This window comes from Parageobacillus sp. VR-IP (genome assembly GCF_013357975.1).
GTDB classification, from domain to species: Bacteria; Bacillota; Bacilli; order Bacillales; family Anoxybacillaceae; genus Saccharococcus; species Saccharococcus caldoxylosilyticus.
In genome coordinates this window covers 1-57,671 of sequence record NZ_JABVYQ010000007.1, presented here as the reverse complement: position 1 = coordinate 57,671, position 57,671 = coordinate 1, and the positions used below count along the sequence as shown (strand labels likewise).

58 protein-coding genes and 4 pseudogenes (2 of these 62 only partly in view) are annotated in these 57,671 nt (G+C 43.4%); 55 read left to right on the top strand and 7 right to left on the bottom strand.

Features of this window, described 5'->3' with window-relative positions; translation table 11 throughout:
• On the top strand, positions 1–4 hold the end of the coding sequence (locus tag HT574_RS16145; protein ID WP_017435995.1) for an EthD family reductase. The gene continues 308 nt to the left of window position 1, outside the view; 4 of the gene's 312 nt are visible here — the last part of the coding sequence; the start codon falls outside the window, past its left edge; it ends in the stop codon at positions 2–4.
• On the top strand, positions 1–773 hold the 3' portion of the coding sequence (locus HT574_RS16140; RefSeq protein WP_042409885.1) for an enoyl-CoA hydratase/isomerase family protein. The gene continues 4 nt to the left of window position 1, outside the view; only the last 773 of its 777 coding nucleotides appear in the window; its start codon lies beyond the left edge, outside the window; it ends in the stop codon at positions 771–773. Before HT574_RS16145 ends, HT574_RS16140 begins: the two co-directional genes overlap by 8 nt.
• A 15-nt stretch (positions 774–788) precedes the next feature.
• Entirely contained in the window at positions 789–1,562 is a 774-nt protein-coding gene (locus HT574_RS16135) for an enoyl-CoA hydratase-related protein (protein WP_175245391.1), read from the top strand.
• A 21-nt stretch (positions 1,563–1,583) separates the two neighbouring features.
• Positions 1,584–3,101 carry an aldehyde dehydrogenase family protein gene (locus tag HT574_RS16130; RefSeq protein ID WP_042409883.1) on the top strand — a complete coding sequence of 506 codons (1,518 nt, stop codon included), beginning with the start codon at positions 1,584–1,586 and terminating at the stop codon, positions 3,099–3,101.
• 93 nt (positions 3,102–3,194) lie between these two features.
• Positions 3,195–4,073, top strand: coding sequence for a 3-hydroxyacyl-CoA dehydrogenase (locus HT574_RS16125; protein ID WP_042409881.1), 879 nt, complete (start codon positions 3,195–3,197; stop codon positions 4,071–4,073).
• Positions 4,067–5,275, top strand: a complete 1,209-nt coding sequence (pcaF, locus tag HT574_RS16120) for a 3-oxoadipyl-CoA thiolase (RefSeq protein ID WP_175245390.1) — start codon at positions 4,067–4,069, stop codon at positions 5,273–5,275. Before HT574_RS16125 ends, pcaF begins: the two co-directional genes overlap by 7 nt.
• A 13-nt stretch (positions 5,276–5,288) precedes the next feature.
• A complete protein-coding gene (locus tag HT574_RS16115; protein ID WP_017435989.1) occupies positions 5,289–6,077 on the top strand; it encodes an enoyl-CoA hydratase-related protein in 789 nt (262 codons plus the stop codon).
• A gap of 131 nt (positions 6,078–6,208) precedes the next feature.
• Positions 6,209–7,084, top strand: a complete 876-nt coding sequence (paaX, locus tag HT574_RS16110; RefSeq protein WP_175245447.1) for a phenylacetic acid degradation operon negative regulatory protein PaaX — start codon at positions 6,209–6,211, stop codon at positions 7,082–7,084.
• A gap of 61 nt (positions 7,085–7,145) precedes the next feature.
• On the opposite strand, the gene HT574_RS16105 is transcribed toward paaX, so the two are convergent.
• Positions 7,146–7,670: a gamma carbonic anhydrase family protein gene (locus HT574_RS16105; protein ID WP_175245389.1), complete on the bottom strand. Its 525-nt coding sequence runs from the start codon at positions 7,668–7,670 to the stop codon at positions 7,146–7,148.
• 68 nt (positions 7,671–7,738) lie between these two features.
• Here HT574_RS16105 and HT574_RS16100 point away from each other — a divergent pair, with 68 nt between their 5' ends.
• The 20 genes and pseudogenes from HT574_RS16100 to HT574_RS16005 all read left to right on the top strand — a co-directional run.
• Positions 7,739–8,692, top strand: coding sequence for an NAD(P)H-dependent flavin oxidoreductase (locus HT574_RS16100; protein ID WP_175245388.1), 954 nt, complete (start codon positions 7,739–7,741; stop codon positions 8,690–8,692).
• A gap of 207 nt (positions 8,693–8,899) precedes the next feature.
• The gene (locus HT574_RS16095) at positions 8,900–9,907 is read left to right on the top strand and encodes an ABC transporter substrate-binding protein (RefSeq protein ID WP_175245387.1); all 1,008 of its coding nucleotides are present in this window, start codon (positions 8,900–8,902) and stop codon (positions 9,905–9,907) included.
• Between the two features lie 27 nt (positions 9,908–9,934).
• On the top strand, positions 9,935–10,921 hold the full coding sequence (locus HT574_RS16090; protein WP_033313828.1) for an ABC transporter permease: 987 nt from the start codon (positions 9,935–9,937) through the stop codon (positions 10,919–10,921).
• A complete protein-coding gene (locus HT574_RS16085) occupies positions 10,896–11,690 on the top strand; it encodes an ABC transporter ATP-binding protein (RefSeq protein ID WP_061579422.1) in 795 nt (264 codons plus the stop codon). The genes HT574_RS16090 and HT574_RS16085 overlap by 26 nt, the downstream gene beginning before the upstream one ends.
• 223 nt (positions 11,691–11,913) lie before the next feature.
• On the top strand, positions 11,914–13,050 hold the full coding sequence (locus tag HT574_RS16080) for a Leu/Phe/Val dehydrogenase (protein ID WP_175245386.1): 1,137 nt from the start codon (positions 11,914–11,916) through the stop codon (positions 13,048–13,050).
• Positions 13,051–13,069: 19 nt separating this feature from the next.
• Complete coding sequence (gene pdhA, locus HT574_RS16075) at positions 13,070–14,140, top strand: pyruvate dehydrogenase (acetyl-transferring) E1 component subunit alpha (RefSeq protein ID WP_175245385.1); 1,071 nt, start codon at positions 13,070–13,072, stop codon at positions 14,138–14,140.
• Positions 14,137–15,132, top strand: coding sequence for an alpha-ketoacid dehydrogenase subunit beta (locus HT574_RS16070; RefSeq protein WP_175245384.1), 996 nt, complete (start codon positions 14,137–14,139; stop codon positions 15,130–15,132). The genes pdhA and HT574_RS16070 overlap by 4 nt, the downstream gene beginning before the upstream one ends.
• A 17-nt stretch (positions 15,133–15,149) precedes the next feature.
• Positions 15,150–16,382, top strand: a complete 1,233-nt coding sequence (locus tag HT574_RS16065; protein WP_175245383.1) for a dihydrolipoamide acetyltransferase family protein — start codon at positions 15,150–15,152, stop codon at positions 16,380–16,382.
• Positions 16,383–17,837, top strand: a complete 1,455-nt coding sequence (gene lpdA / locus HT574_RS16060) for a dihydrolipoyl dehydrogenase (RefSeq protein WP_175245382.1) — start codon at positions 16,383–16,385, stop codon at positions 17,835–17,837. It abuts the gene before it with no gap.
• A gap of 464 nt (positions 17,838–18,301) precedes the next feature.
• Positions 18,302–18,844, top strand: coding sequence for a helix-turn-helix domain-containing protein (locus HT574_RS16055; protein ID WP_175245381.1), 543 nt, complete (start codon positions 18,302–18,304; stop codon positions 18,842–18,844).
• A gap of 40 nt (positions 18,845–18,884) precedes the next feature.
• Positions 18,885–20,930: a hydantoinase/oxoprolinase family protein gene (locus HT574_RS16050; protein ID WP_175245380.1), complete on the top strand. Its 2,046-nt coding sequence runs from the start codon at positions 18,885–18,887 to the stop codon at positions 20,928–20,930.
• A gap of 3 nt (positions 20,931–20,933) precedes the next feature.
• On the top strand, positions 20,934–22,700 hold the full coding sequence (locus HT574_RS16045; protein ID WP_175245379.1) for a hydantoinase B/oxoprolinase family protein: 1,767 nt from the start codon (positions 20,934–20,936) through the stop codon (positions 22,698–22,700).
• 514 nt (positions 22,701–23,214) lie between these two features.
• Positions 23,215–24,567, top strand: coding sequence for a purine-cytosine permease family protein (locus HT574_RS16040; RefSeq protein WP_175245378.1), 1,353 nt, complete (start codon positions 23,215–23,217; stop codon positions 24,565–24,567).
• A 358-nt stretch (positions 24,568–24,925) separates the two neighbouring features.
• The gene (locus HT574_RS16035; RefSeq protein WP_175245377.1) at positions 24,926–26,983 is read left to right on the top strand and encodes a BglG family transcription antiterminator; all 2,058 of its coding nucleotides are present in this window, start codon (positions 24,926–24,928) and stop codon (positions 26,981–26,983) included.
• 32 nt (positions 26,984–27,015) lie between these two features.
• Positions 27,016–27,282, top strand: a complete 267-nt coding sequence (locus tag HT574_RS16030) for a PTS sugar transporter subunit IIB (RefSeq protein ID WP_017435971.1) — start codon at positions 27,016–27,018, stop codon at positions 27,280–27,282.
• Positions 27,283–27,431: 149 nt separating this feature from the next.
• On the top strand, positions 27,432–28,694 hold the full coding sequence (locus tag HT574_RS16025) for a PTS ascorbate transporter subunit IIC (protein ID WP_175245376.1): 1,263 nt from the start codon (positions 27,432–27,434) through the stop codon (positions 28,692–28,694).
• Between the two features lie 448 nt (positions 28,695–29,142).
• Entirely contained in the window at positions 29,143–29,457 is a 315-nt protein-coding gene (locus tag HT574_RS16020) for a DUF5082 domain-containing protein (protein WP_175245375.1), read from the top strand.
• On the top strand, positions 29,454–30,632 hold the full coding sequence (locus HT574_RS16015) for a pre-toxin TG domain-containing protein (protein ID WP_175245374.1): 1,179 nt from the start codon (positions 29,454–29,456) through the stop codon (positions 30,630–30,632). Before HT574_RS16020 ends, HT574_RS16015 begins: the two co-directional genes overlap by 4 nt.
• A 9-nt stretch (positions 30,633–30,641) precedes the next feature.
• Positions 30,642–31,058, top strand: a complete 417-nt coding sequence (locus tag HT574_RS16010) for an immunity 70 family protein (RefSeq protein ID WP_003251423.1) — start codon at positions 30,642–30,644, stop codon at positions 31,056–31,058.
• Between the two features lie 225 nt (positions 31,059–31,283).
• Positions 31,284–31,491: pseudogene (locus HT574_RS16005) on the top strand (peptide-methionine (R)-S-oxide reductase); the annotation flags it as partial.
• A 123-nt stretch (positions 31,492–31,614) separates the two neighbouring features.
• Here the strand turns inward: HT574_RS16005 and HT574_RS16000 are convergent.
• The gene (locus tag HT574_RS16000; RefSeq protein WP_175245373.1) at positions 31,615–32,946 is read right to left on the bottom strand and encodes an APC family permease; all 1,332 of its coding nucleotides are present in this window, start codon (positions 32,944–32,946) and stop codon (positions 31,615–31,617) included.
• Positions 32,947–33,168: 222 nt separating this feature from the next.
• Here HT574_RS16000 and HT574_RS15995 point away from each other — a divergent pair, with 222 nt between their 5' ends.
• The 4 genes and pseudogenes from HT574_RS15995 (at position 33,169) to HT574_RS15985 (ending at position 37,059) form a co-directional block, all read left to right on the top strand.
• Entirely contained in the window at positions 33,169–34,914 is a 1,746-nt protein-coding gene (locus tag HT574_RS15995) for an ATP-binding protein (protein ID WP_175245372.1), read from the top strand.
• A 260-nt stretch (positions 34,915–35,174) separates the two neighbouring features.
• Positions 35,175–35,354 (top strand): small acid-soluble spore protein H, encoded by a 180-nt coding sequence (locus HT574_RS15990; RefSeq protein WP_042409821.1) that lies wholly within the window; start codon positions 35,175–35,177, stop codon positions 35,352–35,354.
• Between the two features lie 831 nt (positions 35,355–36,185).
• Positions 36,186–36,302, top strand: a pseudogene (locus HT574_RS20050) (carbohydrate ABC transporter permease); the annotation flags it as partial.
• A gap of 313 nt (positions 36,303–36,615) precedes the next feature.
• Positions 36,616–37,059: a MaoC/PaaZ C-terminal domain-containing protein gene (locus tag HT574_RS15985; protein WP_042409818.1), complete on the top strand. Its 444-nt coding sequence runs from the start codon at positions 36,616–36,618 to the stop codon at positions 37,057–37,059.
• A 7-nt stretch (positions 37,060–37,066) separates the two neighbouring features.
• Here the strand turns inward: HT574_RS15985 and HT574_RS20580 are convergent.
• The 3 genes and pseudogenes from HT574_RS20580 to HT574_RS15970 all read right to left on the bottom strand — a co-directional run.
• A pseudogene (locus HT574_RS20580) lies at positions 37,067–37,333 on the bottom strand (transposase); the annotation flags it as partial.
• Between the two features lie 87 nt (positions 37,334–37,420).
• The gene (locus HT574_RS20575; RefSeq protein ID WP_175245370.1) at positions 37,421–37,576 is read right to left on the bottom strand and encodes a helix-turn-helix domain-containing protein; all 156 of its coding nucleotides are present in this window, start codon (positions 37,574–37,576) and stop codon (positions 37,421–37,423) included.
• A gap of 206 nt (positions 37,577–37,782) precedes the next feature.
• On the bottom strand, positions 37,783–38,058 hold the full coding sequence (locus HT574_RS15970; RefSeq protein WP_217499578.1) for a helix-turn-helix domain-containing protein: 276 nt from the start codon (positions 38,056–38,058) through the stop codon (positions 37,783–37,785).
• Between the two features lie 86 nt (positions 38,059–38,144).
• Here HT574_RS15970 and HT574_RS15965 point away from each other — a divergent pair, with 86 nt between their 5' ends.
• From HT574_RS15965 to HT574_RS20560, 4 genes are all read left to right on the top strand, one after another.
• Positions 38,145–38,420 carry a helix-turn-helix domain-containing protein gene (locus HT574_RS15965; RefSeq protein WP_254698705.1) on the top strand — a complete coding sequence of 92 codons (276 nt, stop codon included), beginning with the start codon at positions 38,145–38,147 and terminating at the stop codon, positions 38,418–38,420.
• 150 nt (positions 38,421–38,570) lie between these two features.
• Positions 38,571–38,816, top strand: coding sequence for an IS3 family transposase (locus HT574_RS20570; protein ID WP_155835590.1), 246 nt, complete (start codon positions 38,571–38,573; stop codon positions 38,814–38,816).
• Positions 38,756–39,100 (top strand): DDE-type integrase/transposase/recombinase, encoded by a 345-nt coding sequence (locus tag HT574_RS20565; protein ID WP_369492349.1) that lies wholly within the window; start codon positions 38,756–38,758, stop codon positions 39,098–39,100. Before HT574_RS20570 ends, HT574_RS20565 begins: the two co-directional genes overlap by 61 nt.
• Positions 39,097–39,318: an IS3 family transposase gene (locus HT574_RS20560; protein WP_155835592.1), complete on the top strand. Its 222-nt coding sequence runs from the start codon at positions 39,097–39,099 to the stop codon at positions 39,316–39,318. Before HT574_RS20565 ends, HT574_RS20560 begins: the two co-directional genes overlap by 4 nt.
• Positions 39,319–39,517: 199 nt before the next feature.
• Here the strand turns inward: HT574_RS20560 and HT574_RS15945 are convergent, their stop codons facing one another.
• The gene (locus HT574_RS15945) at positions 39,518–39,859 is read right to left on the bottom strand and encodes a hypothetical protein (RefSeq protein ID WP_042411184.1); all 342 of its coding nucleotides are present in this window, start codon (positions 39,857–39,859) and stop codon (positions 39,518–39,520) included.
• 358 nt (positions 39,860–40,217) lie between these two features.
• Here HT574_RS15945 and HT574_RS15935 point away from each other — a divergent pair, with 358 nt between their 5' ends.
• A complete protein-coding gene (locus HT574_RS15935; protein ID WP_175245368.1) occupies positions 40,218–40,529 on the top strand; it encodes a DUF5082 domain-containing protein in 312 nt (103 codons plus the stop codon).
• Positions 40,530–40,706: 177 nt separating this feature from the next.
• Here HT574_RS15935 and HT574_RS15930 read toward each other — a convergent pair whose 3' ends face one another.
• Entirely contained in the window at positions 40,707–41,831 is a 1,125-nt protein-coding gene (locus tag HT574_RS15930; protein ID WP_175245367.1) for an NAD(P)/FAD-dependent oxidoreductase, read from the bottom strand.
• A 496-nt stretch (positions 41,832–42,327) separates the two neighbouring features.
• Here HT574_RS15930 and eutL point away from each other — a divergent pair, with 496 nt between their 5' ends.
• From eutL to HT574_RS20045, 18 genes and pseudogenes are all read left to right on the top strand, one after another.
• Positions 42,328–42,981 (top strand): ethanolamine utilization microcompartment protein EutL, encoded by a 654-nt coding sequence (gene eutL, locus HT574_RS15925; RefSeq protein WP_175245445.1) that lies wholly within the window; start codon positions 42,328–42,330, stop codon positions 42,979–42,981.
• 18 nt (positions 42,982–42,999) lie between these two features.
• Positions 43,000–43,386: a BMC domain-containing protein gene (locus HT574_RS15920; protein ID WP_175245366.1), complete on the top strand. Its 387-nt coding sequence runs from the start codon at positions 43,000–43,002 to the stop codon at positions 43,384–43,386.
• Between the two features lie 3 nt (positions 43,387–43,389).
• Entirely contained in the window at positions 43,390–44,895 is a 1,506-nt protein-coding gene (locus tag HT574_RS15915) for an acetaldehyde dehydrogenase (acetylating) (protein ID WP_175245365.1), read from the top strand.
• 38 nt (positions 44,896–44,933) lie between these two features.
• Positions 44,934–45,221: a BMC domain-containing protein gene (locus HT574_RS15910; RefSeq protein ID WP_175245364.1), complete on the top strand. Its 288-nt coding sequence runs from the start codon at positions 44,934–44,936 to the stop codon at positions 45,219–45,221.
• An 11-nt stretch (positions 45,222–45,232) separates the two neighbouring features.
• Entirely contained in the window at positions 45,233–46,012 is a 780-nt protein-coding gene (gene pduL, locus HT574_RS15905; protein WP_175245363.1) for a phosphate propanoyltransferase, read from the top strand.
• A gap of 10 nt (positions 46,013–46,022) precedes the next feature.
• Positions 46,023–46,820 (top strand): hypothetical protein, encoded by a 798-nt coding sequence (locus tag HT574_RS15900; RefSeq protein ID WP_175245362.1) that lies wholly within the window; start codon positions 46,023–46,025, stop codon positions 46,818–46,820.
• Positions 46,821–46,825: 5 nt separating this feature from the next.
• Positions 46,826–47,092, top strand: coding sequence for a EutN/CcmL family microcompartment protein (locus HT574_RS15895; protein ID WP_081162505.1), 267 nt, complete (start codon positions 46,826–46,828; stop codon positions 47,090–47,092).
• Positions 47,093–47,106: 14 nt separating this feature from the next.
• Positions 47,107–47,445: an ethanolamine utilization microcompartment protein EutS gene (gene eutS, locus HT574_RS15890; protein ID WP_017435941.1), complete on the top strand. Its 339-nt coding sequence runs from the start codon at positions 47,107–47,109 to the stop codon at positions 47,443–47,445.
• Entirely contained in the window at positions 47,442–47,888 is a 447-nt protein-coding gene (locus HT574_RS15885) for a EutP/PduV family microcompartment system protein (protein WP_175245361.1), read from the top strand. The genes eutS and HT574_RS15885 overlap by 4 nt, the downstream gene beginning before the upstream one ends.
• 107 nt (positions 47,889–47,995) lie before the next feature.
• Positions 47,996–49,396 (top strand): sensor histidine kinase, encoded by a 1,401-nt coding sequence (locus tag HT574_RS15880; protein ID WP_254698704.1) that lies wholly within the window; start codon positions 47,996–47,998, stop codon positions 49,394–49,396.
• On the top strand, positions 49,393–49,998 hold the full coding sequence (locus HT574_RS15875) for an ANTAR domain-containing response regulator (RefSeq protein WP_175245360.1): 606 nt from the start codon (positions 49,393–49,395) through the stop codon (positions 49,996–49,998). The genes HT574_RS15880 and HT574_RS15875 overlap by 4 nt, the downstream gene beginning before the upstream one ends.
• A gap of 3 nt (positions 49,999–50,001) precedes the next feature.
• Entirely contained in the window at positions 50,002–51,468 is a 1,467-nt protein-coding gene (locus HT574_RS15870) for an ethanolamine ammonia-lyase reactivating factor EutA (RefSeq protein WP_309138308.1), read from the top strand.
• 13 nt (positions 51,469–51,481) lie between these two features.
• On the top strand, positions 51,482–52,843 hold the full coding sequence (locus tag HT574_RS15865) for an ethanolamine ammonia-lyase subunit EutB (protein ID WP_175245359.1): 1,362 nt from the start codon (positions 51,482–51,484) through the stop codon (positions 52,841–52,843).
• 24 nt (positions 52,844–52,867) lie between these two features.
• Positions 52,868–53,725, top strand: a complete 858-nt coding sequence (eutC, locus tag HT574_RS15860; RefSeq protein WP_175245358.1) for an ethanolamine ammonia-lyase subunit EutC — start codon at positions 52,868–52,870, stop codon at positions 53,723–53,725.
• A 26-nt stretch (positions 53,726–53,751) separates the two neighbouring features.
• Entirely contained in the window at positions 53,752–55,149 is a 1,398-nt protein-coding gene (gene eat / locus HT574_RS15855; RefSeq protein WP_175245357.1) for an ethanolamine permease, read from the top strand.
• A gap of 430 nt (positions 55,150–55,579) precedes the next feature.
• Entirely contained in the window at positions 55,580–55,753 is a 174-nt protein-coding gene (locus HT574_RS20660) for a PaaD-like zinc ribbon domain-containing protein (protein WP_430758500.1), read from the top strand.
• Positions 55,754–55,916: 163 nt separating this feature from the next.
• Positions 55,917–57,398, top strand: coding sequence for an aldehyde dehydrogenase family protein (locus HT574_RS15850; RefSeq protein WP_175245356.1), 1,482 nt, complete (start codon positions 55,917–55,919; stop codon positions 57,396–57,398).
• A 124-nt stretch (positions 57,399–57,522) separates the two neighbouring features.
• Positions 57,523–57,671, top strand: a pseudogene (locus tag HT574_RS20045) (enoyl-CoA hydratase/isomerase family protein); the annotation flags it as partial.

Here is a 57,671-nt window from a genome sequence, read left to right as displayed (position 1 = left end):
CTAAGTTTGCCTATATCCGCACGCGTGTCGAAGACGAAATTGCCGTTGTCGAGCTCTATCGTCCCGATGTATTGAACGCATTAAACCGGCAGATGGTTACCGAAATTGTTTCCGCGCTAGAGGCGTATGACCGCAATGACGGGGTGCGCGTCATTGTCCTTACGGGAAGCGGGCGCGCGTTTGCGGCCGGAGCGGACATTGACGAGATGGCGGGCGATGATCCGATTAAACTCGAATTATTGAATCAATTTGCCGAATGGGACCGCCTCGCTCTCATTAAAAAGCCGATGATTGCCGCCGTCAACGGGTTTGCGTTAGGGGGAGGATTTGAGCTTGCCCTTAGCTGCGATTTGATTGTTGCTGCAGAGACGGCGGAATTTGGATTTCCGGAAGTCAATATCGGCGTGATGCCAGGCGCGGGAGGAACGCAGCGCCTGACGAAACTCATCGGCAAAACAAAAGCGCTCGAGTGGCTGTGGACCGGAGAGCGCATGTCGGCAAAGGAAGCGCATGCGCTAGGGATTGTCAATCGCGTCGTTGCCCCTGAGTTATTGCTTGAAGAAACGATGCGGTTGGCGCGAAAATTGGCCGCAAAACCTCCTTTATCGCTTCGCCTTATTAAGGAAGCCGTGAATAAGGCGGTCGATTACCCGCTCTATGAAGGTATGCAGTTTGAGCGGAAAAATTTCTATCTTCTTTTTGCCACCGAAGACCAAAAAGAGGGAATGGCGGCATTTATCGAAAAACGGGAGCCGCGTTTTCAGGGAAGATAAAGGAGGTGCTGTCGATTGTACGAAACGATTCATTATGAAGTGCGCGACCATATAGCATGGCTTACGCTAAACCGCCCTGATAAACTGAATGCGTTTACAGAACAAATGAACAAGGAAATTACGAAAGCACTGAAGCAAGCCGCTAATGATGAAAACGTTCGCTGCCTAGTGATTACTGGGGCAGGGCGAGCGTTTTGCTCGGGGGAAGATCTTGGCGGCGTGACAGAAGAGATGAACCACGGGGAAGTGTTAAGAACGCGTTATGCGCCGATGCTGAAAGCGCTCTACCATTTAGAAAAACCGGTTATTGCGGCGGTGAACGGCGTTGCCGCCGGCGCAGGAATGAGCTTGGCGCTCGCCTGCGATTTCCGGATTGTCTCGGAAAAAGCGAGCTTTGTTGAAGCGTTTATTCACGTTGGCCTCATTCCAGATGCGGGGAATTTGTACTATCTACCGCGCCTCATCGGCCACGCCAAAGCGCTTGAATTAGCCGTTTTGGGTGAAAAAATTTCTGCGCAAAAAGCGGCGGAGCTCGGGCTGGCGACCTCGGTCGTTTCGGAGGCAGCGTGGGAAGAAGAAGTGCAGCGCTTTGCCGAGCGGCTGGCCGCCATGCCGACGAAAGCGATCGGGTTGATCAAACGTTTGTTACGCGAGAGCTGGCATTGCACCTTTGAAGATTACTTGGAAAAAGAAGCATACGGCCAGCGTATTGCCGGACTGACCCAAGACCACCGAGAAGGCATTCGCGCTTTCTTCGAAAAACGCAAAGCCGTCTTTCAAGGAAAATAAGAAAGAAGGAGTGGAAGGAAAATGGCAACCGTAAAAGAAACAAAAATGGAAACACTCGCAACGAAACGGGATATGTATCATCTTATTATTAACGGGGAACGAGTTGAAAGCGCTTCGGGCGAAACGTTCATCACCTACAACCCAGCGACAGGCGAGCCGGTCGCAAAGGTAGCGAAAGGGACGAAAGAAGACGCGGAACGCGCGATCCAAGCAGCGCGCCAAGCGTTTGATCATGGCAAATGGCGCCATTTTCCTGTCAACAAACGGGCGCGTATTTTAAACAAAATTGCTTCGATTATGCGTTCTCGTTTTAACGAGCTGGTAGAATTAGAGATTTTAGATACAGGAAAAGCACTTTCCGCCGCACAGGGGCAAGTGATGCAGGCAATTGAAGACTTTGAATTTTACGCCAGCGCCATTGTCGGCCATCGCGGTACGGTCAACAACATGCCGGGTTCGTTCCATAACTTTACGGAAAAAGAGCCGGTCGGGGTATGTGCGCAAATTATCCCGTGGAACTATCCGCTTATGATGGCGGCGTGGAAAATCGCGCCGGCGATTGCGGCAGGCTGCTCCGTTGTCGTTAAACCAGCTTCGCTGACGCCGCTCACTTGTATTGTGCTGGCGGAAATTTGCCACGAAGCCGGCGTTCCGGAAGGTGTCGTCAACGTGGTTACCGGGTCTGGCTCGGAAGTCGGCAATTATTTAGTGGAACATCCGCTTGTCGACAAAGTCGCATTTACCGGTTCGACGCCGGTCGGGAAGGATATTATGGAAAAAGCGTCGAAAACATTAAAACGAGTCACCTTGGAACTTGGCGGCAAATCGCCGAACATCATCTTCGAGGATGCAGACATTGATGCAGCTGTTAACGGCTCATTATTCGGAATTTTCTATAATACCGGACAATCTTGTGAAGCGCGCTCCCGTTTGTACGTACATGAGAGCATTTACGATCAATTCATGGAAAAGTTTGTAGAAAAAACGAAAAAATTAAAGCTCGGCAACCCGTTTGATCAAGATACGCATGTCGGTGCCATTATTAGCCGCGAACAACTAGAAGTTATTGACAGCTATGTTAAATCTGCTATCGAAGAGGGAGCTACGATTGTCACTGGCGGGAAAGAAGCGAAAGTGGAAGGATTTGAAAACGGATTCTGGTACGAGCCGACGATTATTACGAATGTCAACCATGAAATGAAGGCGGTCAGAGAGGAAATTTTCGGCCCGGTTGTCGTTGTGATGAAATTTAACGATGAAAAAGAAGTCATTAAATTGGCTAATGACAGTGAATATGGTTTGGGATCGGCCATCTGGACGAAAGATCATGCACGCGCGATTCGCGTGGCGAAACAAATTCAAGCCGGCATTGTCATGATCAACAGCCCGTTCTCCGCGTTCCCAGGCACGCCGTTTGGCGGATATAAACAGTCCGGATTCGGGCGCGAGCTTTGCATCGAAACACTCGATTTATATACGGAAACGAAAAGCATTCTTTCTTATTACGGAAGCCGTCCGCTCAATCCGTTTGGCGTGTAAACAAAAAAATATGGCAGCATAGCACTCTATCCGGCAGGGTGGAGTGCTTATTTTCCATTGTCCAACATACATAACGATTAAGGAGGGATTTTTATGATTCATCGCATTGTTGTTGTTGGATCTGGTGTCATGGGGAGAGGAATTGCCTATGTCAGTGCGGTAGGAGGTTTTGAAACGATTCTTGTCGATGTGAAGGAAGAACAGCTAGAAAGCGCGAAACAAGAAATAGCCGCGATTTTTGTACAAGCCGTCTCCCGCGGCAAATTGACAGAAGCCGAGCGGCAGGAAGCGGAAGCGCGCCTGCGTTACTTCTTGGATTTAGCCGAGGCGGTGCGGGAAGCGGACTTAGTGATTGAAGCCGTCCCGGAAAAATTAGAGGTGAAAAAACAAGTGTTTGAGACGATCGACAAGCATGCGCCGGCGTCTTGCTATTTTGCGACGAATACATCGACGATGAGCCCAACGGAAATCGGCTCATTTACGAAGCGGCCGGAAAAAGTGATTGCGATGCACTTTTTTAATCCGGTCCACAAAATGAAGCTCGTCGAAATCATCCGCGGTTTAGAAACAAGCGATGATACAGTCAACGTTATTCAGCACGTCGCGGAAAAAATGGGCAAAGAAACAGTCGTCGTGAACGAGTTTCCGGGCTTTGTGACAAGCCGCATCAGCGCGTTAATCGGCAATGAAGCGTTTTACATGCTTCAAGAAGGAGTCGGAACGCCGGAACAGATTGACAAAGCGATTAAACTCGGCCTTAACTTTCCGATGGGTCCGTTTGAGCTCGCCGATTTGGTCGGGCTGGATACAAGGCTGAACAACTTAAAATATTTGCATGAAAAATTGGGAGAAAAATACCGCCCGGCTCCGCTCCTCGAGCAATACGTGAAAGCGGGACGGCTTGGCCGCAAAACAGGAAAAGGGGTATATGATTACACAAAGCAGGGAAACAAGGGGGATGAATCATGTTGAGAGAAGTCGTGATTGTCGATGCGGTGCGCACGCCAATAGGGAGATATAAAGGAGCGCTCAAAGACGTCCGTCCCGATGATTTGGCGGCAACGGTCATCCGCGCGCTCGTGGAGCGCAATCCGAGTCTTCCGGTCGAACAAATTGAAGATGTGGTGTTTGGCAACGCCAATCAGGCTGGAGAAGATAATCGCAACGTCGCGCGCATGGCGGCGCTGTTGGCTGGCTTGCCGATCGAAGTGGCGGGAACGACGGTAAACCGCTTATGCGGTTCCGGGCTCGATGCTGTCAATTATGCGGCGCGCGCGATTATGACAGGAGAGGCGGAAATCATGATCGCCGGCGGAACGGAAAGCATGACGCGAGCGCCGTTTGTCATGGCAAAGCCAAGCTCCGATTTTCCGCGCGGTAATATCGAAATGTTTGATACGACGATCGGATGGCGCTTTATCAATCCAAAAATGGAGGAAATGTATGGAACTGACAGCATGCCGCAGACGGCGGAAAATGTCGCGAAACGGTTCGGCATCACTCGGAAGGAGCAGGATGAATTTGCTTATGAAAGCCAAATGAAAGCGAAAAAGGCCATCGAAACGAACCGCTTTGCCGATGAATTAGTGCCGGTCGTCTACTATGACCGAAAAGGCAATCGCGTCGTCGTCGACAAAGATGAACATCCACGTCCGGATACGACACTTGAAAAGCTGGCCAAACTGCCGCCGCTGTTTGAAAACGGCACGGTGACAGCGGGAAATGCTTCCGGCGTCAACGACGGGGCAGCGGCGCTGCTACTAGTGAGCGCGGAAAAAGCAAAAGAGCTCGGGCTGAAACCACTCGTCAAATACGTCACGTCCGCCGTGGCGGGCGTAGAGCCGGCCGTGATGGGAATTGGCCCGGTTTTCGCGACAAGAAAAGCGCTTCGCCGCGCCGGACTGACAATCGATGACATTGGCCTTGTCGAATTGAACGAAGCGTTTGCCTCGCAATCGATCGAATGCATCCGCCAGCTGGAATTAGACCGCGCGAAAGTCAATGTCAACGGCGGCGCGATCGCCCTTGGACATCCGCTTGGTGCCAGCGGCGCCCGCATTTTGACGACGCTTATTTATGAAATGAAAAAACGAGACGTGAAATATGGGCTGGCGACGATGTGCATCGGCGTCGGACAAGGAATTGCCACGATCGTGGAAAATACGGAGGAATAAAGAGGGGAACGATATGAAAATGACAATGGCCAACGTATTGCTGGAAAAGAAAAACCATATCGGCTACGTGACATTGCACCGCCCGGAAGTGATGAACTGTTTCGATTACGCCACGCTATGCCAGCTTGGAGAAGCGGTTGAGCGCATTCATCTTGACCGCGACATTCGCGTTGTGATTTTTACTGGCGCGGGAGACAAAGCGTTCAGCGCTGGGGCGGATTTAAAAGAACGAAAGATGCTAAACGAAATGGAAGTGCGTCGCAACGTGAAAAAAATTCGCGATGTTTTCGATGCGGTGGCCAACTTGCCGCAGCCGACGATTGCCGCGGTAAATGGCTATGCTCTTGGTGGCGGATTTGAACTAATGCTTGCCTGTGATTTCAGAATCGCGGTGAAAGGAGCGGTCATGGGTTTAACGGAAGTGAGCTGGGCGATCATCCCGGGAGCTGGCGGAACGCAACGGCTTCCTAGGTTAATTGGCGAAGCGAGGGCGAAAGAGTTAATTTTAACAGCCCGTAAAATTACCGCCGAACAAGCTTATGAATACGGTCTGTTAACAAAAGTAGTAGAAAAAGAAAATTTAATGCCAAGCTGTGAAGCGTTGGCACACGAGATGATGCAAAATGGTCCGATTGCTTTGCAGCAAGCGAAGTACGCAATTCAACAAGGCATGAATGTCGATTTGCAGACAGGCCTTGCCATTGAAGCGAAAGCGTACGAATTAACGATTCCGACGAAAGATCGTTTAGAAGCGTTAGCTGCATTTAGTGAAAAGCGCAAACCACAATTTACAGGGGAGTGACTCATCGCCGAGCCTCCCTTTTTTTATCCAAAATAACAATTTAACGTTATTTTTTCGTTCGTCTTGCCAACGTTATAAAAATTTGCTACGATTATGTCTTGAAAACAAGATAAAGGGTGTCCACAATGAGCATGAATACGCGATCGATGATTTTTACGATTTATGGCGATTACATCCGCCATTACGGCAATGAAATTTGGATCGGCAGTTTAATCCGGCTGCTGAAAGAGTTTGGACATAACGACCAAGCGGTGCGCGCGGCGATTTCGCGCATGAGCAAACAAGGATGGGTCAAAGCGGAAAAACGCGGCAATAAAAGCTACTATTCGCTCACCGAACGTGGAGTGAAGCGAATGGAAGAAGCGGCAAAACGTATTTATAAAATCCGCCCCGAAAAATGGGACGGAAAGTGGCGCATTTTGGTGTATACAATTCCAGAAGAAAAGCGGAACGTTCGCGATGAATTGCGAAAAGAGCTCGTGTGGAGCGGATTTGGCACGATCTCAAACAGCTGCTGGATTTCGCCGAACAACTTAGAAAAACAAGTGTACGATCTGATCGATAAATATGAGATTGAACCGTACGTCGACTTTTTTATTGCCCAATATGACGGGCCGCATACGAACAAACTGTTAGTCGAGAAATGTTGGAATTTAGAAGAAATCAATCAAAAATATGAGGAGTTTATTTCCGTCTACAGCCAAAAATACATTATCGACAAACATAAAATCCAGCGCGGGGAAATGTCCGATGCTGAATGTTTTGTCGAGCGGACGAAGCTCGTGCATGAGTACCGCAAGTTTCTTTTTATCGACCCGGGCCTGCCGGAGGAGCTGCTGCCGAACGAATGGATGGGCAGCCATGCAGCGGCGCTGTTCAGCGACTATTACAAGGAATTGGCGGTGCCGGCGAGCCGCTTCTTCGAATCGGTATTTATGGAAGGAAATGAACTAAAGAAAAAAGATGAGGAGTACGACGTGTACGACCATCCTTTTATTGTGGATTGATGCTTTTTTGCGGAAAAGCAGAAACGCGCTGCCTCGTAAAAGCAGCGCGTTTGCTTTCCTTTCATTTGTGCTGGTTGGCTAGCAATTGACGGTACTCTTTTCCTTTTTGCACATACGTGTCAATCGATAGTTGAATCAAAGCCAAGTCTTTTTCCGTAATTTCGCGCACGACTTTGCCCGGTGACCCAACGACTAGAGAGCGCGGCGGGATTTTTTTGCCGGAAGGAATAAGCGTGTTGGCGCCAATGATGCATTCCTCGCCGATTTCCGCCCCGTCTAAAATCGTCGATCCCATACCGATAATCGACCGTTTGCGAATCGTGCAGCCGTGCAAAATCACATTATGTCCCACCGTCACTTCATCTTCGACAACAAGCGGCGACCCTTCGTATAAATGGCAGGTCGAGTTGTCCTGAATGCTGCAGCGCGCGCCAATGATAATCGGCGCTTCGTCCCCCCGCAAGACCGCGTTAAACCAAATCGTTGATTCTTTGCCAATCGTGACGTCCCCAATAATATGCGCCCCTGGGGCGATAAATACGGTTTCATCTACGGTTGGCGTTTTGCCTTTGTATGGATAAAGCATTCCCATCCTCCTCAAAGTATGATAAGGTTATGATAAGTATAACACAATTTTAACGGGGTGGGAATTTTATGAATGATATTTGTCGGCTTTTACAAATTCGTTATCCGATCATTCAAGGGGGAATGGGAAACATCAGCAACGCAAAACTGGCCAGCGCCGTGTCGGAGGCAGGCGGGCTGGGGACGGTCGGTGTTGGCACAATGCCGCCTGACGAAGTGGAAGAAATCATTGTTGAAACGAAGCGGCGCACCAACCGCCCGTTTGCTGTCAACATTCCGCTTCAAGTCACGCCATATTTGGAAGAAATGGTGTCGCTCGTATTGAAACATCGCGTTCCGGTTGTCTCGCTATCGGCGGGAAATCCGGCACCATGGATCCCCCGCTTTGCCGCGCAGGGGATAAAAGTCATTGTTGTCACCGCATCGGTCAAACAGGCGAAAAAAGCGGAAGCGGCAGGAGCGGACATCGTCGTTGCCGAAGGGTATGAAGCAGCGGGCATCAACTCTTCGTTGGAACTGACGACCATGACATTGATTCCGCAAATCGCCAGCGCGGTGAACATTCCCGTCGTCGCCGCCGGCGGAATTGGCGACGGAAGAGGACTGCTCGCCGCCCTCGCTCTCGGCGCGCAAGGGGTGCAGTTAGGAACGCGTTTGATTGCAACGAAGGACGCTCCATTTCATGAAGCGTACAAACAGCTGATTACGAATGCCAAAGATAACGAAACGGTGATTGTCGGCCGCACGGTCGGGCGTGTGCGGCGTATCATGCGCACGCCGTACGCCGAGAAATTACTCGAATATGAAAAACAAGGAATGCCGCCGGAACAGTTTCAAGAATATACGTCGGAAGACCGCCATCGCCGCGGGGCGCTTCATGGCGACTTCCACGAAGGGTTTGTCAACGCCGGGCAAATTGCTGGCTTGATCGACGATGTGCCGACAGTGGCGGAACTGTTCGAGCAAATGATGGCGGAAGCGAAGCAGCAGCTTGGAAAGCTTCGCGTTATTTTAGGAGAATGATATCGAGAGGGTGTCTGCGATAAGACGCCCTTCATTTTTTTACGATTATTATTTTTTTGAAAATTATTGACTTTATTCGCCGGCTATTGATAATATTTATTTAGTATAACGTTATTTTAACGTTATTAATGTTTTTTATAATAAAAAATGTAATCGCTTCCAAAATGTTTGCCAAACCAATTTTGAAGAAAACGAGGGGGATTAAGGATGAAAAAAGCAGTGAAACGCCTCGCTGTACCTGTGCTCGCAGGTATGTTAGCGCTTACAGGATGCGGAAAGGAGGAAGCGACCGGCGGCAAAGGAGATGGGAAGGAAGGCAAGACAGTAACGGTCGGTGTCACGCAAATTATTGAGCATCCGTCGCTGGATGCCGCTTTTAGCGGCTTTAAAAAGGCATTAGAGGACAATGGATTCAAAGAGGGGAAAAACGTCAAATACGACGTGCAAAATGCGCAAGGCGACCAAAGCAATAATCAGACGATCGCCAATAATTTTGCAGCGGAAGGCGTGGACCTCATTTTCGCCAATTCGACTCCTAGCGCGCAAAGCGCCTTAAATGCGACGAAAGACATACCGATTGTGTTTACATCTGTTACCGACCCGGTCGGCGCCGGCTTAGTCCCGTCCATGGATCAGGCGGGAGAAAACATTACCGGAACAACGGACAGCCACCCGGATGCGATTCGCAAAACCATTCAGTTTATTGACGAACAAATGGATGCAAAAACAGTCGGCTTGATTTATAACGCCGGGGAGCAAAACTCGGTGGCACAAATTAAGAAAGTGAAAGAAGCAGCGAAAAATACCGACTTGAAGTTTGTTGAAGCGTCCGTGTCGACGACGGCGGAAGTGAAACAGGCGGCGGAGTCGCTGGCCGGGAAAGCGGATGTGTTTTATATCGTGACCGACAACACGGTCGTATCGGCGATCGAATCGGTCGTCAGTGTGGCAAATGAACACAAAATCCCTGTTTTGGCTGGCGAACTGGATTCGTTAAAGCGCGGATGCTTTGCGGCATATGGATTTGACTACTATGACATCGGCTATCAGGCGGGAAAAATGGCGGCAGCGATTTTAAAGGGCGAGAAAAAGCCGTCGGAACTAAAGCCGGAATATCCGGATAAACTGAAACTCGTCATTAACAAAACAGCGGCAGAAAAGCAAGGAGTCAAGCTGAAACCAGAGTGGGATAAGATGGCGGAGTATATCGAATAAACGGAGAAAGGATGAAGACCGTTGTTCATGTCGATGATCGGTGCGGTGGAAGCGGGAATTATTTATGCGATTATGGCGCTGGGCGTGTATTTGTCTTTTCGTATTTTAGATTTTCCGGATTTAACCGTGGACGGCAGCTTCGTTACCGGAGCGGCCGTAGCGGCAACGCTCATTGTCAGCGGCGTCAATCCGTTTGCGGCGACAGCCCTGGCCCTTGTTGTCGGCTTTCTTGCTGGATGCATTACCGGGCTGCTTCATACGGCGGGAAAAATTAACGCGCTTTTGTCGGGAATTTTAATGATGATCGCCTTATATTCGATCAATCTCCGCATCATGGGACGCTCCAATGTTCCGCTTCTCAATCAAAAAACAATTTTTACGACCATTCAGGAATGGGGGATGAAGGCGGGGCTCGATCCTGCCGCGGCGAAAACGTGGGGGGTTTTCCTCTCGATGACGCTGCTTACGCTGCTATTCAAATGGTTTACGGATTGGTTTTTGCAGACGGAGATCGGGCTTGCGATCCGTGCTACCGGCGACAATCCGCGCATGATTCGCAGTTTGTCGGCCAATACGAATTTATTAATTATCATCGGCCTCGGCCTTTCTAACGCGATGGTCGCCTTTTCCGGGGCGCTGATCGCCCAATACGGTTCGTTTGCCGATGTCGGCATGGGAATTGGCATGATTATCATCGGGCTTGCTTCCGTCATTATCGGCGAGGCGGTGTTTGGCACCAAAACGATTGCCAGAACAACGCTTGCGGTAATCGGCGGCTCGATTATTTACCGCATTGTCGTCAGCCTGGCGCTGCAGGCGCAGTTTTTAGAAACCGGTGATGTCAAATTGATTACCGCCTGCATCGTGATCATCGCGCTCGTTGCGCCGCAAATCGTCCGCCAGCGCCAGGAGAAAAAGCGGAAAGAACAGCGGCGGCAGGAGCGGGCGCAGCTTGTCGCCGTTTCGGCAGGCGGAAAGGGGGAGAGCGATGTTACGGTTAAATCGGATTTATAAGGTATTTAACGAAGGAACGCCCGATGAAAAAATCGCCCTGCAGCATGTGAATTTGACGCTGAAAAAGGGAGATTTTGTCACGATTATCGGCAGCAACGGCGCCGGCAAGTCGACGCTTATGAACTTGATTTCCGGTGTGCTGTTTCCCGATGAAGGGACGATTTACATCGATGGCCAAGACGTCACGTCCATGCCGGAATACGTTCGCTCCCGCTATATCGGACGCGTCTTTCAAGACCCGATGGCCGGCACGGCGCCAAGCATGACGATTGAAGAAAATTTGGCGATGGCGTACGCCCGCAGCCGAAAGCGCACTCTAAGCCGCGGGGTGACGAAAAAACGGCGCGATTATTTCCGAGAAATATTATCGACGCTTCACCTTGGGTTGGAAAATCGCCTGCAGGCGAAAGTCGGACTGCTTTCCGGCGGGGAGCGGCAGGCGCTGTCATTGCTCATGGCGACGTTTACCGAACCAGCGATTTTGCTTTTAGATGAGCATACTGCCGCGCTCGACCCGGCGCGGGCGGAGCTGATTACGAATTTAACGAAAGAAATTGTCAAGAAGCACGGCTTGACGACATTGATGGTCACCCATAATATGCAGCAGGCGATCGATTTAGGAAACCGTCTCATTATGATGGATAAAGGACAAATCATTCTTGAAGTCGACGAAAACGAAAAGAAAGGATTGACCGTCGAGAAGCTGCTGGCAGAATTCCAGCGCATCCGCGGCACGCAGCTCGCAAGCGACCGCGCGGTATTAAGCTAAACATAGAAAGCAAGATAAGTGATCCAGAAGCTTATCTCTTTTTTAAAAAGTAAAACGAATTAAATATATAACGTTTTTTAAACGTATATATAGTTTATAGGAATAAAAATGATTATCTCTTTCGATTTTCCGTGTTCGGCTTTTGGGCTTTGCCCGCCGTCATCAGGGAAAAAGTCCTTTTCCCCGCCGCTGGCAACAAAACGGTTTAGGGAGGAGAAATGATATGAGCACCGTCATTAGGCAAACGAGCCAGGTGGATATATTTACGCAAATGCGTGAGCATGAGCAAGTAGTGTTTTGCAATGATGAGCAAACAGGATTAAAAGCGATTATTGCTATTCATAATACGACGCTCGGCCCGGCGCTTGGCGGATGCCGCATGTATCCGTACGCGACGGTCGAGGACGCTTTGTTCGACGTGCTTCGTTTATCGAAAGGAATGACGTATAAATGTTTGGCGGCCGATGTCGATTTTGGCGGGGGCAAAGCGGTCATTATCGGCGATCCCCGCAAAGACAAAACGCCGGAATTGTTTCGCGCCTTCGGCCAGTTTGTCGAATCGTTAAACGGCCGCTTCTATACGGGAACCGATATGGGAACGGCGCCGGACGATTTCGTTCACGCATTGAAAGAAACGAATTGCATCGTCGGCGTTCCCGAAGCATACGGCGGCAGCGGCGATTCCTCGGTGCCAACGGCCTTAGGCGTCATTTACGGCATTCAAGCAACGAACAAAGTCATTTGGGGCAGTGATGCTCTGTACGGAAAAACATACGCCATTCAAGGATTAGGCAAAGTAGGCAAGAAAGTCGCCTTGCAGCTGTTGGAAGAAGGAGCGGATTTATACGTTTGCGACATTAACGAAGCAGCGGTCGAAGAAGTGGCGGCGTATGGCAAAAAACTCGGCGCGAGCGTAAAAGCAGTAAAAGGGTCAGAAATTTACAGCACCGATGCCGATGTGTTTGTTCCATGTGCTTTTGGCAATGTCGTGAACGATGACACGATCCATTTATTCAAAGTAAAGGCGATCGTCGGCTCGGCGAACAACCAGCTTCTCGACGTGCGCCATGGGCAGCTTTTAAAGGAAAGAGGAATCGTATACGCACCCGATTATATTGTGAATGCCGGCGGGCTGATTCAAGTGGCTGACGAGCTTTACGGACCGAATAAAGAGAGAGTGCTTGAGAAAACGAAAACGATTTATTCGACGCTTCTTCATATTTACACCCAGGCCGAAGCCGAGCAAATCACCACGGTCGAAGCGGCCAACCGTTTTTGCGAGGAACGGCTGCGGCAACGAAGCCGCCGCAATAACTTTTTTACCCATCATAAGCGGCCGAAGTGGGATATTCGCCGCTAACAACAAGGAGGGGGATTCGATGGAACGGCAATTCTCAATCAGGCAAATCATGGATGAACAAGGACGGATCGTAGAGCCCGAGTATCGGGAGCAAATAACGGAAGAACTCGTAATGGCGATGTACCGCCATCTCGTCCGGACAAGAACGTTTGACCGCAAATGTGTCAGCTTGCAGCGGCAAGGGCGGATCGGCACGTACGTTCCGTTTGAAGGGCAGGAGGCGTGCCAAGTCGGCAGCGCCCTCGCTTTAGAGGACGGCGATTGGATGTTTCCGACGTATCGCGACCATGGGGCGATGATGACGTTTGGCCGCACATTGACACAGACGCTTTTGTATTGGAAAGGGCGAACGGAAGGATGCATCCCGCCGCAAGGGAAAAAAATCGTGCCGCCGTACGTTCCGATCGCCACACAGCTGCCGCAAGCTGCCGGAGCGGCATACGCGGAAAAACGGAAAGGAACAAAAAACGCGGTGATCGTTTATTTTGGAGACGGCGCGACATCGGAAGGCGATTTTCATGAAGGGTTGAATTTTGCAAGCGTTTTCAATGTCCCGGTCGTCTTTTTTAATCAAAACAATCAGTATGCGATTTCCGTACCGATTACCCGGCAAATGAAATCAAAAACGATCGCGCAAAAAGCGCTCGCCTATGACATCCCTGGCATTCGCATCGACGGAAACGATATTTTCGCCGTCTATTTTCACACCAAACAAGCGTTAGAGCGGGCGCGAAACGGGGAAGGGCCGACGTTGATTGAAGCGGTTACCTGGCGCTACGGCGCCCATACGACTTCCGATGATCCATCGAAGTACCGCGATCAAGAAGAAAGCAAACGGAGACGGGAAACGACCGATCCGATCATGCGGCTTGAGCGTTTTATGCAGCAGGAAGGCTTTTGGGATGAAAACTGGGCCATCGATATACAAGAGGGAGTAAATGCGGAAGTGGAGCAGGCGGTGGCGGAAATGGAACGCTATCCGAGCGCCAATCCGGAAGATATGTTTGATTATGTGTTTGCTGAGCCGACGTGGACGATTGCCGAGCAAAAACAAGCGTATATGGAGTGGAAACGGGGGATGGAAGGGTGACAACAGCGGTGAACACAAAAACGTTGACGCTCGTGCAGGCGGTAAACGACGCGTTGCGCACGATGTTAAAAGAATGCGACGACGTCATTTTGCTTGGCGAGGATATCGGGAAAAACGGCGGGGTGTTCCGCGCGACCGAAGGCTTGCAGGCGGAGTTTGGCGAGGACCGGGTCATCGATACGCCGCTTAGCGAAGCAGGGTTTACCGGTGCGGCGATCGGGATGGCGTTAAACGGCTTTCGTCCGGTCGTCGAGATTCAATTTTTAGGATTTATTTATCCGGCGTACGAACAAATTATGACCCATGCGGCGCGGATGCGGGCGCGGACGATGGGGCATTTCACCGTCCCGATGGTGATCCGTGCCCCGTACGGCGCGGGGGTGCGCGCTCCGGAAATCCATTCCGACAGCACGGAGGCATTGTTTACCCATATGCCCGGCATGAAAGTCGTCTGCCCGGCCTCGCCATATGACGCGAAAGGACTGCTGATTGCCGCGATTGAAGATCCGGACCCGGTGCTGTTTTTGGAGCCGATGCGCAGCTACCGCGCGTTTCGCGAAGAAGTGCCGGAAGGAAAATATACGGTGGAAATCGGCAAAGCGAAAAAATTGCGCGAAGGCGATGACGTGACCGTGATCGCCTGGGGAGCGATGGTGCCGGTGGCGATGAAAGCGGCGGAAAGCGCCGCGAAAAAAGGGATTCACGCCGATGTGATCGACTTGCGTACGCTCTATCCGCTCGATAAAGATATGATCGCCGCGTCGGTGCAAAAAACGGGACGAACGGTGATTGTCCAGGAAGCGCACGCCACCGGAGGACTTGCAAGCGATATTGTCGCGCTGATTAACGATACATCGTTTTTGTACCAAAAAGCGCCTGTGGCGCGCGTCACCGGATTCGATGTCCCGGTGCCGTTTTTTGCCTATGAAGACGATTATTTGCCGACGCCGGCGCGCGTCTTGCACGCGATTGAAAAAACAGTCAACTTCTAGCGGAAGGGGTAGAAACGATGGAAGTAAAGCTTCACGATATCGGCGAAGGGATGACGGAAGCGGTTGTATTAACGTATCTCGTGCAAAAAGGTGACTATGTCAAGGCCGATCAGCCGCTCGTCGAAGTCCAAACAGATAAAATGGTGGCGGAAATCCCCGCTCCGGCGGAAGGAATCGTGCAAGACATTCTTGTCCGCGAAGGGGAAACGATAGCGGTCGGCACGACGATTTTGACGCTGCAGACAAGCGCAGCGGTTCAGCACAATCCCGCTTCTTCCTCCAATGCATCGGAATCTTTCCGTTTGCCAAGCGTCAACGAGGAAACAGGCGGTTCCGTCCTGACGAAGAATATCCGCCGCGTGCTTGCCACGCCGTATACGCGCAAGATCGCCCGCGAATATGGCGTCGATTTGGAACAAATTGCAGGCACTGGTCCAGGCGGGCGCATTACGGATGAAGATGTATACCGCTTTATTGAGGCAAAGCAAACAAAAAGCGCAAGCAGTGCAGCGGCTCTTGAAGCGGCGCCGAAAAAAGAAAATTCGTCCGCGTCCGCCACATCGGTCCTTCCGTTCCGCGGACGCCGCAAACAAATCGCGAAAAAAATGGCGCAGTCGCTATATACGATTCCGCATTGCACCCATTTTGAAGAAGTCGATGTCACAGAACTCATTCGTTTCCGCGAAGAGCTGAAGCAGCATGACATCCACATTTCGGCAACGGCGTTTTTCATTAAAGCGCTGTCACTGTCATTAAAGCAGTTTCCGATTTTTAACGCGCGCCTTGACGAAGAGCGGGAAGAAATTCACTTATACGCCGAGCATCATATCGGCATTGCCGTTGACACCGAAGACGGCTTAATCGTACCAGTGATTAGACATGTAGAAAGAAAATCGCTGCGGGAAATTCACGAAGAGGCGAAACAGCTTACGAAACGGGCGCAGGAAAACAAGCTGTCCGTTTCTGAAATCACGGGAAGCACCTTTACCATCAGCAACGTCGGCCCGCTTGGCGGAAGCATCGGCGCGACGCCGATCATCAACTATCCGGAAGTGGCACTGATGGCGTTTCATAAAACGAAAAAACGGCCGATGGTAATGGAAAACGACGAGATCGCCATCCGTTCGATGATGAACATCTCGATGTCGTTTGACCACCGTGTGGCTGACGGAGCGACAGCGGTCACGTTTACGAACTATTTTGTAAGACTCATTGAAAATCCGAAACGAATGCTTATGGAGTTGGTGTAAATGGTCGTTGGAGAATTGGCACAGGAACGGGATGTCGTTATTATCGGCGGCGGGCCGGGCGGATATAGCGCGGCGATCCGCGCCGCCCAGCTCGGGTTGTCGGTCACATTGATAGAAGAAGGGGAACTTGGAGGCGTCTGTTTAAACAAAGGATGCATTCCGTCGAAAGTATTTGCCCATGCGGCGCAAAAGATGGCAGACATCCCGCATCTAAAAGACATCGGAATAGATTTAGAGAATACTGGCTTCCAACTTGGCAAGCTGCAAAACTATAAAGCGAAAATCATCACCCAGCTCCGCCAAGGCATCGAAGCGCTTTGCAAGGCTAACCGCATCGAGATCCTCCACGGTCATGCCTTGTTTTTGGCGGAAGACCGTATCGGCGTTGAAGCGGGCGATGCTTTTGAAGTCTACCGTTTCCGGCATGCGATCATCGCCGTCGGCGCGTCGCACGTTTCGCCGCCGTCCATTTCCGTTGACCATGAACGGATATTAAACGTCGATTCCATCTATAGTTTAGAGACATTGCCCGGTCATTTGCTTGTATATGGGAACGACTATATCGCGCTCGAAGCCGCAATGAGCTTCCACGCGTTTGGTTCGCAAGTGTCGGTCATCAGCGATGACGGTACGTTTGGCTTGGACGGCACCATTGCGAAAGAACTACAGCGCATATGGAAAAAAAGAAAAATCAAATTGTATACACGATGCCAGATCGAACGTGTCGAATCCTCCCTCGACTGCGTTGCGGTTACGATCCGGACCGCGGAAGGAGAAACGGCTACCCTTGAAGGCTCTCATTTATTTGTTTCGTGCGAGAAAAAAGCAAATACCAATGGATTAGGCATCGAGCGGCTTGGCATGAAAACGGATGAAAACGGGTTTATCCAGGTCAACCGCCAGGCGCAAACGTCCCTTTCCCATATTTATGCCATTGGCGATGTCACGAGCGCACCGTTTTTGGCCGTCAAAGCGATCAAGCAGGGAAAAGCGGCGGCGGAAGCGATCGCTGGGCAAGCGGTGGAAGTTGATCTTACCTTTCTTCCAACTGTCGTCCATTCGATTCCGCCAATCGCCAGCGCCGGCCTGACAGAAACAGAAGCGCGCCGCCAGTACGGGGCGGTCCGCATCGGCGAATTTCCGCTCGCCGGAAACGGATATGCAAGCATCCTCGGGCAAAAGGACGGGGTCATCAAAGTGATCAGCGACGCCGCTACCGATGTCCTTCTGGGCGTACACATGATCGGCGCCGGAGCGGTGGAGCTGATTTCCAGCGGAGTGCTCGGCTTGGAAATGGCCGCGCGCGAAGAGGACTTCCGCTTTCCGTTCTATCCGCACCCAAGCGGGAACGAAGCGCTGCTGGAAGCGGTAGAAGCACTCCGCGCGCAGGCAATCCACCTCGCACCGACAAAGCAAGGGAAAAAAGAAGACCATACAAAAGGAGTCACTATCTAGTAGCGGCACAAAAAGGATGTCTCGAAAAAGGTTTCGGGACATCCTTTTTCATCGGATTGGAAGGTACAACGTTAGGTTAGGAGATTTGATGAAGTTGTTTTCATAACGGAAGAGGCTTGGCAAGGGTAGAGATCGCGTACTTCGAACCCAGTCGTATCAAGGATTTCAAGCTTATTCCAATAAGATAGTATTTCATGTGAAACGAGGGAGATGGGTGGGAAATCTTTTTTGCTTAGATAAGCGATAAGGGGACGATGATAGCAAATTAAAAGCACTCATAAAAGTTTGTACACTTTTATGGTGCTTCAGACTGTCGATAAGCTGAAAAAATAATATTTCTATTTTTTATAATATTATTTAAATTCTATAAAATATATGTTAATATTTAAGAGAAAATACAGTATTACTTAAATAAAATTCAGTAATTCTAAAATAATTGACATGGTATTGAAAGGAAGTTTAGTATGGATGAAATTCATAAGAAAATAAAGGACATACGATTAAGAAATGGTTTAACACTTAAGGAACTTAGTGAAAAAACAGACTTATCCATAAGTTTTTTATCCCAAGTTGAAAGAGGAACCTCTTCTTTGGCCATTACATCTTTAAAAAAGATTGCAGATGCATTAAATGTAAAGATCACGGAGTTCTTCGAAACTGAATCAAACGATAATTATCTTGTAAAAGTAGAACATCAAAAACCTTTTAAGATTGAGGGATCTGATTTTACCTATGTGCGTTTAAGCGGTGAATTTAACGGAAGGGTACTTGAACCGATGCTTGTTACTTTAGCTCCCAACCAAAAACGAACTCAAACCTTCAATCATCCTGGTGAAGAGTTTTATTATGTGTTAAAAGGAGCTGCATTATTTAACGTGGATAACCAAGAGTATTTAATTCGCCAGGGGGATAGTTTGCATTTTCCTTCAACTTGTCCTCATTTTGTTGAAAATGTGCTTGATGAAGAAGCCGTCCTGCTTTGTGTATTGACCCCAGTTATTTTTTAACTGGTTTAGCAAATAACTCTTATAGGAAAGGTGGAGAATAATGAGAGTTGCAACAGATATTGGCGGAACTTTTACGGACTTAGTCTATGTTGATGATGATGGAAATTTTGGAGTAGCCAAAAGCCACACGACACCTCCAAATTTTGAACAAGGGGTTATTGATGTTATTCGAAAAAGCGGAATTAATCAGCAAGCCATTCGGACATTTATTCATGGCACTACCGTTATTATTAACGCTTTAACAGAAAGAAAAGGAGTAAAAACCGGGCTTATTACGACAAAAGGGTTTAGAGACGTTTTAGAAATTGCCAGAGGGAATCGTCCGGATCTCTTTAATCTTCGTTACAAAAAACCGGAACCTTTTGTGGAACGCTATCTCCGCCAAGAAGTGGAAGAGAGACTTAATTATAAAGGAGAAATTATTGTTCCACTAAATAAAGAACAAATTAAAGAAATCGTTTCTTATTTCAAAAAAGAAAAAGTCGAGGCGATTGCAGTTTCCTACCTTCATTCATACGTAAATCCAATTCATGAACAAGAAACGGTAGAAATCATTAAAGAACTTTGGCCTGATGTCGCTGTGACTGCCTCTCATGAAGTGACAAAAGAATGGCGTGAATATGAAAGAACGAACACCGCAGTTTTGAACTCCTATGTAAAGCCTATTGCCGCTTCTTATATTGACCGCTTACAATCGAAACTCATCGAAAATAAAACCAATAGTCAGAATTTTATTATGCAATCCAATGGCGGAACAACCACATTTAGTCAAGCTAAACAAACTCCGATTCATATGGTGGAATCTGGACCTGTAGCCGGGATTTACGGTGCTGCCGTTCTAGGAGAGATGATAGGGGAAAAGAATATCATTGCCTTTGATATTGGAGGAACTACGGCAAAATGTTCACTCATTAATAATGGCGAAGTGAAAGTGACAACCGATTACTATATCGAAAAAAATGAGCGGAGTGCTGGTTACCCGATTAAAGTCCCGGTTGTAGATATTGTCGAAATTGGTAATGGCGGTGGCTCTATTGCCTGGATTGATGAGGCCGGTTCTTTGAAGGTAGGACCGCAATCAGCCGGAGCTTTGCCAGGACCTGTTGCCTATGGGTTAGGAGGAACAGAACCGACAACAACGGATGCGAATCTAGTAACTGGGCGCCTATCTCCAGAAAATTTTGATTATAAAGTAGATTTAGAGAACGTACGCAGAGCAATTAAAGAAAAAGTGGCTGATTATTACGGAATTTCTGTAGAGGAAGCGGCATTAGGAATCATAAGAATTGCGAATTCTAACATGCTTAATGCGCTAAAACTCATTTCTATTCGAAAAGGTTATAACCCGAGAGAATTTACACTTATTGCATTTGGCGGCGGAGGTTCTATGCATGCACCTGCTCTTGCTAAAGAATTAGGCGTGAAAAAAGTCATTGTTCCTGTCGCATCCTCTGTTTTCTCAGCTTGGGGAATGTTAATGACGGATCTTCGTCACGATTATATCCAAACGTATATTAAGAGACTAACGGATATTGATTTGACAGAAATCAACAAGGAATGGGCTAAGCTAGAATCAAGAGCCATTTCCCAATATAGCGAAGAGGGAATCGGAGAAGAAAGTGTGTTATTTACGAGATTTGCAGATATGAGATATTTAGGGCAAGAACATACCGTTAAGGTACCTGTTCCAAATGGAGAATGGACAAGCGACACTCTAGAAGAGATCGCTCATCGATTCCATCAATTACATGAACAGCACTACACATTTAAGCTCGAAGATACACCTACTGAAATTGTAAATCTTCATTTAACAGCGTTTGGAAAAGTGAAAAAACCAGTTTTGAAAAAGATTCAAAAAACTGGAAGAAGAATAGAAAATGCTTTAAAAGAAATTCGCCCTGTATTTTACGAAGAAAAAGGCTGGCTTGATACGAAAGTTTATTACCGCCATTTATTGGAATCAGATATGGAAATTACAGGTCCAGCTATAGTTGAAGAGCCATCCGCTTCAACTGTTTTATATCCAGGCCAATCATTAACCGTTGATCAATATGGTAACTTAATCATTGATACGGGGGTGGAGTAATCGATGGTAAATGTAAAATCAAAAGTAGACCCGTTTACCCTTGAAATTGTAAAGGATTCATTAATTGCCATTGGGGAAGAGATGTTTTATGCATTAGCTAGAACTTCCATGAGCCCCATTATTTACGAGGTATTAGACTATGCAAGCGGTCTAACGGATGCAAAAGGCCAATTACTCACGCAAGGAAATGGTGTCACCGGTTTTATCGGAATGTTGTCGTTCATGGTAAAAGAAACATTGCGAAAGTTTGGCAAAGAAGAATTAAGACCGGGGGATATTATTATTATCAATGATCCTTATGGAGGGGGAGGGTCCCATCTATCAGATGTTGGGCTTGTCATGCCGATTTTTTACGATGGTGAACTTATCGCTTTCTCTGCCAATAAAGCACATTGGACAGAAGTAGGCGGAAAAGATCCTGGTTCGTTTAGCAATGATGCAGTGGAAATATTCCAGGAAGGGATGCAATTCCCTTGCGTAAAATTGTTTGAAGAAGGAAAAGTAAATCAGGCGCTTGTCGACATTATCCGATCGAATGTCAGATTTCCTGATTTATCACTAGGCGATATGTGGGCGCAAGTCGCAGCATTGCGAACAGGCGAAAAACGTGTACGCGAATTGTGTGACAAATATGGAAAGGATATTGTGTTAGCATCTATCGAACATTTGTTAGATCACGGTGAACAATTGGCACGAAAAGAGCTGAAAAAACTTCCAAAGGGGACTTTTGAAGCGGAAGATTATATTGATGACGACGGTTTTGGTAACGGGCCATTTAAAATCAAAGTGAAAGTAACGATTACGGATGATGAATTCATTTGCGATTTTCGCGGAAGTCATCCACAAGTACCGGGCCCAATTAACTGCTCATATACAGCGCTAGTGTCTGCCGTACGAACGATATTTTTAGCTGTTACGAACCCATCTCAAGATGTAAATGATGGAGTTTTCCGCCCGCTGAAAGTGATTACGGATCCGCAATCAGTTTTATCGGCGGAGCGGCCAGCCCCTGTATCGATATATTGGGAAAGTATGTTAGCAGGTGCGGATTTAATTTGGAAAGCCTTAGCTCCGGTCGTTCCGCATCGTTTGCCTGCAGGGCATTTATTATCAGTTTGCGCGGTAGTACTAGCAGGAAAACATCCAGATACGAATGAACCATTTTTAATTGTGGAACCTTCTGTTGGCGGATGGGGAGCAGCAGAAGGGCAAGATGGCGCCCGTGGACAATTCTGTCTTGGTGACGGTGAAACGTACAACGTGCCGGTTGAAGTCGCTGAAACTCGTTATGGTGTCATGGTCGAAGAGTATGCTTTAAGAACAGATGGAGCTGGTGCGGGGGAATACATTGGCGGTTCAGGTGTCATTCGCTCCTACCGTGCTTTAACTGATAATCAAATGGTATCTGTCACATTTGGGCGGAACAAATTTTTACCTTGGGGAATCAATGGTGGACATTCAGGATCTGCGAATGAATTTATTATTCAAAAGGCAAATGGAGAAGTAGACGGTCCTTATGGAATTTATCCGAGATATCCGCTTAATAAAGGAGATGTTGTCAAGTTAATGACGGCAACAGGCGGCGGTTATGGAAATCCTCTCGACCGTCCAGCTGAAAAAGTAGCTAAAGATGTAAAAAACGGATATTTCACCGTAACCCAAGCGAAAGAAATATTTGGGGTCATTTTGAACCCTGATACTTTTGAAATAGAAGGATATACCCCTTTAAGAAGCGAGAGGATGAAATCAAAATGCAAGTCATCACAATGAAAGATTTACCGACAGAAGAACAGGCATCCGTATCCCTTTGGAAAGTTTCTGAACAAAAAAACGTAAGCGGAAAAAATAGCCATGGGAAAAGTCGTCATTCCTCCGGGAGAACATGTGCCGCTAAATGGGGGTTCTAGCCACAAAATGAATACTCCATTGTCATAAAAGGAAGTTTTATTGCTGAAAGTGGAGGAAAGCAGTATCGGATCAATACAAGGGACGCCACTTTTATTCCAGCAGGGGGAAGAACATGCGGCTTATAACGATCACAATGAAGTCTGTGAGATCGTGTGGGTATTAGTTGGCTAAAAAGGTTTAATGACAATTAGTTTTTGATACAAAGTCTTGTTATATATGTCTTCTTCTTGAAAGAGGCTTGCTCATGATGTTGGAGTTAGCCTCTTTTTATAAAGTAATCTTACATTTGCAATTTGCAAGTGAAAGAGCCGAAACAGAAAAAATAGAAATCTTAATTTTTGGTTAGAAAGCGACAAAAAACAAAGGGGATGAGAGAATGGAAGAAAAAGGGTTAAACAAATCCATCGAAAAAGATGAAGCATTTTCAGCCATTCCTTTAAGTGAAAGGCAACATTGGTTAACTCCTGCGATGATTTTTGGAGGGCTGGAATTTTCCATCCCTGTTCTAATGGTAGGCGCCATGCTAACAGCTAGTTTTGGGATTACTGAAATATTTTGGATTTTAATCGTCGCAATGATTGGATTTCAATGGGTAGGGAATGCGATTCAAGGTTATATTGGAGCTAAGACAGGGAGATCTTCTTCTGTTATTGCGAGAACGAGTTTTGGTGCTCAACAAGCCCGTTTTATTGTCGGTTTAACCATTTTTGTCGTATCTGTCGGATGGTGGGCGGTACAGACAGCTGTTACTGGAAATGCGATTTCCGCCATGATTGGTATCGATTATAAACATGAATGGATTCCATGGGCAGTTGTAACCACAATAACGGGATTATTATTTGCGCTTCCGGCTATTTTAGGTTATTCTTCGATGAAATGGACAGATTATATTGCAGTTCCAGCGGGACTACTTTTAATTGCCGGGGGAATTTTCTATGCACTAAAAAATACAGGATGGCAGACTATTGCATCTTGGGATCCGAAACCTTCCATGACGTTTTTCGCTGCCGTTAGTTTAATTATTGGTGTTAATGTTTCGCAGTGGGTCATTTCATCTGATTACACCCGTTATGCTAAGCCGAAGATCAAGGATAATATATTGATCCCTCTGGGCATCATTGCTGTTGGCTTACCACTATTTTTTATCGGTGCCGTGATGTCTGTTGGTATAGGGGATGCAGATATCGTTAATGTAATGTTAAAGCTTGGTTTTCCTGTCTGGGGATTTTTAATTCTTTGGTTTGCTACTTGGACGAGTCAAATCGTCAATAACTATAGTATGGGACTTGCATTAGCTAATATGTTAAACGTAAATTCTGGGAGAGGAAGAGCATTATTAACTCTTTGTGGAACTATTATTTCTTTAGTGATTGCATTGGTAGGAATATTAGACTATTTTATGGATTTTCTATATATGACCGCTTTGATTTATCCGGCCATTGCAGGTGTTATGATGACGGACTTTTTCTTCATCCGTAAGCAACAGTGGGTAGACAATAAAGGCTGGAACTGGATGGCGACCATCGCTTTAGTCGCAGGTACATTACTCGGTTATTATACACAATATGTACATCCAATTGGACTGCCGGCCGTTCAATCTGTTATCGTATCTGGTTTTGTTTATTGGGTGGCTATGAAAATAAAAGCAAAGGTTGCCCCTGATAATTTTACAGATCCATTCAACAATACTTTAAAAACAGATGTAAATACAGATACGACTATTGTTTAATTTAGATAAAAGGGATAATGCATAAAATTTTTTGTAAAGCATTAGCTACTAGACCAAAAGAACAAGAGAGACCGAACTCATCGAAGACGTTCATCTGTTAGCTAGTATAGGCTGAATTGTTACGGGAGAGAAAAATGAAAACAAAGAAGCGTTCGAAATGTTTGTGAATTCGTTTGTTACCACATCTGTGTGCGGATGTGGTTTTTTATTGTACATCGGTCTATATTTTGCACAGTTCTACTCACAACATTTGGGCTTATCTTTTGCCGAAATTTCAATATAATGAACAGTAAGAGGAGTCTAGATTCCATCTAATGAGTATGATTGTTTGCACAATGGAATAAAGGAGCACTCCAGCATGATACTCAATGCCCGTTGTGTCCAAATCTTGAATATGTTGCTTAGTTCTTCTACTCATGTCACCGCAGACAAGCTGGCTCAGTCCTTGCAAGTATCAAGGCGAACGGTTTATTACGATATTCAAAAAATAAATGATTGGCTACGAAGTCAAGGCTTTTCGCAACTGAAACATGTGCGCGATCTCGGTTTTTATTTGGACGATCAAGTCAAAAAGCAAATGGCGCAAAAATGGCAAACGTTACAAACGATTCGACATTACGAGTATTCTTCGGAAGAAAGAAAAGCTTGGATTGGATTATTGATTTTTATTCGAAACCGTCCGATTTTTTTACACGACTTGTTAGAGAAAATGCAAGTCAGCCGAAGTACTTTATTGAATGATATCAAGGAACTCAAAACGGAATGGCAGTTGTTTCAGTTGCAATTAGCATTCCATCGTAAACAAGGATATTTCATTAAAGGTGAAGAAATGCAAAAACGGAAGGCAATCGTACATCATGTCGCACAGCTTTTGGCAACGGTTGGCTATGAACGTCTATGTTCTGAGTTGCTAGGCGGGCGCATATCATCTATCAACGATATTATTCGCCAATCAGAAGCATTTTCTTCCATTCGTTATACGAATGACGTTATTCAAACATTAACCATTTATCTTTCTATTTTTATAAGACGATGGATCCGTGGTAAATACATTCAAATGGATGAGCAGGAAAAAGAAGTGTTGCGATCGACTCGGGAATACAAAACGGCTCATTATATCATTACTCAAATTGAAAACGCTTTCCGAATCAATGTTCCTAAAGATGAAACTTGTTATCTCGCAACCTATCTTCTGGGTTCAAGAGTCACAGACGATAAGCAAATCGATCAAAGCAATGAAATCGCCATTTTAAAACAAATGGTCAAAAACATGGTCGATGATTTTCAAACGTACGCTTGTGTACAATTCAAACATCGTGAAGAGTTGGAAAAAAATTTATTGATTCATATGAAACCGGCTTATTACCGCTTAAAATATGGTCTTCATTTGCAAAATGAATTAACCCAATCTGTCAAAGCAAATTATCATGACATCTTTACTCTAACGAAAAAAGTTGTTCATCATGTGGAGAACGTCGTCGGTCAATCCGTAAGCGATGATGAAATTGCTTATATCGCAATGCATTTCGGTGGATGGCTTGACAGAGAGGGGGTATCTGTCCCGACACGGAAAAAAGCGCTCATTGTGTGCGAAAGCGGCATTGGTACATCAAGAATTTTACAAAAACAAATTGAAGAACTATTACCAACTGTTGATGTCATTGACATTATCTCGGTAAGAGAATATCGAGCTTATTCTTTGGAACATGTTGATTTTGTTGTTACAACCATTCCGTTACAACCGCGAGATGTTCCCGTTTATATGGTTCGTCCTATTTTAACCGCTGCGGATAAAATGTTGCTTTTAAGAGAAACAAACGAACTATCCGAAACGAGAACTCTATCAGTCGAAGCATTATTGGAAATCGTTAAAAAACATGCAACGATCATCAATGAACAAGCGTTAATTCAAGAACTACACGAATATATTAGTCAAAGTCAAAGAAAGGAGATTTTTAAAAAACCGATGTTGAAAGATTTGCTTACAAAACATCACATTCAATTTGTTGAAGAGGTAGGTGATTGGAAAGAAGCGATTGTGCTTGCTGCTAAACCGTTATTGGATGGCGGTTATATTACAAACGAATATATTCAAGCGATGATTGACAATGTGATGACATTGGGACCTTACATCGTGATTGCACCAGGAGTGGCTTTGCCGCATGCCCGGCCGGAACAGGGAGTAAATAAAATAGGGATGAGCTTTCTTAAAATCAAAAACGGTTGTCTATTCTCGGAAAAAGAAGAACACCGGGTATATGTTTTAATCGTTTTAGCTGCCATTGATAATGAAACACATTTAAAAGCGCTGTCACAACTGACAAAATTGTTATCAGACAAAGAAAATATGCGTGTATTATTCTCGACCAATTCGGTAGAAGAAGTACTCACATTAATCGAAGCATATTCTCATTAAAATAAGAGTTCAAACCAAGGAGGTACAAAAAAATGAAAAAAATTCTCGTCGTTTGCGGAAATGGACTTGGAAGCAGTTTTATCATCGAAATGAATGTCAAAAACGTGTTAAAAGAGCTGGGAATTGAAGCCGAAGTTTCTCATACTGATTTAGCCACAAGCAAAACAGAAAAAGCCGATTTATATTTAGGGGCAAAAGATTTAGTGGAAGTACTGGATGACGGCACGCGCAATGTGGCCAAACTGACAAATATTCTTGACCTTGATGAACTAAGATCCGTGCTACAGAAACATTTGTAATAGAAATAAGCAGGCGACCGCCTGCATAAAAGAAAAAACTTTCCCTTTTATTAGAAGTATACGAAAGAATGAGAAAACAAGAAAGAGATTTTTAGATAGAAAAAAATGATATTCCTAAAGCTTATGAATAAATAGGGGGCACATGTGCGATGTTTGATTTCATTATGAAGGACATATTAGGTTCGCCGGCGATTTTGGTCGGATTGTTTGCGTTCCTTGGTCTGTTGTTGCAAAAGAAAAGTTTTCCTGATATCGTTTCCGGCACGTTAAAGACGATTATGGGATTTGTTATTCTCGGCGGCGGCGCCAACATTTTAATCGGCTCGTTAAACGTTTTCGGGAAAATGTTTGAAAAAGCGTTCCATATTAAAGGGGTGATTCCGAACAACGAAGCGATTGTTGCCATTGCTCAACAAACGTTTGGAAAAGAAACAGCAATGATAATGCTATTCGGAATGGTTGTCAATATTCTTATCGCACGATTTACTCGTTTTAAATATATTTTCTTAACCGGGCATCATACGTTATTTATGGCTTGCTTAATTTCCGCTGTATTTGCTACTGGTGGGGTTACTGGCATTCCGCTTGTCATCATTGGTTCTGTTATTCTTGGAAGTTTGATGGTGTTGATGCCGGCGATTTTGCAACCGTATATGCGAGAAATAACGGGAACGGACCAAATCGCTTTAGGCCATTTTGGCTCGATCGGCTATTTTACTTCCGCATGGATCGGAAAGCGGCTTGGAAACAAAGCGCAATCCACTGAGGATATTAAAGTGCCGAAATCATTAGGATTCCTTCGCGATACATCCGTGGCGATGTCATTGACAATGGTTCTGCTATTCTTTATTGTTGCCCCATTTGCCGGAAAGCAGTTTATAGAGAAAGAGTTAAGCGGCGGCGTGAACTTCCTTGTTTTCTCCCTTATGCAAGGAATTACGTTCGCCGCAGGGGTATACGTTGTATTAGCGGGAGTACGGATGCTTATTGCTGAAATTGTTCCAGCATTCAAGGGGATTGCGGATAAAATGGTGCAAGACGCCAAGCCGGCGCTTGATTGTCCGGCCGTATTTCCTTACGCCCCCAATGCTGTCATCGTCGGCTTTTTATCCAGTTTTGCTGCGGGGATTATTTCGATGTTTATCTTGCCGCTCGTCGGCTTAAAAGTGATTGTTCCTGGGCTAATTCCGCACTTTTTCACCGGAGCCGCTGCCGGCGTATTCGGCAACGCCACAGGCGGTAGACGCGGCGCCATTTTCGGAGCATTTGCCAATGGAGTTCTCATCTCGTTCTTACCGGCGCTCTTGCTCCCAGTCCTTGGCTCGCTCGGGTTTGAAGGAACGACGTTCGGAGATTCAGATTTTGGAATTGTGGGGATTTTGTTGGGGTATTTGATTAAGTTGTTTTCATGATGGAAGAAGAGTACCCCTACCTTGACAGAGTAGGGAGCGCGCATTCGAGTCGCGTGGGAATCATGAATTCAAGAGTCCTCAATCCCATATCAAGGAATTGAGGACTTTCATTTATTCTTCGATACCGTTCTTCAGCAAGGAAATAAAGGACGAGATGGAAGAATGGGAAGGTATGATCGTGTCAATCACTTGGACGGTTTGTTTATTTCGGATTTAAGTTTGGCAGTTCTTGTGGAAACCTATCACCGGCTTGTACAACATGATTGATCGAGTTCTATTAAACTAAGGTAATTTCCGAAGGAACTTTGACGTGTTTCACATAACAGAAATAATAGATAGGGAAAAAGTCCTGATTGTCATCTGGGAAAACAGGAATATATCATGATTTATCCTTATTTTCCTTGTGTTACCATTTATATAGTGTGTGAATGGGGGAGAGGAAATCAAGGTGTTGTCTTTTTTGGAATCGATCGAAAAAGAAGTGAAACGCAGGGCCTACGAGACGATGAGCCATTGTCTCCAGTCTTATCAGGGGCAGGTCGAAGAAACGAGCGAGGAATTTGATCATGGCTTACATTCCTTTTACCACGTGAATGATGAATATGTTTCACATTGCCAAGGAGAGCCGAGGGAAGCGTCTGAGGCGATATACGGGGACTTGCGGTCAATCGAATCACATATTGATGCGGCCGCAGACGATCTTCTTCATGAAATAAGCAGGGGAATCGCCCGAATACAGCGAAAGATAGAGGAGTTATCATGACAACCATTCAAATCAAACCAGAGGAGCTGGAAGCGGTAGCAAAGCATGTCCCCGATGCAGAGGACGCCTGCCAGCGCGCGCAGATCTCGCTTTCCTGGGAATTTCCTTCTTTAGTGATGGAGATTACCACTATCGGCTCTGATGCCATCCATGAGCTCAAAGACGAGCTGGTTCATTGGCTTCACCGCTATGAAGAAAAGTTGAATGAAGCGGAGGAATTGCTTTATCGAACAGCCGCGGCAATAAGACAGGCAGACCAAACGCTTGCCGACAACATGATAGAATTTGGTTTGGAGCTTCTTGGTTGGTATGACTTGCAGCGATTGTTTGGAGAATACGATCCAGTGACTGGAGAACGGATTTCAGCAGGAGACCGCTGGCTGGCGGGAGGAATGCTATTGTTGTCCGTCATTCCTCCAGCCAAAGGAGCAGGCGCTGCCGGCAAAGCGGGGATCAAAGGAGCGAAAGCGGCGGAAACAGCAGCGGATGTTTCGAAATTGGTATCGCAAACGAAACATGTTCTCCGCTATGATAAAGTTATGCCTGCCCTTCAAGCGGCGTATCTCCAAGTGGTAAAAGCGCCGATTACCCAAACGATCCGTTCGTTCAAGAGGCAATGGGAGAACCTTCTCGAAAATGTTGGCTCTGTCCTGCAGGGACCGCCGCCAGCCTTTGCAGGAATCGGTCCGGCCCGCGGTGTATGGATGAGCGGAACCGAGAGGGAAGCAAAAGAAACGATGATGAACATAATTGGAAAAACTGGGGATGAGGTGGTTGGTAAGGGGACGGGTAATGCTAGACCGTCTTGGAGACAATCAGAAATTGACATAGGAAAAGAATATCCAGAATATAGTGCTCAAAAATCTTTTAAAAACGGAAAAGAAGTACCTTATGGAACCAAAGGAAGCTCAAGACCAGATTATTATAAAGAAGGATTTAGTATAGAAGTAAAAAATTATAAAATTATTACCCCAGAAGGTAGAAGCAGATTAGTAAACAATATTTCTACTCAATTTGAAAAGCGATTAGGTGATTTACCGAGAGGTACTAAACAAACTGTTATTATCGATATACGGGGACAAAATGTATCGGAAGAAATACTAGATGATTTGTATGATAAAATAATGAAAAAAACAAATGGTAAAGTAAATATTAGATTTAAAACTAATGAGTGAGGTGACAGAATGGCTGTAGGTTTTAAAGTAAAATATTATTGGTATCCAATTGGGCATGGTGACTTTTTACATTCGTTTTTTTCAACAGTAAGCTATCATTTAGAGCCAAATGGTTGGGGAACAAAGTATCCTCTTTTATTAAACAAACTATATAATGGCAAACTTGAGTATAAATATATTAAAGATGCTATTAAAGAAATAGATGAAATTCAAGAAAGTTTGAAAAATTACAGTCCATCACAAGTCATTTGGGATATTGAAGACCTTTCCAAAACACCACCATGGGGAGATAATATAAGTGATGAAATTACAGACTTATCTAACTATTTTGTTACAAGTGATGGAGAAGATTTAATAACTATTTTAAAAAAAGCCTTAAATAAGGCCTTAAAAGTAAAGTCAGACATTGAAATAGAAAGTATTTAAGTCCCTTTGCGGCTTATGCTTGTTTTGATAGTTGTGATCCTTGATCAGAGTGATAAATCAACCTAGATGGAGGTTGACGCTTCCAAACAGCTCTCTCTAATGCTTGTATCGCGAATTGATGATTCATCCGTTCACTGATGGCCTACCCGACAATTCTTCGAGAAAACAAATCCATTATGGAAAACAGCGCTAGGCACTGTTCGCCAAGTATGATTCTGCTACAGTTGGCCAAGTTTTACAAAGCATTTTCATGAAGAAAATATTAAGACCGAATTAGATTTAAGCCACGATATCGTTCGCGTAGAAGCTCGTCGCTGAAAAGCCGATTCGCACTTAGGACATGTTTTTAATGACGGACCAGCATCGACAGGGCTTCGCTATTGTATCCATTCAGCAGCGTTGAGAAGATCTTGAAAAAGAAGGATACGGGTAGTATTTTACATTGTTTGAAAAAGAAAACCGCTAAACGGCGTCCGTTTAGCGGTTTTAGATTTTTTTCGATCGTTGTCAATACTATTTTGGTGAACAAACGCATTTTGATGGTGTTGGTGTTCGTTTAACTTGCTTGTTTCGCCGTTTTATCTTTTTGTTTGGTTGTAAGACTCCAATAAACAGGAATTCCGGATAACGTGATTAACACGGAAAGAAAAGCATCGAGCGGTTGATGGATGACGGTGCTTCCAATAATGTAAAGCGCTCCTGCGATCGCGACAATTGGCGTTACAGGATATAAAGGCACTTTATATAACGAATGATCGGGCTTTTGATTTTTCCGCAACAAAAACACGGCGTAAAACGCTAAGCCGTAAAATGAGAAAACGCTAAAAATGGCGATATCGGTCAAGCGATCTGGGCTGGTCATTAGCATCATCGCCACAGCGATCGCTGCTTGTAAAACGGTTGCTTGAACAGGAGTGTGAAAAGTCGGATGAACGCGCGAGAAGAAACGGGCGCCAGGGAACAGCCCGTCTTCTGCCATCGCAAACGGCATGCGTGGGAATGTTAAAATTTTTCCATTCAAACAGCCGAAAATAGAAATTAAAATACCGATCGCAACCATTTTTCCGCCTACACCGCCAAATAGTAGCGCCGCGGCTTCTTTTGCGGCGTTCGGGCCAAGCTCGACAATTTTACTCGCAGGAAGAACGTGAAGGAGCGCGATATTGACGGCTAAGTAGCAAAGCATGACAATGACAATTCCAGTAATAATGGCTTTTGGCAACGTTTTTGCTGGATTTTTCATTTCGCCTGCCACAAACCCGACATTCATCCAGCCGTCGTACGCCCAAAGCGTCGCTAACACAGCAGCCCCCATGCTGATCGCTTGGCTGCTTTCGCTTTTCATTCCGAATACAGGCACATCTCCTTGAAACATTCCAAACACAATAATAAGGAAGATTGGAAGCAGTTTTGCTAATGTTAACAAGCTTTGAACTGCACCGCCGTATTGTGTTCCTAGCATGTTAATGAGCGCAAGAAAAAGAACGGCTAAAATTCCGATCCATGTTTCCGTCTGCTTTGAAAAACCAAACACCCCTGCAAATAGCGAACCGAAGTATAATCCGAGCGCTCCGATCACCGCTGGGCCGTAGATAATCGTTTGCACCCATCCGCATAAAAAGCCCCAAAACTTTCCGTACACCTTTTCTACATAAACATACAGCCCTCCGGTTTTCGGAATTTTTACGCTCACTTCTGCGATCGTCAACCCGCTCGCTAATGTAATAATGCCGCCGATGATCCATGCCCATAGAGCCATTGTCGAGTCTCCGGCGGCGGTGATGACAACGCCTGGTTTCACGAAAATGCCAGAACCGATGACCGTGCCGATGACTAAAGATGTTGCGGCGATAAAGCCGATGCTTTTTCTTAATTCAGCATGCCTCATGATGTTCACCTCAAAAGGACAAATGTTTTTCTTACGAGTACTGGATCATTATAACATAGGATTTAAGTAAATTTCTATTTTTTGAAAATTAAAATATTATAGATTTCACTTCATTTCTTGACATGAACGGGTTTTTTTGTACACGATGAAACATGTGACAATTTTCATGATATAAGTAGTATAATAAAAATCTACAACGAATGATGTAGGGAGTCGCGGGAAATGAATTGGATACGGTCACGTATTTTTTGGAAAATTTATATCATTAATTTAGCCGTTATTTTTGCTTTGCTAGCTTTAATGTTTATGATTGCTCGGATGTATTTGCCTGAAATCACCAAAGAGCAATATCGGCACATGACGGGTAAAACCGTTTTGCGGATGAAAGAACAAATTGTTCAAATAGGCGAGGATTTAAATAAGTTTGAGCAATACGTGCAAAACGACCCACATTTTCGGGCGAACGACGCCAAGCAGTGGTCAGAAGGGCTTGAACGTATTATTGAAATTTCTCCTTATATTGATGGCGCTACAGTATTAGATTCGCACGGATATGTGAAAGGTTTTTATCCGAATGACCTGAGCCGGCTATTAAACTATAACTTAAGTAAGCGTGAATATTTCCAACAAGCGTTGCGAACGAAAAGAGCTTACTTTAGCGATGTTGTCTCCGCGGATACGGGCCGTTATTTGCTTGTCATTGCTGTTCCTGTTTTAAATGAACGGAATGAAGTGGAGAGAGTTGTCAACTTATCGATGCGAATTGAACAAAATAAGCTGTTTCGCTCCATTGTTCAAAGTTTTCAAATTGGGGAACACGGCTATACGTTCATCGTCGATCGCAATGGAAACATTATTTCTCATCCATCGAAAAAACGAATTGGCGATCATGTCACAGAAAATGCCGTTGTACAAAAATTGCTCCGAAGACAATCAGGCTATGAAGAAGTCGTCAATACAAAAGGAGTGGCGATGCTTGCTTCCTATGCGTACATTCCGATTTTACAATGGGGTGTTGTTGCGCAAGTGCCTGTATCGGAGATTTATAAACCTTATGCGTTGTTTGAAAAGGCGCTTTGGCTTGCTTCTATTGCAGCATTTTTCATTTTATCGCTTTTAACGGCGCTCTATGCCCGGCAAATTGTCCATCCGATTCGCCGGTTGTGTGATGTGGCAGAAGCGGTCGCAAAAGGAAACAAATATGTTCGCGCAGACGAAACCGATCAAACGGAAATTGGCTTGCTCGCAAAACGCTTCAATTACATGATTGATTCTATTCAACAGTCGGAAGAACTGTTGCGAAAATCGGAAAAACTAGCGGTTGTCGGTGAATTGGCGGCGGGGGTTGCCCACGAAATCCGCAACCCATTAACATCGCTGAAAGGGTTTATCCAGCTTTTAAAAGAGGGAGAACGCAATCAGATGTATTTCGATATTATTGAAGCGGAATTAGAGCGATTGAACGAAATTGTCGACGAGTTTTTATTGCTTGGAAAGCCGAATCCAGTAAAAAAGGCATACCATCATGTATCGGACATGCTGCAACATGTGATGAAGCTTCTTGAAGGGCAAGCGCTATTGCATCATGTGACCGTTCAATATTCCATTGATGAACAACTTCCTCCGCTTTATTGTGATGAAAATCAATTGAAACAAGTGTTTATCAACATCATCAAAAACGCAATCGAAGCGATGCCAAATGGTGGAATGTTACGGATCGAAGCGAAACTGCGGCTAGATTCTGTTCTCATTTGCATCACAGACGAAGGCTGCGGCATTCCGAAAGAGCGAATGGCTACACTCGGTGAACCGTTCTACAGTACAAAAGAAAAAGGGACAGGATTAGGATTAATGGTGAGTTTTAAAATCGTGGAAGCGCATGGTGGCAAAATGGAAATTCATAGTGAAGAAGGAAAAGGAACGACCGTGTGTTTGCTTTTTCCCATTTCCTCAAAGCAGGAGGGCTGAGTGAAAAAATCAGCCCTCTTGCTTTTTTAATTCCTCCTCACACACCAAAAATTTGATGTGGACATTGACACTGCGAATTTAGATGAAATGTTTGCGAATTCGATTATGGCCAATGTGGTTTTTTTGTTCATCAGTTCCTATTTTGCACAGTTCTCTGTTTGCTTGAAATGGAATTTGAAAGTGTTTCGACAACACATGTATATCTAAGTAATTTAGAGCAAATATTAATAATTGTTACCAATCCAAAGGAGGTCATGATCATGAATGTACAACGAGCAAAAGAAATTGCCGCTTCACCAGTTATGGCTCATGTAACCTATAATGGGGTGCCTATCTATATTGAACAGGTCGATGAGGAAAATGGAACAGCGACAATCCATCCCCTTGATCAACCAGAGAATAAACAAAATGTTTCTGTATCTAGCTTAAAAGAACATTGAAATAATTTTCCAGCGGCGCTTCAAGAATTGAATTTGTGATCAAGAAAGTAGTTTGTCGCAGTCTAGATCGGATTGGAAATGGTGTTGAACTTCAGTTTGCTGATGGTATCAATGTAATGATGCTGCTGTAGATGGTGTATTAGGATTAAAAAATAATTTGACGTCTGGCCTCTTAAGCTGGGCGTTTTTTATTTTCCTGTTAAAATTGACCGCCATATGAAACAAACGAACGGTCTGAAACGAGAACTCGATCGGCCGGAGCATGATTGGAAATCGTTAAACAACATGCAGCGGTCATAAATGAACAGCATTAATTTAAGAACTGCACGAATATATTAAAGAAAGGGGATTTTAAGAGAAAACGATGCTGAAAGATTTGTTTACAAAATATCATATTCAATTCGTTGGTTGATGGTTTGGTTATCTTTACCATGCAGAAAATTCCACGTTTTTTGTAACCTTGATCAGAAAACAACCGGATTGTCAAGTACATTTTGTGGTGAAGAGTCCATCATATTTCTAAACAAATTACATAAACACACCGCTTTTAATCAATTTTTTATTAATGGAAAAATTATCTTTCAATTGCAATTTCAATGGACTTTTCAGGGGCAAGCTCACTAAAATCATCTGAAGTGTAAATGAAGCAGAAATAACAAATTTAACTTTGTCAAATCCTTCAGGGCTATCATCTATATCAGCAGATGAGTTGGATCATGTAGTGAAGTCATACGAAGAAAAGCTTGCTCTATTGGAAACAGAGCTTGAAAAGATACGGAAAGAACAGCTATATATTAGCAGTGAAGAAAAGCAAAAACGACGTGAATTTTCTCAACCCCGGTCGGCATTGCCGTGCTCCGAGGACAGTATACGATTCCTTAGGGGGAAATTTCAGCGGCGACGGTTGTCGTTACGATTCCGCTTGTCATCATGGTGCTCCTGTTCTAGCGCCGCATTGCGTCCGGGCTGACGAGCGGTTCGGTGAAAGAATAATGGAAAAGCCAAAAAGGATGCCGTTGTGTATGCATCCTTTTTTGATTAGGCGTGGGGGCATTGATTCGAAACACGAAACGGCGAATACACCGTTCTATCGGTGGCTCGTCATTCATATGCTAACGACAGATGCTGGAAAAGAGAGCGTTTTCAAAGAAAAGGTTTATCTAAAATATACAGAATTTTTTTAAAATTAATTCCACTGTGTACTTGAAAGGGGGTGGGAGTGGATTGACTTTTTTGACGCCAAGTTAGGAGGTGATCCAAGTTGCGTTTTGACCGCCCTTTTGAAGCGTATGCCGTAGGTGAGCGCCATCGTTCGCGTGGGCGGACGATCACCGAGACGGACATTGTGCAGTTTGCCGGCGTTTCGGGTGATTTTTATCCGTTGCATATGGACCGGGAATACGCGCAGCGGACGCAGTTTGGCGAACGCATCGCCCACGGGATGCTGACGATGTCGGCGGCGACTGGGCTGTGGGTGATGGAGCCGGGCATGGTTCTCGCTTTTTACGGCATTGATTCGCTTCGTTTCGTCCGCCCGGTGAAAATCGGCGATACGATTTACGTCGAATCGGAAGTGAAGCAACTGACGGAACGGGGCGAAGCGGCGGGGCTGGTCACGGTGCATCAACGCGTTGTCAATCAACATGGGGAAACGGTCGTCGACGCGATTGTGCATGTGCTTGTCGCCCGTGAAGGTAATGGATGAACGGATTTCACCATAAGGGGAATCGTCGTCGTTGTTGAAGAGCTGCGTGGTACTCATGAGATGTGTACTGGAACCCTTGGTCACTGTGTAAAATGGTTCCATTCACATCTCGTTTTTTTATTGCTTCGTCTAAGGTATCAAGAACTAGCTGAACATCATTTCTTTTACTGATTCGATACGAAATAATTTCTCTGTTAAAGAGATCGTATATAACGGATAAGTATAGACGCTGGTTGTTTAAAAGGAGATAGGTAATATCTGTCACCCATTTCTCATTTGGTTTACTTGCTGTAAATTGTGTCTATTTAATACGTTCGGTACCGTAATTCTTTCCGAACCTTTTCTATACACTTGCTTTTTTTTAACGAATTTTCTCCTGAAGATTCATCTGCTTCATTAAACGATAAATACATTTGTGATTGATTCTCCACCCGTACTCCCGCAAAATGTATGCCTTTACTCTTGGATAACCATAGGTTCCATTGGATACTTCATAGGCTTCCACGATCAAATTCATGATGTCCTGATTTCTTCAATCTCTCACTGTGGTTACATTTCTTCGTTTCAGCCACTTATAATAACCGCTTCTTGAAACACATGCTATCTTACATAACAAAGAAATAGGATAGGAACAACTAAGATCATGAATGATGGAATAGAAGACGGTTTTGTCTCTGGTTTTCACCTCCTTTTCAAAGCAATAAACTTTTTTAAGAATTCATTTTATGCTTTGAGTTTTCGATTTTCTTCTTCTACTGTTAGTGGTTTCTTTCTAGGCCGGCCCCGTTTAGAGGAAATGGTTTTTCCTCTACGTTCTTTTAATCCTTCTTCTCCATACTGTTGATAGTTCTTTACCCAAATACGTACCCTTTTAGGATCTTTTATTCCCATTCTCTTGGCCACTTTTCGATAGCCTAATTGTTCATTCAAATACATCATGACTGTACGTAATTTAAATTCAAAACTATAGCTTTTGTATTTTGCATTTGATTTATCCAAAAAAATCCCTCCTGTATAGCAGTGTGTCCTTTTTCTACACTGCCTACACAAGAGGGATAATATCACTACTATGGAGGGATATTTTTATGGGCAAAATCAGAAAAACTTACAGTAAAGAATATAAATTAGACGTAGTGAAGAAATATTTGGATGAGGGATGGACGAAGCGCGAGATCATGGATCCATTTCACATTTCTTCTTCCATGTTACATAGATGGGTTACTCACTATAAAAACGAAGGAATTCAAGGATTAGAAGAGAAAAGGGACAAGACAAAAGGGTTACGTAAAGGTAGACCAAGAAGCAATCCTTTGAACCTGAACAAGAACTGGAACGTTTACGTGCGGAGAATGAATAGTTAAAAAAGCTATAGCGCTAAGAAAGAGGGAGAGAAAGTAAGAGACAAATATCAGGTAATAGAAGAGCTATCTAAGAACTATTCCATTCGCCTACTCTGTGAGGTATCCGGTGTTTCAAGAAGTGGATTCTACAAGTGAAGAAAGAGAAAATTCATGAAGACGAAAAAACAAATAGAGAATGAGCAGATCAAAGCAAAGATTCGGGAGTGTTACCAAGCTGTCCATAGAATTTACGGTTATCCTCGAATCACAGCTTGGCTCAGGAAAAAATACAACCTAACTATCAACCACAAAAGAGTATATCGGTTAATGAAAGAACTAGGGATTCAAGCAAAAATTTGGAGAAAGCGAAAGTATTTTGGAAAGAAAGAGGCATATGTAGTACGGATAACCATTTGAATCAAGAATTTCAAGCCAAAAGACCAAATGAGAAGTGGGTGACGGATATTACGTATCTTCAAAGCAATGGCATCCGATTATATTTATCCGCCGTGAAAGATTTATATAACAACAAGATTATTGCTTATCAAATCAGTCATCGAAATAATGTCAGGCTCGTCATCGATACCGTGAAGTTAGCGATAAAACGAAAAAAGATGTGTCTGGAATCCTCATCCATATTCACTAATGATTTCCGTACACATCAAGACAATATCACGCACTACTTAAACAATACAATATAAGGGCCGGTATGTCTAGAAAAGGGAATTGTTTAGATAATGCTTGTATGGAAAACTTTTCTAGCCATTTAAAGACAGAATGTATCTATATGCACTCATTTGAAACGGCTGAAGAAATGAAGCAAGCCGTTTTACAGTACATAGAATTCTACAACAATGAACGGATACAAACGAAATTAAGCAGCTGTAGCCCTAGAGAATATCTGGCTACAGCCGCTTAATAAGATTCCTTATTATTTACTGTCTACTTGACAGGGGTAAGTTCAGTAATTGTTGACTCTTTCTTGTAAATGTACCGCATCGGGTTTGTACATCAACTTTATGAATATAGGAATTCCCATTGTGGCTACGATTCTGGATTGGAAAGTCCGCCGAGATAAAAATTGATGAGGCGTTCAAAAGTTTCATATATATTATATGTCACACAGGCTTTGCCGTTTCCTTCCGGGTGACTTCGTCAATTTTATCTACAAACATTTGGAAAACACGTCTTTTCTCTTCTAAATCACGAATAGCTTCTTTCAGTTTTTCATATTTCTCTTCAAATGGTATATGGTAACGCTGGCGAATCGTTTTAATGATTTCTTCGTTCACTGTCGACTGAATCACTTGCTTTGTAATGCTGTATTTATACGCGTAAACTCTTAACTCTTGTTTGACTTCCTCGTATTCTTGATTAATCTGGCTCAATACTTCAGATATATCTTCCTTCCATTCTTCAAGGGATTTCTGTATGTATGATTGTTTCGTCATTTCATCCATGAAAACACCTTCCCACCGTCTATATAGTTTGTCCCTTCTTTATTTTAACGCAACTTTTTTACACCCCGTTTACTGAAAAATTACATTGTCATTTCATTTATGATTTATTTTAGGTGGGAACGATAAATAAAAACTACAAACATTTGTGCAATTGTCCATAATGTATCACCGGCTTGTACAACATGATGACCGAGTTGTATGAAACAAGGTAATTTACGAAGGGACTTTGACATGTTTCGCATAGCAGAATCATCGATAAGGAAAAAGTCCTGATGGCATTTGGCAAAACAGGAATATATCATGATTTATCCTTATGTTACCATTTGTATAGTGTGTAAATGGGGGAGAGGAAATCAAGGTGTCGTCTTTATGGGAATCGATCGAAAAAGAAGTGGAACACAGGGCTTACGGGACGATGATCGATTGCCTTGAGTCCTATCAGGGGCAAGTCAAAGAAGCGATCGAGGAGTTTCATCAAGGCACCTGTGGCTTTTATCGCGCAAATGAGGAGTATGTTCCGTATTGGCAGGGAGAGTCGAGGGCAGCGTATGAATTGATATACAGGGACTTGCGGCAAATCGAGGCACATATTGATGCGACTGCAGATGAACTTTTTCATGAAATAAGCAGGGAAATTGCCCAAATTCGGCGAAAGATAGAGGAGCTATAATGACGACAACCGGATCGAAAACGAATTACGATTGCGTGTTTGAACGGGGTGTTGTCGCGACTGCATCGTTGATATGCAATACGAAAACACCAAACTTCCTTTAAAAAGCCCCCTCTACATGATGCCAATATAGGCGAGAGGGGGATTCGCGCATGACTCTTATCGACTTCGGGGGTTTTATTCTATTTTTTTAATGGCGCCAGCGACATCATAGTCAAGAGGGTCTAATTCTGTTGGTTTTCCGAGCACGAGCTTGGCCAGTTCAGAACCTAAGTAAGGACCAGCTGTCAGTCCGGATGCGCCTAATCCGTTGGCCACATAGATGCCACTAAAACCTGGAAGCGCTCCAAAGACCGGAAGAAACCCAGGAGTGTATGGACGAAAACCAACTCTTGTTTCAAGATGGGTACAATTTGCCAGCCCTGGAGCTACGGTTAAGGCTTTGTCCAATATTTCGTGCAAACCGCCAGCCGTTATTCTGCAATCGAAGCCAGCCTCATCCTCATGAGTTGCGCCGACAACGATACGGCCATTTTGAAAGGCAAGGAGATATTGATTACTTGGCGGCATGACAACAGGCCAGTTGTCTGTATCCTGTTCTGGTCTTTCAAGATGGACGATTTGTGCTTTTTGCGGCACCACTAAAAATTCAATGCCTAACGGTAGAAGCAGCTCTTTTGACCACGCGCCAGCCGTTGCAATGACTGCATCTCCTGCATATGGTCTTCCTTCGACTTCAACACCGATGACCCGAACACCTTCATGGATAAGTGTTGCGTTTCCTCTGATATAAGTAGCCCCAAGCTTTTGCGCTGCCCGAACTAAAGAGTCGCGAAGTGCTCTTCCATTGACGCGGGCAGCGCCACTAACATGAATGGAGCTAAACTCCTCTGCTAATGGCGGAAATAGCGCTTTTGTTTCCTCCGGAGACAGCCGCGTAATTTCGCCCATTTCCGGTGCGTCTTCACGACGTTGTAATGCTCTTTCCTCTATCTTTTGCAGCTTTTCTTCATCTGTATGGAGACAGATTGCTCCTACACGCTCATATCCTGTTTCCGTTTCACCATAGGATTTCAGTTCCTCGATTAAAGTAGGATAAAATTTCGCTCCGCCTTTCGCTAAACGATACCAAAGCTTATTTCGGCGCTGGGAAACCCATGGACAAACAATTCCAGCCGCAGCATCCGTTGCTTGGCCTTTGTCTCCTCTGTCTATTAACGTTACAGCAGCTCCTTCTTTTGCCAGGTGATAAGCGGTAGACGCTCCTAAAATTCCGCCTCCAACGACTATGTATGATTTCATCAAAAACACCTTTTCTGTTTTTTCTTTTTCCATCATTAAGAATAGCACATAATGAAGCATTTGCGAAAAGAAACAAGAGTTCATTTCTAAGGGGGGGACATCTTGGCGAACAGTGCCTGCCACTGTTCGCCTTTTTTTGTTTGATTGTAAATTTATATTTAGTGCATTTGCTCAAGTATAGTTAGGATTTTGCTATAATTATGTTTCCTTGTTTTTTCAAGCGCCCTTCACAAATACAGCTTGAAATTAATCGTACAAAATTTGTCACGTAATTATTGTTATGACAATTTATGTAAAATATTTTTGCTATTTTTGTATTATTCAAAAAATATATTGACAAGATGAGGATATGTAAATAACATTAATTATGAGAAAAATATGATCAAACAAAATGAGTATTTTTACAAGTTCATAATCACAGGCAAAGGTGCCTAAATGTGCAGAGTTTTTCTCTGTACAAGGCACCTTTTTGTTTTGGGGAGGTGAAAATGTTGTGATAGGAGAGCCAATTCGGGCGAAAGTGCTAGCGAGTCGAATCATCTCCAATGTTGATCCTGGTTTAGCAAACAAATTAAATTTAGCAGCCCATATAAGAAGTCTTGCCTTAGTCACATTAACGATTGATGATGTTGGTTATACTGTCCTAGATGAAGCGACCAAAAAGGCAGCGGTAGAAGTAGTGTATGCGAAATCTTTCTATGCAGGTTCTGCTCACGCATCGGGTCCGCTCTCTGGTGAGTTTATTGGCATTTTGGGGGGAGAAAACCCTTCTGATGTAAGGAGTGGATTAGAAGCAGTATTTGAAATGATTGAAAATGGACCATGTTTTTATTCGTTAAATGAGGAAGGAAGTCACGCGTATTATGCGTACACAATATCGAGAACGGGCAGTTACTTATCCAAAATTGCCGGGATTCAACCGGGTGAGCCATTAGCTTACTTAATAGCGCCCCCCCTTGAAGCGATGTATGGGTTAGATGCGGCATTAAAGGCATCTGACGTGAAAATTTGCGAATTGTATGCGCCCCCGACTGAAACAAATTTTGGAGGCGGATTATTAACTGGAAGCCAATCTGCATGTACAGCAGCTGCACAAGCTTTTGCGGAGGCAGTGCAAAATGTTGCCCGGCACCCTCATAAATCTTTTTAGAAAAGAGGGATCGTTACAATGAAAAATTCTTATCATGCACTCGGTATGATTGAAACGGTAGGGTTGACTTCGCTCATTGCTGCGGCTGATGAAGCTGTAAAAGCAGCCGATATTCGAATTGTTACATACCAGAAACCTGATGCAGGGATTGTAACGGTCTATTTTATCGGTGATGTAGCATCCGTAAAGGAAGCGGTTTCAGCAGGAGTACAGAAAGCAAAGGAGATTGGAGAGTACCGTGCTTCTTATGTGATCCCTCGTCCTGATGAAAATGTTATCCGTCATTTGATTGGAAACCCAATAAAAAAACGAGAAAGAAAGAAAAAAATGAAAACAGAGAGTATAGAAAACAGTCGATTGCCAGAAGAGAAAAATATGAATAACGATCAAGGAGGTGATTGTTAAACGATGATGGCAGATTTTGATTTACTATCGATTCAGGAAGCACGAAATCTTCTCCAAAAAGCTAGAGAAGCACAGAAAAAATTAGCAGAATTGTCGCAGGAACAGATTGATCGAATTGTGGAAAATATGGCTTTAGAGGCGGAAAAACATGCGAGCTTTTTAGCACGAATGGCTACAGAGGAAACTGGATTTGGCAATGAAACAGATAAAACGACAAAAAATCTTTTTGCAGCGAAAGAAGTATATGCGGCTATTAAAGATATGAAAACCGTTGGAATTATAGGTACTGATGAAAATAAACAAGTTTGGGAAATAGCGGAGCCAGTCGGTGTTATCGCTGGAGTCGTTCCTTCCACCAATCCGACGTCTACCATCATCTTTAAATCTCTTATTGCGGTAAAAGCACGAAATGCAATTGTTTTCAGTCCTCATCCTTCAGCGCTGAAGTGTTCATTAGAAGCTGCGAAGATCATGGCAAAAGCCGCACAAGAGGCTGGAGCACCAAAAAATATTATTCAGTGTATGGAATATCCATCTTTGCCGGGAACGAGAGAACTAATGTCACATAAATTAACAGATGTAATTCTTGCAACTGGTGGGCCCGGAATGGTGAAGGCGGCTTACAGTTCTGGGAAGCCTGCCTACGGAGTGGGGCCAGGAAATGTTCCTGTGTATGTCCATACAAGCGCTGATTTGGATCAGGCGGCACGGCATATCATTGAAAGCAAATCGTTTGATTACGGCACCATTTGTGCTTCAGAACAGGCGGTTGTCGTAGAAAGAGAGATAAAACAAGCTTTTATCGATAAACTCAAAAAATACGGTGCGTATCTATTGTCGGAAATGGAAAAAGAGAGAGTAGAATCTGTCATACTCACAGGAGGAGCTTTAAATCCAAAAATTGTTGGAAAATCACCTCAAACAATCGGTAAGATGGCAGGTTTATCTTTTCCTTCAGATGTAAAAGTTTTAGTTGGAGAAGAAAAAGAAATTGGAAAAGACATTCCTTTTGCGATTGAAAAACTCTCCCCTATCTTAGCTTTGTATACAGTAGATGGCTGGGAGGAAGGATGCGATGTCTGTATTAGATTATTAGAGACAGGCGGATTGGGGCATACATTCGGGATCCATTGTCAAGATCATGCAGTAATCAAAGCGTTTGCGTTAAAGCAACCGTCTTCAAGAATTGTGGTAAACTCTGGAACGACATTTGGCGGAATAGGAGCAACAACAGGAATTTTTCCATCCTTGACTCTTGGATGTGGCTCTTACGGAAACAATATTACATCTGATAACATTGGGCCACAGCATTTGATGAATGTAAAACGAGTGGCATTTGGCATAAGGGAAATGAACAATACTACAAAGAGCGAAATTTTACAGTCAGCCAAAATAACAGAAGTTTCTGAAACGGAAAAGAACGTTTCCATGGATCAAGGCGGGAATTTAACAATCAGCAGGGAAGAGATTACGGAGATTGTTAAGAGAATCCTTGCAGAAATGAAATAAACGGATAATCTTATAAAATTTTAAGGAGGTTATTCAACATGGCAAGAGAATATTCGGCACTTGGAATGATTGAAACAAAAGGGTTGGTTGGAGCAATTGAAGCAGCGGATGCAATGGTAAAAGCTGCAGACGTCAAGTTAATCGGAAAAGTGCAAGTGGGCGGCGGACTGGTAACAGTTTTAGTAAGAGGAGATGTTGGAGCGGTAAAGGCAGCAACGGACGCTGGTGCTGCAGCAGCTGAAAAGGTTGGGGAATTAATCTCTGTTCATGTAATCCCACGTCCTCACACAGATATTGAACTTCTTCTTCCTAAAGTAGGAGAGTAGGTTAGAAGTAAATGATGGTGATTACAGAAACACATTTAAGAGCAGAAATGTTAAAGGGAACGTTATCAAATCCTTATTTCATTTCACATCAACACCGGTTGACGCCCGCTGCCCGAGACTTTTTGCGTGACCGTGGAATAAAAATTGAAGTGATGGGCAGTAACTCCAATCAAAATATCGTTCAAACAAAGGAATGGAGAATTCCGGTAGGGGTTTCTAATCGGCATGTTCATCTTTCGCCTCATGATGTGGAAGTTCTATTTGGAAAAGGATATGAATTAACACCGTACCGCCCACTCTCACAGCCTGGACAATTTGCCGCAGAGGAAACAGTGATACTTGTTGGTCCTAAAGGTGTCCTATCCAGAGTAAGGGTTTTAGGTCCTGCAAGAGAGTTAACCCAAGTAGAAATTTCGCGTTCTGATGGTTTTACACTTGGGATTCATCCACCCGTGCGGCTTTCCGGTTTCATTGAAGGGACACCTGGTATTACAATCGTTGGAAAAGTTGGCTCTATCACGATTTCACAAGGTGTTATTGTTGCAAAAAACCATGTTCATATGTCTCCAGATGATGCGAAGGAGTTCAAAGTGAAAGACGGTGATCGACTTATGGTTCAAGCTATATCTGATCGACCGGTTGTTTTTCCAGAAGTCGTTGTTCGAGTAAATGAGAGATTTACTCTTGATTTCCATATTGATACCGACGAGGCAAATTCCGCAAACTTAAGGACGGGTGATTTTGTCAAAGTAATCGGAAAAAACGGGGAACTTTTTAGCGCAAGGGCTTAGAGGTGATGAAATGGGTCACGACATGAATTTAGAGTTAAAGACATTAGTGGAGACGATTGTGCGCGACCTTTTAGAAAAAGCAAAAACCAGTAAAAAAGAACGTAAAAAGGTGTTGTTCGTTTTTTGTGATAGTTCCGCTCACGAACTATTTACAGATCAGTTTATACAACTAAATAATGAAGAAATTGACTATGATTTCTTATTCTTAGATGGAGAGACGTCTGCTTGGCTTGGTCTTCATCAAATTGAGTCGACAGGATCCACGAAGGTGATCGCAGCAGACGAATTTGCCCCTGCTCCTTTAGAACTTCCTAAAGAATATGATGCGATAGTGATTCCAGAAATTGATTTAGATAATGCAGCAAGAATATCTCTTGGACTAAAAGGCTCGGTTAAAGCGGAAATCGTATTTTCTGCATTAACTTTAGGAAAGCCGGTTATCATCGGTGAAGATGTTCCAGGGATTAAGCGCTCCGATCGAAGAACATTAAAAAAATTATCACTGCCGCCCGCTTATCAAAAACTCTTCATTCAATATAAAGAAGATTTAAAGAACATGGGAATTATCCTTACAAAGCAAAGGGAAATATATAGGACAATTTTAGAAAAATTGAAAGGTTATGAAACAATTTCATCAGATGTGAACAAAGGAAAAAGCTTTCAAGGAAACGTAGTAACAGCAGACTGGGTAGAGTATCATTTGAAGGAAAATGACTCACTGATAGTCGATAAGAAGGTATTAATTACACCAAAAGCAAAAGACATATTAAATGAAAAGAAGATTGATGTCAAATTTGTGCAGGGGTGATCCTCTTGTTTCTTGGAAAAGTGGTCGGAAGTGTTTGGGCGACGCAAAAGGAGGCAGGAATGGACAATTTAAAACTTTTACTAGTTCAGCCCATTCATGCTGATGGAACAGATGCAGGCACACAAGTGATATGTGCGGACCGCATAGGGGCAGGGCATGGAGAAACAGTCATTGTTTCAAGAGGAAGCTCCGCTAGAATATTAATCAGTAAGGACTCTCCTGTTGATGCAGTTGTTGTAGGGATTGTAGATTCTTTTGAATACCGCAAATAATAAGGAGAGATGGCATGGAGAAAAAAGAGCGCGTTATTCAAGAATATGTACCCGGCAAGCAATTAAACTTAGCTCATATTATTGCCAATCCTGATGAATCATTATATACACGCCTTGGTATAAACGAAGCCGGAGCCATTGGAATTTTAACGGTTACTCCGACAGAGACTGCCATTATCGCTGCGGATATTGCTACAAAATCGGCAGATGTAGAGATTGGCTACTTAGACCGTTTTACAGGTTCTTTGGTGATTGTTGGAAGTGTTTCTAATGTAGAGACAGCAATACAAAATATAAATGAGTTTTTTGTGAAAACTTTAAAATTTTCAACTGCGGAGATCACAAGGTCATGAAAAGAGGAAAAGTGCTTATTATTGGACCGGTTGGCTCGGGAAAGTCTACATTGGCGAAAAGGTTACTTGGTGAGGAACATTCCTCTGCCAAAAAAACACAGGCTCTTGAATATGCAAATTGGATTATCGATTCCCCAGGGGAATACAGCCAGAATCCAATGTATTATCGAACATTAATGGCGACAGCCCTAGAGGCAAAAGTTTTATTAATTATTCAAGATGCTACACGAAAAGATTCTACTTTACCTCCGAATTTTGCATCTGGATTTCCTCTAACACCTATTGGAGTAATAACAAAAATCGATCATCCTAACGCAGATATCGAGACAGCAACCCGACTTTTAAGAACTGTATTACCTATAGGAGACATCTATTTTACTTCTTCTGTTACTCTCGCAGGAATAATGGAATTAAAAGAACGAATTTTATCGTATCTTTCGTAAATTCTGTTTAGAAAGCTTTCTTTACTGCTTGTTCAAAAAATGAAAGAATAAAAATACTAACTTAAAAGAAGGGGAGTTGTAGAAACTTGATGCTGGAGGTATCTGCGTTGGCTTCTTTCTTAAGAAAAAAAGATATCAAAATTATAGAAGAGATATCGAAGTATTTACAATTGTTCGCTGATTTATCGCAAGCGGATGTGTTTATTGATTGTTTACTACCGGGAGAAGAAGAAGCGATCGTTGTCGCTGAAGCTCATCCGATGACGGGCAAATCACTCTACAGCGAACCGGTTGTTGGGAAAATTGCTTATAAGGAAAACGAACCTGGAGTATTCTTTTGCTTCAAAACTGGGAAGCCCGTTATCGGATCACGAGGGGTCTCCCAAGAAAATGTGAGCATGCAGCAAAATGTGATGCCCATTCAAAATGAATTTGGAAAGACAATCGGTGTATTAATTATGGAACAAGATATTACCGAACAAGTACAACAAGAAAAAAACGTGGAGCTACTAATGGAAACAACCGAACAATTAAGTGAAACTCTTTATCATGTAGCCATGTCAGAAGCTGCGATTCCAGATTTAATGCATGAAGGACTGCTATTATTTGACCGGGATTATCATATAACATTCGCCAATGACCGAGCGAAAGAAATGTTTGAAGCAAATGGCCATTTAGTTGGTGAGAAAGTGGATTCCTTACCGTTTGGTTCAATGATGAAAGAAGAACTTGATATACAAAAAGGAATGTTTTTTCATGAATTTCAATTAGGAAAACGCTTTCTTCAGTTAAAAGCTGTCTCGATTCAACGAAATAACCGAACAGTAGGAGGAGTACTTCTTTTGCGAGATTTATCGGAGTTAAAAGAGAAAGAAAAGCAATTGATGATAAAATCAGCTGTTATTAGGGAAATTCACCATCGTGTGAAAAATAATTTACAAACGATTGCGAGTTTGCTGCGATTGCAAATGAGGCGAATAGACTCCCAAGAAGTTGAAAAAATTTTCCGTGAAATCATCAATCGAATTACGAGCATCTCAATTGTTCATGAAGTTCTTTCTTTAGAAGGAACGGATATGATTGAATGCAAAGAAGTGATTGAATCAGTATCAAATACCATTATTTCCTCCATGAAACAATCAGAACAAAAGATTATGGTTCAGGTTGATGGCTGTTCGCTTTATTTACCTTCTCAAAAGGCCAGTTCCTTAGCACTTGTCATTAATGAATTAGTGCAAAACGCAATTAACCACGCTTTTGTAAACCGTGATGAGGGATTCATCCAAATTTATTTGAAAGAACAAAATCAAATTGTAAGCCTTACTGTAACAGACGATGGTGTGGGATTTGATCTCGAAAAAGCACAACAAAAAGGACGCCTTGGACTTCAAATATGCCAGACGCTCATCTCCGAAGATTTAGAAGGGATTTTAGAATTTGAAAACAATCATCCCGGGACAAAAGTGACCATCACTTTTCCGCTTCCGAAGGAGGGGCTAATGACATGAGTAAGTTAAAACTGGTTGTTGTTGATGACGATCCAATTACTCGCATGGATATCAAGGAAATACTTATACAAGCGGGATATGAAGTGATAGGCGAAGGGAAAAATGGTGAGGAAGCAATTGATTTAGTATATCAGTTCAAACCAGATATTGTCATTATGGATATAAAAATGCCGAAAATGGATGGCATAAAAGCAACTAGAATCATCAGAAATTTCAAACAATCAGCTGTTATTTTGCTGACAGCATATAGTCAACGTGAGCTTGTGAATGATGCGAAAGAAGCAGGAGTAACCGGTTATTTAGTAAAACCTGTTTCGGAAGAGGATTTAATTCTAGCCATTGAAATTGCTAAGAGCCAACAGGAGCAATTTCAATTGTTAGAAAGAGACATTCAGCTATTAAAAAAGTCAATAGAAGAACGAAAAATCATTGAAAAGGCAAAAGGAAAATTAATGAAGAGATTTTCTTGTACAGAAGAAAAAGCCTATGAATGGATGAGAAAAAAGAGTATGGAACACCGTATTTCTATGTTTAAATTGGCTGAAAAAATTCTTGAAAAATACGGGAATCGGTTGCAAATAACTGAAACGCAGGATTTTTAGGATGTGAGTAGAGTGGAAGGTCAATCGATTATTAGTGTGGGAATCGATATCGGAACAAGTACGACAAAATTTATTGTCAGTCATTTAAAATATGCAAAAGTATCCAGTCATTTTTCATTGCCTCGCTACGAAATTGTTGAGAGAAAAATTGTGTATGAAAGCCCTATGTACTCAACACCGTTAAAAGAGAAGCGGGATGAAATTGATTTAAAAACTCTCGCGGGATGGCTTGAAGAGCAATATAAAAAGGCAGGAGTGAATGTATCAGAAGTAAAATCTGGCGCTGTGATCATAACCGGCGAAACCGCGACGAAAAAAAATGCGGAGAGCATCCTACATTATTTAGCCGAAAAATCGGGTGATTTTGTCGTTGCCATTGCTGGCGCTAGTTTGGAGGCGTTGCTTGCCGGTAAAGGTTCTGGTGCTTTTTTGCGATCTAAAGAAGTGAAAGGAACGGTTGCTAACATTGATATTGGTGGGGGAACAGCGAATGTTGCACTTTTTCGGAGGGGGAAAGTGTTAGGTACCATTACCTATCATGTTGGTGGAAGATTAATCGAATTAGATCAGAATGGTGAAATTACGTTTATATCCCCATCTATTCAATCATGGTTGCATTCAAAAAATTATCAACTGCAGGTAAAGAAAAAAATTGGTTTTAAAGAAATACAGCAGATTGTCCAAGAAATGTGCAAAGATATGCTGAATTCGTTAACCGGTCAGAAACCGATTCGGTTGGATGATTCGCTAATTCACAGCACAAGTTTTCAAGTGATTCCTCCTATCGATGAGGTGATGATTTCCGGGGGAATTGGCCAGTTGCTTGAAAAAGAAGCCCCAAAAACGATCTATGATACGGCTGTTTATGGAGATATCGGCCCGCTGCTTGCCCACGAAGTAGCAAAGGCGATTGAAAATTACTCCTTAAAGCTAATAAAAGCAACGCAAACATCTCGGGCAACCGTAATCGGGGCTGGGATGCAAAGCACAGAAATTAGTGGGGCTACTATACATGTTGCCTCGTCACGTCTACCAATCCGTAATTTACCAATCATGATGATTGAGCTAGACAATGAACAAATAAAAAACAGAGATTATGTGTATGAGCAAATTAAACAGGAGATGATCGAGTGGAAGCAATACTTTCAAGGGGAACAAGAAATTCCTTTTGCCATTCATATTCGGGGAATTTCTTATTGTTCCTATGCAGCATTAAAAGAAGTAGCGAAGATATTATTTTCACTTTATGAAAAATACTTTCCGAGGAATCCTGTTTTGGTAGTCATCTGTGAAAACGATATTGCGAAAGCACTCGGACAATTGCTAGTGCTTCAATCTAACAATAAAGTAGATATCATTTCGATTGATCAAGTTGTAGTCGAACAAGGTGACTACATTGATATAGGAGAAACCATCAATCAAAGTATGGTTCCTGTAGTCATCAAAACATTAGCTTTTATGAAAAATTAGGAGGTGATTCCATTTGAAAACAACGATCACATTAATGGGAAAAACTTATCAATTTAAAAGTTTGAAAGAAATTATGGCAAAAGCGAATGAAGAAAAATCAGGTGACCAGCTAGCAGGGATTCATGCGGAAGATGCACAAGAGCGTATTGCAGCAAGACATGTTTTATCAGAGTTAACTCTTGCCGATATTCGAAATAATCCTCTTTTGCCGCCGGAAGAAGATGAGGTGTCACGTGTCATCGAAGAAGGGGTTAACGAAAAAATTTACGCATCAATTCGAAACTGGACGGTTGCGGAACTTCGCGAATACCTTTTATTACCGAATGTAACGAACAATGAGATCACTCATATTCGCCGAGGATTAACAAGTGAGATGATCGCCGCAGTAACAAAGATTATGACAAATTTGGATTTGATCCAAGCAGCATCAAAAATCACAGTCGAAACACGTTGTAACACAACGATCGGTCAAAAAGGGCGATTAGCAGGGAGAGCACAGCCTAATCACCCTAATGATAATTTGCAAGGAATAAAGGCAGCGATTTTTGAAGCATTGAGTTACGGCATTGGGGATGCGGTCATTGGAATTAATCCGGTTATTGATACAGCAGACAGTGTGAAGGCGATTTTAAATATGACAAAGGAGTTAATGGATAAGTGGAACATTCCAACGCAAAATTGTGTTTTAGCACATGTAACAACGCAAATGAGGGCGATTAAACAGGGAGGAACAGCAGACTTGTTATTCCAAAGTTTGGCAGGTACAGAACTAGGAAACAAAGCGTTTGGCATTAGTGTGGAATTGCTAGACGAAGCAAATGAACTGATTTTAAAAGAAGGAACAGCCGCTGGTCCGAATGTATGGTATTTCGAAACAGGACAGGGATCAGAACTGTCAGCAGATGCTCATCATGGTATTGACCAATTAACGTTAGAAGCTAGATGCTATGGGCTGGCTAAGCGATATAAACCGTTTATAGTGAATACAGTAGTGGGTTTTATCGGGCCCGAGTATTTATATAACAGTAAACAAGTGATTCGTGCAGGACTTGAGGATCATTTTATGGGAAAACTTCATGGTTTGCCGATGGGAGTGGATGTTTGTTACACCAATCATATGAAGGCTGATCAAAATGATATGGAGAACTTAGCAGTCCTGCTGGCTGCAGCGGGTGTCAACTTCTTAATCGGTGTGGCTATGGCGGATGATTGTATGCTAAATTATCAATCTCTTAGCTTCCATGACATTGCTACACTAAGAGAATTGCTTCACATGCGACCAGCTTCAGAATTTGAGCGCTGGCTAGAAAAGATGGGAATTATGGAGAACGGAAGGTTAACATCGATAGCTGGCGATCCTACTTTATTTTTATAAGCTATAAAGGTGGTGGTATGTGAAATGAATCAAGTGGATATTCAGCAAATTATTGAGAAAGTGATGATGGAATTACAAACTAGAATATCTCAGCAATCAGAAGACAAAATCGATAAAAAAGAAGACGAAAAAAGTTTTCATTACACCGCGGTTGATTGGTTAACTCATGTCCCAAATCCAAAATTTCCTGAAGGAATTGACGAATTACGAAAAGTAACTCCTGCACGTATAGGGGTGTGGAGGACAGGAACACGCCCATTGACAAAAACAATTTTAAAATTACAACTTGATCATGCTGCAGCTGTTGATGCTGTTAGCGGAGAAGTACTTGATAGTTTACTTAAAGAATTTAATTTATTTACAGTAGAAACTTGTTATGAAAATAAAGAGGTTTATTTAAAGAGACCGGATAAAGGTAGGGTTCTTACAGAAGAGGCAGTCAAAATGATCCAAGAAAAATGTGTGAAAAAGCCTCAAGTACAAATCGTTGTTTCAGATGGATTAAGTGCGAGTGCGATTGAGGCAAATCTTAGAGACATTTATCCAGCGTTGTTGGATTCATTAGAAGTAAATGGGTTAACGCAAGGAACTCCTTTTTTTGTAAAAGGTGGAAGAGTGGCGTGCATGGATCATATCGGTGAGATTTTGCAGCCGGAGGTTCTTGTTCTTTTAATTGGAGAGAGACCAGGTCTTGTTTCTGCCAATTCTATGAGTGCCTATATGTGCTATAGACCGAGAAAAGGAACGGTAGAGTCGGAGAGAACTGTGATTTCTAATATTCATTCAGGAGGCACTCCTCCTGTTGAAGCTGGTGCCTATATCGGTACGGTTTTACGGAAAATGATTGACCAGAAAGCAAGTGGAGTTCGTCTAGAACTATAGTGGTAATTTGAAGGGGGAAGGATAGAATGGCAAATAATACGAATAACCATTTACACAAAGAGTTAAAACCAATCCATTTATGGGGAATTGCAGTAGGAATGGTGATTTCAGGCCAGTATTTCGGATGGAATTACGGATTTGAGCAAGGTGGAACGATAGGATTAGCGATTGCCGCGATTATTGTCACTATTTTTTATACGACTTTCATATTTAGCTATTCAGAACTCTCTACATCCATTCCACACGCTGGAGGACCATCCGCCTATGCAAGAAAAGCGATGGGCCCTTATATGGGGTTTATGACGGGATTAGCCTGTTTACTTGAATTTGTTTTTGCTCCGCCTGCCATTGCTGTTGCGACTGGAGCCTACATTAACTTTTTAATTCCAAGTATTAACGCTGTGTATGCTACAGTAGCTGTTTTTTCGTTTTTTATTTTAATTAATCTAATAGGGGTAAAAGGAGCTGCAATCATTGAGCTTGTTGCTACTATTTTAGCGTTGATCGGTTTAAGTATTTACTACGTTGCGGGACTGCCCCATGTAAACAGCTCAGCGATATTTAATGACATGTCATTTGTTAACGGTTGGACAGGAGTATTTGCCTCTATTCCTTTCGCCATTTGGTTTTTCCTTGCTATTGAGGGAGGAGCGATGGCAGCAGAAGAAGTTCGTAATCCTAAAAAGGATATACCAAAAGGATTTATTTCCGGTATTTTGACATTAGCAACTGCAACGGTTCTTACATTGCTTGTAACAGCCGGGCTCGGCGGAGGAGAAGGAAAACCTGCTGACTATCCGCTTCCACAAGCTTTAGCTGGCGTTTACGGCGAAAACAATATTTTACCAAAAACGGTCGCCATTATTGGTTTGTTTGGGTTAATAGCAAGCCTGCATGGCATCATCATTGGTTACTCCAGACAAACGTTTGCATTAGCCAGAGCGGGATATCTGCCTGGATTCCTCTCTAACTTATCAAAAAGAGGAGTTCCACATTGGGGATTAATTGTACCTGGTATTATAGGAGTAATTAGTGCTGGTTCTGCTAGCTTTGCCAATGCTTTGATTATCTTATCTGTATTTGGTTCGATTACCATGTATTGTTTGAGTCTCATATCGCTGTTTGTATTGCGGAAAAAAGAGCCTCATATGGAACGACCTTTCAAGGTAAGCTATCCAGTTGTTCCGGGAATAGCACTCTTTTTGGGTATTATTTCGTTCTTTTGCGTATTAAAGTATAGTGTGTTAACTACAGATCTCCCTCTCTTCGGAATTAAAATTCCATTAATCTCTGTAATTTTGTTCGTATTTGGCGCGGGAAGCATTTACTATTTCTTAGCAGGTGCAAAGAAAATTCGTCCAATATCTGAGGAATTTGTGTCTATCGAAGACGTCGCATCTAGTCAGCAGAATGTATCGTTATAAGCTTTATAAAAAATATTTGTACCTATATTTAAAATATTTTTAATATTATATAAAATTATAACTGTCGTTCCTCGTGTTTATTCGGTATTCGCAAAAGGTGACAGATATTTTTATCATACTCCCACGAGAAGATTGGCATTTCAATGAGCATCAGCGGGTAGTTTGATGTAAGAAAGCCCTGGTTGGTAAGAAACCAGGGCTTGTCTTTTTGGATAGGTAGCATTTAGCAAAATGGACTGAGCGATGACCAGTTTTCACCGGTTGTTATCCGTTCTTGTTTATAGGTCGATAATTCATCATTAATTATATGAAAATAAATAATATTTTTTATTTTCGGTTTAATTATTGACAGAACGAACGCTTTTTTATTAATATTATGTTAAATATACGATAGCAATAAAAACATAATATTTAGGTAAAAGAGGTGTCGATGGTGCCGAGCCAAGAGGCCGTACACTGTTCGTTTTGCGATTCAACCGATGTGACGAAATTGTCCATTTTTGGTACTGCCCAATTAGTTTCTCAATATTACTGTCATCAATGTAAAAGTGTTTTCGAGTTTATACGATGGCAAAAAGAAAAAGAGACAAACAAGGAGGTGTAATCTGTTTGGCCGCCCATGTAATCAAAGAATTGCTCATCAGAAATCCAGTCGATCTTTTTTTGTGGAAAATGTGATCTTCAGATGTGGGCTGGCTATGATATGTGTTGGTGTCGATCACGGAATCGCGACAATGATGGAAAAAATATAAAGAAGGATGAGATCGATGGAAATAAGAAAACATTACCAATTATTTATTAACGGACAATATGTAGATAGCAGCAGCGGTGAAGTTTTTGAAGTATTGAATCCTGCAACAGAAGAGGTGATTGCAACGGTTGCCAAGGCAACAAAAGGAGATGTGGACAAAGCGGTTCAAGCAGCTCGTACTGCTTTTGAATCCGGAAAATGGCCAAGAATGACCGCAGCAAAAAGAGCACGTATTTTAAATAACATCGCAAACATCATGAGAGAGCGATTGGAAGATTTGGTTTATGCAGAGGTGTTAAACAGCGGGAAAACGGTAGACGCAGCAAAAGGACAAATTATGCAAGCAATCGAGGACTTTGAGTTTTATGCAGCTGCTGCAATTACGTTACAAGGCGATACGAATCAAGTTCCAAACGGTTTCTTTAATTACACGGTCAAAGAGCCTGTTGGTGTATGCGGGCAAATTATTCCTTGGAATTATCCGTTAATGATGGCTGCTTGGAAAGTTGCCCCGGCTCTGGCAGCGGGATGCACCGTCGTGCTAAAACCAGCAAGTTATACCCCAATTACAGCCTATATGTTGGCGGAGATTTGTCACGAAGCCGGTGTTCCGGAAGGTGTGATAAACGTCATCACCGGAAGCGGTTCTGAAATCGGCCCGTACATGACAGCACATCCAGGAATTGATAAAGTGGCATTTACCGGTGAAACGGAAACAGGTAAAGATATTATGAGACGTGCCTCTGATACTTTAAAACGAGTCACTTTGGAATTGGGCGGAAAATCGCCGAACATCGTTTTTGATGATTGTGATATGGAAGCTGCTGTGAATGGCTCCCTTTACGGCATTTTCTATAATACAGGGCAATCTTGTGAAGCTCGTTCCCGTTTGTTTGTTCATGAAAGCATATACGATGAGTTTATGGAAAAATTTATCGAAAAAGCTTCCCGCATTCGAGTGGGAAATCCGTTTGAAAAAGGTGTTCACATGGGAGCTGTTATCTCAAAAAGCCATCAGCAAGTTATCGACCAATACGTGAAACTGGCAGTAGAAGAAGGCGGAGAAATCCTCTATGGGGGCAGAGTTCCAGAAGGAGAGCAGTTTGAAAAAGGGTATTGGTACATGCCGACTATTATAGGAAATGTCACAAATGATATGAGAGTTGCTCAAGAAGAAATCTTTGGTCCCGTAGTTGTGGTGATGAAATTTAACGACGAAGAAGAGGTCATTCGTCAAGCAAATGATACGATTTTCGGATTAGGATCCGCCATTTGGACGAAAGATCACGGAAGGGCGCATCGTGTGGCTGCACGCATTCGTGCAGGGATTGTAATGGTGAATTCCCCGATTTCAGCGTTTCCTGGAACTCCATTTGGGGGATACAAGCAGTCAGGGTTTGGAAGGGAACTTGCCCTTGAAACATTAAACCTTTATACAGAAACAAAAAGTGTTGTTTCCTATATTGGAAGCAAACCGTTAAATCTGTTTGGAATTTAATATTATGTTTTTTAAAATATCGTTAAAATAATATATAATTAATATTGAAAAATATCAGAAAATTAATTATATTATATTTAATAAACGAAAGTTATAAAAACATAAAATTAGAGGAGGAATATTCATGTCAGAAACAGTGGCAATTGAAAAGAAAAATTTAACGGTGGTAAAAGATAACGGGATCGCGGAAATCCATCTTCACATCAATAAAACCAATGCTTACGATCTTGAATTTTATCAAGAATTCAACGCGGCGATTGATGACCTTCGTTT

What these genes read in the sequence shown, in the direction of transcription:
- HT574_RS20660 (WP_430758500.1), top strand. Translation starts at nt 55,580, where the DNA reads ATGGTGCCGAGCCAAGAGGCCGTACACTGTTCGTTTTGCGATTCAACC.
- HT574_RS16080 (WP_175245386.1), top strand. Translation starts at nt 11,914, where the DNA reads ATGAGCACCGTCATTAGGCAAACGAGCCAGGTGGATATATTTACGCAA.
- HT574_RS15875 (WP_175245360.1), top strand. Translation starts at nt 49,393, where the DNA reads ATGAGTAAGTTAAAACTGGTTGTTGTTGATGACGATCCAATTACTCGC.
- HT574_RS16100 (WP_175245388.1), top strand. Translation starts at nt 7,739, where the DNA reads ATGAATGATATTTGTCGGCTTTTACAAATTCGTTATCCGATCATTCAA.
- HT574_RS15965 (WP_254698705.1), top strand. Translation starts at nt 38,145, where the DNA reads ATGGGCAAAATCAGAAAAACTTACAGTAAAGAATATAAATTAGACGTA.
- HT574_RS15900 (WP_175245362.1), top strand. Translation starts at nt 46,023, where the DNA reads ATGGGTCACGACATGAATTTAGAGTTAAAGACATTAGTGGAGACGATT.
- HT574_RS15915 (WP_175245365.1), top strand. Translation starts at nt 43,390, where the DNA reads ATGATGGCAGATTTTGATTTACTATCGATTCAGGAAGCACGAAATCTT.
- HT574_RS15990 (WP_042409821.1), top strand. Translation starts at nt 35,175, where the DNA reads ATGAATGTACAACGAGCAAAAGAAATTGCCGCTTCACCAGTTATGGCT.
- eat (WP_175245357.1), top strand. Translation starts at nt 53,752, where the DNA reads ATGGCAAATAATACGAATAACCATTTACACAAAGAGTTAAAACCAATC.
- HT574_RS16000 (WP_175245373.1), bottom strand. Translation starts at nt 32,946, where the DNA reads ATGAGGCATGCTGAATTAAGAAAAAGCATCGGCTTTATCGCCGCAACA.
- HT574_RS15885 (WP_175245361.1), top strand. Translation starts at nt 47,442, where the DNA reads ATGAAAAGAGGAAAAGTGCTTATTATTGGACCGGTTGGCTCGGGAAAG.
- HT574_RS15930 (WP_175245367.1), bottom strand. Translation starts at nt 41,831, where the DNA reads ATGAAATCATACATAGTCGTTGGAGGCGGAATTTTAGGAGCGTCTACC.
- HT574_RS16085 (WP_061579422.1), top strand. Translation starts at nt 10,896, where the DNA reads ATGTTACGGTTAAATCGGATTTATAAGGTATTTAACGAAGGAACGCCC.
- HT574_RS16040 (WP_175245378.1), top strand. Translation starts at nt 23,215, where the DNA reads ATGGAAGAAAAAGGGTTAAACAAATCCATCGAAAAAGATGAAGCATTT.
- paaX (WP_175245447.1), top strand. Translation starts at nt 6,209, where the DNA reads ATGAATACGCGATCGATGATTTTTACGATTTATGGCGATTACATCCGC.
- HT574_RS16105 (WP_175245389.1), bottom strand. Translation starts at nt 7,670, where the DNA reads ATGCTTTATCCATACAAAGGCAAAACGCCAACCGTAGATGAAACCGTA.
- HT574_RS16055 (WP_175245381.1), top strand. Translation starts at nt 18,302, where the DNA reads ATGGATGAAATTCATAAGAAAATAAAGGACATACGATTAAGAAATGGT.
- HT574_RS16090 (WP_033313828.1), top strand. Translation starts at nt 9,935, where the DNA reads ATGTCGATGATCGGTGCGGTGGAAGCGGGAATTATTTATGCGATTATG.
- pduL (WP_175245363.1), top strand. Translation starts at nt 45,233, where the DNA reads ATGATGGTGATTACAGAAACACATTTAAGAGCAGAAATGTTAAAGGGA.
- HT574_RS15910 (WP_175245364.1), top strand. Translation starts at nt 44,934, where the DNA reads ATGGCAAGAGAATATTCGGCACTTGGAATGATTGAAACAAAAGGGTTG.
- HT574_RS15850 (WP_175245356.1), top strand. Translation starts at nt 55,917, where the DNA reads ATGGAAATAAGAAAACATTACCAATTATTTATTAACGGACAATATGTA.
- lpdA (WP_175245382.1), top strand. Translation starts at nt 16,383, where the DNA reads ATGGTCGTTGGAGAATTGGCACAGGAACGGGATGTCGTTATTATCGGC.
- HT574_RS16025 (WP_175245376.1), top strand. Translation starts at nt 27,432, where the DNA reads ATGTTTGATTTCATTATGAAGGACATATTAGGTTCGCCGGCGATTTTG.
- pcaF (WP_175245390.1), top strand. Translation starts at nt 4,067, where the DNA reads ATGTTGAGAGAAGTCGTGATTGTCGATGCGGTGCGCACGCCAATAGGG.
- HT574_RS16125 (WP_042409881.1), top strand. Translation starts at nt 3,195, where the DNA reads ATGATTCATCGCATTGTTGTTGTTGGATCTGGTGTCATGGGGAGAGGA.
- HT574_RS16095 (WP_175245387.1), top strand. Translation starts at nt 8,900, where the DNA reads ATGAAAAAAGCAGTGAAACGCCTCGCTGTACCTGTGCTCGCAGGTATG.
- HT574_RS16115 (WP_017435989.1), top strand. Translation starts at nt 5,289, where the DNA reads ATGAAAATGACAATGGCCAACGTATTGCTGGAAAAGAAAAACCATATC.
- HT574_RS16045 (WP_175245379.1), top strand. Translation starts at nt 20,934, where the DNA reads ATGGTAAATGTAAAATCAAAAGTAGACCCGTTTACCCTTGAAATTGTA.
- HT574_RS15945 (WP_042411184.1), bottom strand. Translation starts at nt 39,859, where the DNA reads ATGGATGAAATGACGAAACAATCATACATACAGAAATCCCTTGAAGAA.
- HT574_RS15995 (WP_175245372.1), top strand. Translation starts at nt 33,169, where the DNA reads ATGAATTGGATACGGTCACGTATTTTTTGGAAAATTTATATCATTAAT.
- HT574_RS16065 (WP_175245383.1), top strand. Translation starts at nt 15,150, where the DNA reads ATGGAAGTAAAGCTTCACGATATCGGCGAAGGGATGACGGAAGCGGTT.
- eutC (WP_175245358.1), top strand. Translation starts at nt 52,868, where the DNA reads ATGAATCAAGTGGATATTCAGCAAATTATTGAGAAAGTGATGATGGAA.
- HT574_RS20575 (WP_175245370.1), bottom strand. Translation starts at nt 37,576, where the DNA reads ATGAATTTGATCGTGGAAGCCTATGAAGTATCCAATGGAACCTATGGT.
- HT574_RS20570 (WP_155835590.1), top strand. Translation starts at nt 38,571, where the DNA reads ATGAAGACGAAAAAACAAATAGAGAATGAGCAGATCAAAGCAAAGATT.
- HT574_RS16010 (WP_003251423.1), top strand. Translation starts at nt 30,642, where the DNA reads ATGGCTGTAGGTTTTAAAGTAAAATATTATTGGTATCCAATTGGGCAT.
- HT574_RS16030 (WP_017435971.1), top strand. Translation starts at nt 27,016, where the DNA reads ATGAAAAAAATTCTCGTCGTTTGCGGAAATGGACTTGGAAGCAGTTTT.
- HT574_RS16035 (WP_175245377.1), top strand. Translation starts at nt 24,926, where the DNA reads ATGATACTCAATGCCCGTTGTGTCCAAATCTTGAATATGTTGCTTAGT.
- eutS (WP_017435941.1), top strand. Translation starts at nt 47,107, where the DNA reads ATGGAGAAAAAAGAGCGCGTTATTCAAGAATATGTACCCGGCAAGCAA.
- HT574_RS16050 (WP_175245380.1), top strand. Translation starts at nt 18,885, where the DNA reads ATGAGAGTTGCAACAGATATTGGCGGAACTTTTACGGACTTAGTCTAT.
- HT574_RS16130 (WP_042409883.1), top strand. Translation starts at nt 1,584, where the DNA reads ATGGCAACCGTAAAAGAAACAAAAATGGAAACACTCGCAACGAAACGG.
- HT574_RS16015 (WP_175245374.1), top strand. Translation starts at nt 29,454, where the DNA reads ATGACAACCATTCAAATCAAACCAGAGGAGCTGGAAGCGGTAGCAAAG.
- HT574_RS15920 (WP_175245366.1), top strand. Translation starts at nt 43,000, where the DNA reads ATGAAAAATTCTTATCATGCACTCGGTATGATTGAAACGGTAGGGTTG.
- pdhA (WP_175245385.1), top strand. Translation starts at nt 13,070, where the DNA reads ATGGAACGGCAATTCTCAATCAGGCAAATCATGGATGAACAAGGACGG.